The organism is Streptomyces sp. NPDC047079 (assembly GCF_040643755.1).
GTDB lineage: Bacteria > Actinomycetota > Actinomycetes > Streptomycetales > Streptomycetaceae > Streptomyces.
In genome coordinates this window covers 133,413-190,406 of record NZ_JBEYUZ010000002.1, presented here as the reverse complement: position 1 = coordinate 190,406, position 56,994 = coordinate 133,413, and the positions used below count along the sequence as shown (strand labels likewise).

Sequence of the window (56,994 nt, the reverse complement as noted above, 5' to 3'; positions counted from 1 at the left end):
CAAGCGCGTCGGCGACCGGGTGGAGGTCACCCTCGCCGACGGACGGGTGATCACCGGCTCGCACTGCCTCATGGCCGTCGGCGCGATACCCAACAGCAGTGGCATGGGCCTGGAGGAGGCCGGGGTCAAGCTCCGCGAGTCCGGGCACATATGGACCGACAAGGTCTCCCGTACGACCGCCCCGGGTGTGTACGCCGCCGGTGACGTGACAGGGGTCTTCGCCCTCGCGTCGGTCGCCGCCATGCAGGGACGCATCGCCGTGTACCACTTCCTCGGCGACGCGGTGACCCCGCTGGACCTGAAGACCGTCTCCTCGAACGTCTTCACCGACCCGGAGATCGCCACCGTCGGCTACACCCAGGCCGACGTGGACGCGGACAAGATCGACGCTCGGGTGGTCAAGCTGCCCCTGCTGCGCAACCCGCGCGCCAAGATGCAGGGCATCCGGGACGGTTTCGTCAAGATCTTCTGCCGGCCCGGCACCGGGATCGTCGTCGGTGGCGTGGTCGTCGCACCGCGCGCGTCGGAACTGATCCACCCCATCTCGATCGCGGTCGACAACAACCTGACGGTGGAACAGATCGCGAACGCCTTCACCGTGTACCCCTCTCTGTCGGGCTCGATCGCCGAGGTGGCACGGCAGTTGCACACCCGCAAGACCGCGGGCGAGGCATGACCCCCTGCGGTGCCGGGACCTTCGGAGCGTGTCGCGGCACCCCGGCGCGTGTTGGATGAGCCAGGCGCAGCGTTCGTCGCGGTGTCGGCTGAAGCCCAACTCCTCAGCGACCTCTGCCACATCCTCACGGCCGAGCGCATACACGAGTTCGGCGGAGTTGATCAGTCCGTGGTCTGCCAACGTGTTCACGGACCGTTCGGCGAGCGGGGTCGCTGTGCTTCGCCTGTTCCGAAACTGATCACTCCATTTCGTTCGGTCAACAGCAAGTTGACGGTGGAGCGGCTCGCGGCGCCATAACGGCGTACCGGCAGCGGTCGGGCTCCATCGCCGAGGTGGCACGGCAGTTGCATATCCGGAAGGCCCGAGGGCGAGGTCCGACGGCCCGAGGGCGAGGTCCGACGTCCCGGGTGGGCGGCAGGCGGACCATGTGTGCGGGCACGGGTGCCGGGAGTGGGCGCGTATACCACTTTCCGCCCTGCTGTGCGAACAACTTCTGTTATTCGGCGCAAACTGCTGAAACCAGACGGTCGTTGGGGTTACTGTCAGTTTCGTGTTCGCTGCAGAACGTCGCCAATTGATCCTCGAAATGGTGCGAGCGAACGGTGCCGTGTCGCTCCGTGAGCTCGCCCGCGTCGTCCAGACCTCCGAAGTGACCGTACGGCGGGACGTGCGCGCGCTGGAGGCAGAAGGACTCCTCGACCGCCGGCACGGCGGTGCGGTACTGCCGGGCGGGTTCACGCGGGAGTCCGGCTTTCCGCAGAAGTCCCATCTCGCAACCGCCGAGAAGACCGCCATCGCCGACCTCGCCGCGGGCCTCGTGGAGGAGGGGGAGGCCATCGTGGTGGGTGCGGGGACCACCACGCAGGAGCTGGCACGCCGGCTCGCGAGGGTGCCCGGGCTGACCGTCGTCACCAACTCGCTGCTGGTGGCCCAGGCGTTGGCCCATGCCAATCGCGTGGAGGTCGTGATGACCGGCGGCACCCTGCGCGGTTCCAACTACGCCCTTGTCGGCAGCGGTGCCGAACAGTCGCTCCAGGGCCTCAGGGTCTCCAAGGCCTTCCTCTCGGGGAGCGGGCTGACCGCCGAGCGGGGGCTGTCCACGTCCAACATGCTGTCGGCGTCCGTCGACCGCGCGCTGGTGCAGGCGGCCTCGGAGGTCGTCGTCCTCGCCGACCACACCAAGCTCGGTACGGACACGATGTTCCAGACCGTGCCGACGGATGTGATCACCCGGCTGGTGACGGACGAACCGCCGGCGCACGACGACCGCGCGGCCACCGAGTTGCAGGCCTTGGCCGATCAGGGTGTGCAGATCGCGGTCGCCGGGGCGTTGGGAGGCGGCGCCTCGGGGGGTGACCCGGCCCCGGCGGGGCGCCGGCCGCGCAGGGATGTGTCCCTTCCCGGCCCCCGCCGCGGCCAGGGCCCCGGCGGGGGCCCGCAGTTGCGCACCGCGACGGTCCTGGGGGAGCCCCCGACGGGGGAGCGCGCTCGCGTCGCGGACCTCCGCCGCCGCTAGACCCTGCCCCGCTGCCGCTGCCGCTGCCGCTGCCGCAGCCGCTGCCGCTGCCGCAGCCGCGGGGAAAGCGGAGCGCCCGGCGGGCCGAGTGGTCGGTCCGCCGGGCGCTTTCGGACGTCGTCCGTGTGGGTGGGTCAGTCCTTGATCTCGCAGATCACGGCGCCGGAGGTGATCGACGCGCCGACCTCGGCGGTGAGGCCCTTGATGGTGCCCGCCTTGTGCGCGTTCAGCGGCTGCTCCATCTTCATCGCCTCGAGGACGACGACCAGGTCGCCCTCCTTGACCTCCTGGCCCTCCTCGACGGCGATCTTGACGATCGTGCCCTGCATCGGGGAGGCGAGGGAGTCGCCGGAGGCCATCGGCCCGGACTTCTTGGCCGCGCGGCGCTTGGGCTTGGCGCCCGCCGCAAGGCCCGTACGGGCCAGCGACATGCCCAGCGACGAGGGCAGGGACACCTCCAGGCGCTTGCCGCCGACCTCGACCACGACCGTCTCGCGGCCCGGCTCCTCGTCGGAGTCCGCCTCGGCGAGCGCCGTGAACGGCTTGATCTCGTTGACGAACTCGGTCTCGATCCAGCGGGTGTGGACCGTGAAGGGCGCCTCGGAGCCCGTCAGTTCGGGCGCGAACGCCGGGTCCCTGACCACCGCGCGGTGGAACGGGATCGCCGTGGCCATGCCCTCCACCTGGAACTCCTCCAGCGCGCGGGAGGCACGCTCCAGCGCCTCCTTGCGGGTGCGGCCCGTGACGATCAGCTTGGCCAGCAGGGAGTCCCAGGCCGGGCCGATGACGCTGCCGGACTCCACGCCCGCGTCCAGGCGGACACCGGGGCCGGACGGCGGGGCGAACGTCGTCACCGTGCCGGGGGCCGGCAGGAAGTTGCGGCCCGGGTCCTCGCCGTTGATGCGGAACTCGAAGGAGTGACCGCGCAGTTCGGGGTCGTCGTAACCCAGTGCCTCACCGTCGGCGATGCGGAACATCTCGCGCACCAGGTCGATTCCGGCGACCTCCTCGGTGACCGGGTGCTCGACCTGGAGACGGGTGTTGACCTCCAGGAAGGAGATCGTGCCGTCGTTGCCGACGAGGAACTCGACGGTGCCCGCGCCGACGTAGCCGGCCTCCTTGAGGATGGCCTTCGACGACCGGTACAGCTCGTCCAGCTGCTCCTGGCTGAGGAAGGGGGCCGGGGCCTCCTCGACGAGCTTCTGGTGCCGGCGCTGAAGCGAGCAGTCACGGGTGGACACGACGACCACGTTGCCGTGGCTGTCGGCCAGGCACTGCGTCTCCACGTGGCGGGGGCGGTCGAGGTAGCGCTCGACGAAGCACTCGCCGCGGCCGAAGGCGGCCACCGCCTCGCGCACCGCGGACTCGTACAGCTCGGGGACCTCTTCGAGGGTGCGGGCCACCTTCAGACCGCGTCCACCGCCACCGAAGGCGGCCTTGATGGCGATGGGCAGGCCGTGCTCCTCGGCGAAGGCGACGACCTCGTCGGCGCCGGACACCGGGTCGGGCGTGCCCGCGACCAGCGGGGCACCGGCGCGCTGGGCGATGTGCCGGGCCGCGACCTTGTCACCCAGATCGCGGATGGCCTGCGGCGGCGGGCCGATCCAGGTCAGCCCCGCGTCCAGGACGGCCTGGGCGAAGTGGGCGTTCTCGGAGAGGAAGCCGTAGCCGGGGTGGACGGCGTCCGCGCCGGAGTCCTTCGCGGCCTGGAGGACCTTCTCGATGTCCAGGTAGCTGGTGGCGGGGGTGTCGCCGCCCAGGGCGAATGCTTCGTCTGCTGCGCGGACGTGCAGGGCGTCCCGGTCCGGGTCGGCGTACACGGCCACGCTCGCGATCCCGGCGTCACGGCAGGCCCGGGCGACACGGACAGCGATTTCGCCACGGTTGGCGATCAACACCTTGCGCACGATGGCTCCCTCTCCTTGAAACAAGCCGAGTTTAGGGACTGCCGACACGACGTTTCGACCCGTCCCCAGTGGTGAGCTTGCCCACACGGAGCGTGAAACCAGGCTCACTCAACCTGCGAAATCCCTTGTCGCACCGCCGGACAGGGGAATCCACCCGAAAACCCTAGCCCTCCGGTGTGGTCAAGGTCTCTATGAAGTAGTCCTGCGGCCGGTCGTGTTTCTTTGTGGAGTCCCTACTAATGGCCCAACCAAACTTTGCTCCCGCCGGACCTCTTGTCCCGAGGTTTACCCGTTAGTAGCGTTCGCGATGTCCCGAAGGTACTCGGAGTAACACGCAGCACGCTCGAAGGTGGGTGGGGCCGGTGGTCCGCAGACCGGTGGCAGGGATCGTGGCGTTCGTCCTCTTCGTGGAGGCGCTCGGCATCGCGCTGCTGAACTGGTTCCTCGGCACGGTCGTGGACCGGCAGAGCATGTCGCTGGCCGGACTCGACCCGGACGCGATGGCCACGTCGTCGAAGGCGGGCGGCATCGTCTTCGGCCTCTACTTCGCGCTGTGCGGGGTCGCCGCCCTGCTGGTGGCCCTGCGCGACCGTTCCCCGTCCGGCATCTGGCGCATCCTGCTGATCAGCGCCGCCGTGGTGCACGCCATACTCGGCGCCTTCACGGTCGGTCTGGTCGGCTGGGAGGCGTTCGCGTTCCTGATGGTCGTGTTCGGGCTGATCCTGCTCACCCTCATGACGTACGACCGCCAGGAGGGGCAGACCGGCCCGCTGCCCGCGGGAGGCGGTCCCGGGAACGGCGGGAGCGCTCCGGGGGAGGCGTCGGAAGCGGTGGAGCAGGGCCGAACGCCGGAGGGCGGCGGCCCCGCGCCCGTGACTCCCTGAAGTCCGTGCCCGCCGCCCGGCCCGGGGCCGCGCGGCGGGCGTCGCTCACTCCTCCCGCGGCGCCCACAACTCCGTGATCCGGACGCCCAGTTCGGCCAGCAGCCGGCGGACCAGGGGCAGTGAGATGCCGATGACGTTGCCGTGGTCGCCGTCGATGCCGTCTATGAAGGGCGCCGACCGGCCGTCGAGGGTGAACGCCCCCGCCACGTAGAGGGGTTCACCGGAGGCGACGTACGCGGCGATCTCCTCGTCCGTCGGCTCGCCGAAACGGACCACGGTGGAGGCGGTGGCGGACGAGTACCGGCCGCTGACCGTGTCGTAGATGCAGTGGCCGGTCTGAAGGGTGCCCGCCCGGCCGCGCATCGACTTCCAGCGGGCCGTCGCCTCCTCCGCGTCCGCGGGCTTGCCGAGGGCCTCGCCGTCCAGGTCGAGCACCGAGTCGCAGCCGATCACCAGGGCGCCCTTCACCTCGGGCCTGGCCGCGACGACGGATGCCTTGGCCTCGGCCAGCGCGAGGGCGAGTTCCGCGGGAGTGGGGGCGGTGACGGCGTCCTCGTCGACCCCGCTGACGATGACCTCGGGGTCGAGCCCGGCCTGCCGGAGCAGTCCGAGGCGGGCGGGGGACTGGGATGCGAGCACCAGGCGGCGGCGGGACTGATGGGTCATGCGTTCAGCGTATCGGCGCGCTTCACCTGATGCCGATGACGATCATCGCCAGCAGGCTGGCCAGCGCCATCAGGACCCCGAGCCGCCGCAACATGTCCTGCATGTCGCGCAGTTCCTTCGGCGGCTCGTTCTCGGGGTCGGACCACAGCATGCCTTCGATCGTGCGTCCGCCGTGTGTGGCGGCGCCTGAGTACGCGTACTCAACTTCGACCTGCGGTTCCTGCGGCCCCGCCGATCCCCGAAGCCCCGGCCCGGAAGGCACGGCCCCCCGGGCGGACCCCATGCGGGGAGCCCGGGGGCAGGGTGTCTTAGCCAGGCCAGTACGTACGGGTCCACGCCGTCGGGCCCGGTTGCGGCAGCCGGTGGGCGGCGATGCGGGCCGGGTCGGCCCAGGAGTCCCTCTCCCGCGCCGCGCCGGGCGGTATGGAGGCCTCCGCCGCGGCGCGGGCTCGGACCACCGCCAGTGCGGCGGCCAGCTCCTCCGGGGTCGGATTGCCCCGTACGACCTTGATCGTCATGTCCGCTCCCAAGGGTCCCAGGGTTTACAGGGGGATGTTGCCGTGCTTCTTCGGAGGGAGGGATTCCCGCTTGGTGCGCAGCTGACGCAGTGCCCGCACGACATGGCGGCGGGTGTCGGACGGCATGATCACCGCGTCGATGTAGCCGCGCTCGGCCGCGATGTAGGGGTTGAGGAGGGTGTCCTCGTACTCCTGGATCAGCCGGGCCCGGGTGGCCTCGACGTCGTCCGCCTCGGCGATGGTGCGGCGGTGCAGGATGTTGACCGCGCCCTGCGCCCCCATCACCGCGATCTGGGCGGTCGGCCAGGCCAGGTTGACGTCCGCGCCCAGGTGCTTGGAGCCCATGACGTCGTACGCGCCGCCGAACGCCTTGCGGGTGATCACCGTGATCAGGGGGACGGTCGCCTCGGCGTAGGCGTAGATCAGCTTGGCGCCGCGTCGGATGATGCCGGTGTGCTCCTGGTCGACGCCGGGCAGGAACCCGGGCACGTCGACGAAGGTGATCACGGGCACGTTGAAGGCGTCGCACGTGCGCACGAAGCGCGCGGCCTTCTCGCTCGCGTCGATGTCGAGGCAGCCGGCGAACTGCATCGGCTGGTTGGCGACGATGCCCACCGGGCGGCCCTCGACCCGGCCGAAGCCGGTGATGATGTTCGGCGCGAACAGCGCCTGCGTCTCGAGGAACTCGGAGTCGTCCAGGATGTGCTCGATCACCGTGTGCATGTCGTACGGCTGGTTGGCGCTGTCCGGCACGATCACATCGAGCTCGCGGTCCTCGTCGCTCACCGCGAGGTCCGCCTCCTCCGGGAAGACCGGGGGCTCGGACAGGTTGTTGGACGGCAGGTACGACAGCAGCTGCTTGACGTACTCGATCGCGTCCTTCTCGTCCCCGGCCATGTGGTGCGCCACACCGGAGGCACTGTTGTGGGTGCGGGCGCCGCCCAGCTCCTCGAAGCCGACGTCCTCGCCGGTGACCGTCTTGATGACGTCCGGACCGGTGATGAACATGTGCGAGGTCTGGTCGACCATGACCGTGAAGTCGGTGATCGCGGGGGAGTAGACCGCGCCGCCCGCGCAGGGACCGACGACCAGGCTGATCTGCGGGATGACTCCGGAGGCGTGGGTGTTGCGGCGGAAGATCTCGCCGTACGCGCCCAGCGACGCGACGCCCTCCTGGATGCGGGCGCCGCCGGAGTCGTTGATCCCGATGACCGGGCAGCCCGTCTTGAGGGCGAAGTCCATGACCTTGACGATCTTCTGGCCGTAGACCTCGCCGAGTGCCCCGCCGAAGACCGTGAAGTCCTGGGAGAACACCGCGACGGGGCGACCGTCCACGGTGCCGTAACCGGTCACGACGCCGTCCCCGTACGGGCGGTTCTTCTCCAGCCCGAAATTGGTGGAGCGGTGCCGGGCGAACTCGTCCAGCTCGACGAACGAGCCCTCGTCCAGCAACAGCTCGATCCGCTCACGGGCCGTCAGCTTGCCCTTGGCGTGCTGTTTCTCGACGGCGCGCTCCGAGCCGGCGTGCGTCGCCTCCTGGACACGGCGCTGGAGGTCCGCCAGCTTGCCCGCGGTGGTGTGAATGTCGATCTCTTCCGGCTCGGACATCGGGATGCGGCTCCCTGCCTGCTCAGTGGGGACATGAGGGTGAGGTGCTACGAGAATGCTCAGAAGAACGAACGGTTACTCATCCGTAGCGTAGTGGGGTGCCTACCGATCAGCAGTGCGGCGTTTACCACACCTAGGGTGGCTTGCATGATGTCCCGAGATGCCTCAGACGACAACGGCCGCCGGAACGACGACGAGGGCGGCGGCAGCCGCTGGTCCGACCTGGACCGGCCGCCGCTGAACGCCGCCGCTCTGCGCCGGGCGCTGGTGCGCGAGGGCGGTCTGTGGTCCGGGATCGAGGTGGTGCAGCGCACCGGGTCCACCAACACCGACCTCGTCGCCCTCACCGCCGCCGGCCGGGCCGCCGAGGGCGCCGTCGTGGTCGCGGAGGAGCAGAACGCGGGGCGCGGGCGGCTGGACCGCACCTGGACGGCCCCGGCCCGCTCCGGCCTGTTCTTCTCGGTGCTGCTCAGGCCGGTCGGCGTGCCGGTCGCACGCTGGGGCTGGCTGCCGCTGCTCGCAGGGGTCGCCGTCGCGACGGGACTCGCCCGGGCCGCCGGTGTCGACACGGCACTCAAGTGGCCCAACGACCTTCTGGTCACTGTGGGCGAACAGGAACGCAAGGCGGGCGGGATCCTCGCGGAGCGCGCGGGCGAGGACGGGGTGGTCGTCGGCATCGGCATCAACGTCACGCTCCGGGAGGACGAGCTGCCGGTGCCCACCGCGGGCTCCCTGGCCCTCGCGGGCGCCCACACCACGGATCGCGATCCGCTGCTGCGGGCGGTGCTGCGCTCCCTGGAGGACTGGTACGGCCGCTGGCGCGCGGCAGGCGGCGATCCTGCGGCCTGCGGCCTGCAGGAGACGTACGCGGCCGGGAGCGCGACGCTGGGACGTCTCGTCCGGGCCGAACTGCCCGGTGACCGGTCCGTCACCGGCGAGGCGGTGGCGATCGACGGCGACGGCCGGCTGGTGCTGGCGACCCAGGACGGGGTGCAGGAGCCAGTGGGAGCGGGCGACATCGTGCACCTTCGGCCCGCGTGAGCGGGGGGTGGTGTGCGCTTTCGGCCCGCGTGAGCGGAGGGCGGTGTGTACTTTCGACCCGTCCGGGGGCTCATGTGGGCCTGCCGTGGGCCGTTCCTGAAGGAGTGAGCTACCGCACACCTGCCGTAGAGTTGACCGCGGTCGATACCTGACCGTGGCAGATCGGAAGGGCAGCACGCGTGACCGTCGACGACACGGGCTCGGGCACGGGCGCATACCCCGCCCCCGACGGTGAACCGGGGCGGGACGCTCACGCCGAGCCCGAGGAGAACCCCCTCGCGCTCCGCCTGGAACAGCTCATCCTCGGTGCCGAGCGCCGCTACACCCCCTTCCAGGCTGCCCGCAGTGCGGGCGTCTCCATGGAACTGGCGTCCCGCTTCTGGCGGGCGATGGGCTTCGCGGACATAGGGCAGGCCAAGGCCCTCACGGAGGCCGACGTGCTGGCCCTGCGCCGCCTGGCCGGTCTGGTCGAGGCGGGACTGCTGAGCGAGGCGATGGCGGTGCAGGTGGCCCGTTCCACCGGTCAGACCACCGCCCGGCTGGCCGAGTGGCAGATCGACTCCTTTCTGGAGGGTCTCACCGAGCCTCCCGAACCCGGCATGACCCGTACGGAGGTCACCTATCCCCTGATCGAGCTGCTCCTGCCGGAACTGGAGGAGTTCCTCATCTATGTCTGGCGGCGCCAGCTCGCCGCCGCGACCGGCCGGGTCGTCCAGGCCGCCGACGACGAGGAGATGGTGGACCGCCGCCTGGCGGTGGGTTTCGCGGACCTCGTCGGCTTCACACGCCTGACGCGCCGCATGGAGGAGGAGGAACTCGGCGAACTCGTCGAGGCGTTCGAGACGACCGCGGCCGACCTGGTCGCCGCCCACGGCGGCCGCCTCATCAAGACGCTGGGCGACGAGGTGCTGTACGCGGCGGACGACGCCGGTACGGCCGCGGAGATCGCCCTTCGCCTGATCGAGACCATGGCCAACGACGAGACGATGCCGGAGCTTCGGGTGGGTATCGCCTTCGGCACGGTGACCACCCGGATGGGCGATGTGTTCGGTACGACGGTGAACCTGGCGAGCCGGCTCACCTCGATAGCGCCCCGGGACGCCGTGCTGGTCGACGGCGCGTTCGCGGAGGAGCTGATCCGCACGACGGAGGCGCCCGCCTCCGAGACGGAGGCCGCCGAGGCCGCGGCCGCGGCGGAGAAGGAGGGCAAGGAGCCGCCCTCGTACCGCTTCGCGCTCCAGCCGATGTGGCAGCGTCCGGTGCGTGGCCTCGGCGTCATCGAGCCGTGGCTGCTGAACCGGCGGGACGTAACGCCTTAGGCCGTTCAACCGCCCAGGGCGGGCAGCCCGTTGACGCACAGGCCCACGATCGGGACGCACAGGCCCGGGGTGCTCGGGATGGGTGTGGGCGTCGGTGCGGGGGCGCTCGTGGAGGGGGCGGGCCGGGGCGCGGTCGGGCTCGGGGCCGCCGGAGAACCGGGCGGGCGGGGCGCCGTCGGCGTCGACGGGGCCTCGGGGATGCCGGTCGGGGGGTTGGTGGCGCCGGCCGCGCGGCCGGCCGAGGAGGACGGCTGGGCGGAGGGGCGCGTGGCGGCTGTCGCGGCCGGACTCGCGCCCGGCACCCGTATGACGGTGGTGGTGGACGGGTGGTCCGCGCTCCCGCGTGGCGCGGTGCCGACGGTGGCCGCCGTGTCGGTGGCGTCGATGCGGGGCTCGGCCTCGGCGGTCCCGCCTCCGCCCGTCACCGTCTCCGGGGCGAGGTGTACGAGGCTCAGGGCACCGGCGGCGAGCGCGAACCCGCCGACCGCGAGGGCCGCCCGCCGGGGGCGGGGCTTGCGGTGTCGGCCCGCGGGACGGCACCAGAGGGGGCCCGTGGGCCCGGGCTCGGTGGGCGTGGTCTCGCCGGTGGCCGTGTCCGTGGTCATGCTCGTCCCTCCCCGGTGTGCCCGCACTCCCCCGATGTGCTCTGGCGGTGGGCAGGTTATGTGCCGATTGGGGGGAGGCGGGGCCGGGAAGGGCCGAATGTCACCCGAAAGGGGAACCGCGGCCCGCGCGGCCCGTGCCCGACGGAGGGTCATGGCGGCTTTCGCGGGATCGCCTCGGCTGCGATGATCGGGAGGTCGATAGTTAACCCGCGTTAACCGGGAGGGTGTCATGGCGGAGCAGGCGGACGAGCGGCGGTTCGGCGAGCACGTCGTCGTACGGCGGCACGCGTACGTCGCGGAGCTGGTGCTGGACCGGCCCAAGGCGATGAACGCGGTGTCCACCGCGATGGCCCGGTCGATCGCCGCCGCGTGCGAGCACCTGGCCGCCGACCGGGACGTCCGCGTGACCGTGCTGACGTCGACGCACGAGCGGGCGTTCTGCGTGGGCGCGGACCTGAAGGAGCGGAACTCCTTCACGGACGCCGATCTGGTGCGCCAGCGCCCTGTCGCCCGGGCCGCTTACACCGGGGTTCTGGAGCTGCCGATGCCGACGATCGCCGCCGTGCACGGTTTCGCGCTGGGCGGCGGCTTCGAGCTGGCGCTGTCCTGCGACCTGATCGTGGCGGACGGCACGGCGGTGGTCGGGCTGCCCGAGGTGTCGGTCGGGGTGATCCCGGGCGGCGGCGGCACACAGTTGCTGCCCCGCCGGGTGGGCGCGGCGCGTGCGGCGGAGCTGATCTTCACCGCGCGTCGGCTCCAGGCGGCCGAGGCGCGTGGGCTGGGGCTGATCGACGAACTGGTCCCGGAGGGCCGGGACCGTGAGGAGGCGCTCGGCCTCGCGGCCCGTATCGCCGCGAACTCCCCGGTGGGGCTGCGTGCCGCGAAGCGTGCCCTGCGGCTGGGCCACGGCCTCGATCTGCGGTCGGGCCTGGAGGTCGAGGACGCGGCGTGGCGCTCGGTGGCGTTCTCGGGCGACCGCGCGGAGGGGGTCGCCGCCTTCAACGAGAAGCGCAGCCCGCAGTGGCCGGGCGAGTAGGGCGGGCAGCTTGTCGGCGAGGCCGGACCGCCTGTCGGTGGGTGAGACCGGTCACGGGTGGGGGGAGGCCGTGTGATGGCGGGCCGGGACCGCGTGCCGGGCGGCGAGCCGCGTGCCGGGTGGGCGGGACCGCGTGCCGGGCGGGCGGGGCCGCTCACGGGTGGGGAGCGCGCGCCGGGCGGGCGGGGCCGCTCACGGGTGGGGAGCGCGCGCTGCGGGGCGAAACCGCGTGACGGGCGGGACTGCGGCGCGAGGCGAGGCTGCGGCACGGCGTGGCGGGACCGCGTGCCGGGCGGGCGGGCCGCGTGCCGGGTGGGCGGGGCCGCTCACGGGTGGGGAGACCACTCACAGCGGGCGAAACCGCGTGACGGGGCGGGACTGGGGCACGGCGTGGCGGGACCGCGTCCGGCGTGGCGGGACCGCGTCCGGTGGGGTGGGACCGCGTCCGGTGGGGTGGGACCGCGTCCGGTGGGGCGGGACCGCGTCCGGTGGGGTGGGACCGCGTCCGGTGGGGCGGGACCGCGTCCGGTGGGGGGCGGGACCGTGTGACGGCAGGGCGGCGCCGAAAGGCGGGACGAGCCGCGGCACGGCGTTATCCGGGCCGTCAGGTGCTCGCCCCCTGATCGCCGCACCGATGTCTCATGTCGTCCTGATCGTCCCTAGCCTGGAGTCGTGGTCGAGGACAGCCGGCTGAAGGCCGTGGTGGCGCTGGCGCAGGGGATGGCGGCGGCGCACTCCCCTCCGGAGTCCTGGCGGGCCGCCGCACTGGGGGCGTGCCGGGCGCTCGCCGGGAGCTTCGCCGCGCTCTCCGTGTGGGAGCGCGAGGGCGGACGGCTGCGGGTTCTCGTGAACGTCGGGGACCGCCGGCCCGAGGAGGAGGAGTTCCCCGAGGACGAGACGTACCCGGTGCACCAGTTCCCGGAGATCACCGAGTTCCTCCACGAGCGCTGGGCGGGCGGCGGCGGCCCCAGCGCCTGGGTGGAGACCGCGCGGGGTCCGGACGCCGAGCACGCCGGGTACTCCCACCAGCGGGTCGCCGCGCTGCGCCGCCGCGGTCGCGGCTGCTGTGTCGTCGCGCCCGTCGTGCTGCACGGCCGAGCCTGGGGCGAGCTGTATGTCGCCCGCCCGGCCGACGCGCCCCTCTTCGACCGCGCCGACGCCGACTTCGCCACGGTCCTCGCCTCCGTCGTCGCCGCGGGGCTCGCCCAGTCCGAGCGTCTCGAGGAGGCCCGCAGACTCGCCTTCACCGACGCGCTCACCGGCCTCGCCAACCGCCGCGCCGTCGATGTGCGGCTCGAGGAGGCGATCGAACGGCACCGCGACGACGGCGAGGTGATCTCGCTCGTCATCTGCGATGTGAACGGGCTCAAGCGGGTCAACGACACCCGGGGTCATGCCGTGGGCGACCGGCTCCTGGAACGCTTCGGGTCGGTCCTCTCGCTGTGCGGCGCCATGCTGCCGGGTGCTCTCGTCGCCCGCCTCGGCGGCGACGAGTTCTGTCTGCTCGCCATCGGCCCGCCGGCCGACGAGGTCGTCCGGGTCGCCGACGAAGTGTGCCGCCGCGCCGGGGAGTTGGAGCTCGGCGACGGCGTCGCCTGCGGGGTCGCCTCCACGGAGGATCCGATCGGCCCCATCCGCTCGGCCCGCCGGCTGTTCCGGCTCGCGGACGCGGCCCAGTACCGCGCCAAGGCGCTGGGTGCCACGAAGCCCGTGGTCGCGGGTCGCGAGGGGCCCGACGACCCGGTCGTACGCCTGGCCGACGCGCCGCCTCCCGCGGCGGGGGAGCGCCGCCGTATCCGGGGCCGGCACTGAGGGTCCGGCCTGAGGGGCGGTAAGGGGCCAACCCGCTACCCACTCGTGACATCACTCCCTAGTGACATCCCTGAATTCACTGCGTACGCTCCTGAATATGGATATGCACACTGTGGTGGTGGGGACGTCCGGGGTGACCGCGTCCGACGTGCTCGCCGTGGCGCGGGCGGATGCCAGGGTCGAGCTCTCGCGGGAGGCCCTCACGGCCCTCGCGGCGGCCCGCGAGATCGTGGACGCGCTGGCCGCGAAGCCGGATCCGGTCTACGGGGTCAGCACGGGCTTCGGCGCCCTGGCGACCCGGCACATCAGCCAGGAGCTGCGCACCCAGCTACAGCGCAACATCGTCCGCTCGCACGCGGCCGGAATGGGCCCGCGGGTGGAGCGGGAGGTGGTGCGTGCCCTGATGTTCCTGCGGCTGAAGACCGTCTGCTCCGGTCACACCGGTGTGCGCCCCGAGGTCGCGCAGACCATGGCGGACCTCCTCAACGCCGGCATCACCCCGGTCGTGCACGAGTACGGCTCGCTCGGCTGCTCCGGCGACCTGGCCCCGCTGTCCCACTGTGCGCTGACGCTGATGGGCGAGGGGGAGGCCGAGGGCCCCGACGGCGTCGTACGCCCGGCCGCCGAACTCCTCGCCGAGCATGGCATCGCCCCCGTGGAACTGCGCGAGAAGGAGGGCCTCGCCCTCCTCAACGGCACCGACGGCATGCTCGGCATGCTGATCATGGCCCTGGCCGACCTGGAGACGCTGTACAAGTCGGCCGACGTCACGGCGGCGCTCTCGCTGGAGGCGCTGCTCGGCACGGACAAGGTGCTCGCACCGGAACTGCACGCCATCCGCCCGCACCCCGGGCAAGGCGCATCGGCCGCCAACATGCTGGCCGTACTGAAGGATTCGGGCCTGACGGGCCACCACCAGGACGACGCGCCGCGCGTCCAGGACGCCTACTCGGTGCGGTGCGCCCCGCAGGTCGCGGGCGCCGGCCGGGACACGCTGGCACACGCCCGCCTGGTCGCCGAGCGGGAGCTGGCGTCGTCGGTGGACAACCCGGTGGTGCTGCCCGACGGACGCGTGGAATCGAACGGGAACTTCCATGGCGCGCCGGTGGCGTACGTGCTTGACTTCCTGGCGATCGCGGCGGCGGACCTGGCGTCGATCGCGGAGCGCCGCACCGACCGTCTGCTGGACAAGAACCGGTCGCACGGCCTGCCGCCGTTCCTCGCGGACGACGCGGGCGTCGACTCCGGCCTGATGATCGCCCAGTACACGCAGGCGGCGCTGGTGAGCGAGATGAAGCGCCTGGCCGTGCCCGCCTCCGCCGACTCGATCCCGTCCTCCGCGATGCAGGAGGACCATGTCTCGATGGGCTGGTCGGCGGCGCGCAAGCTGCGCACGACGGTGGACAACCTCACCCGGGTGCTGGCGATCGAACTGTACGCGGCGGCCCGGGCCGTCGAACTGCGCGAGGGCCTGAGCCCGGCCCCCGCCAGCCGGGCGGCGATCACGGCTCTGCGTGAGGCGGGCGCCGAGGGGCCGGGTCCGGACCGCTTCCTGGCCCCCGACCTCGCGGCGGCGGACGCCTTCGTGCGGACGGGGCGGCTTCTGGCGGCCGTGGAGAGCGTCACCGGGCCGCTGGCGTAAGGGGCCAGGTCTTCCGGGCCGCCGCCGTCACGCCCGTGGCGGCGGCGGCCCGTCAGTACGCCTCCATGCGCTCCCTGCGCACCGAGTAGGTCACGAAGCCCGCGCCCAGGCACAGGAAGAGTGCGCCGCCCACCACATAGGGCGTGGTGTCCACGCTTCCGGTGTCGGCGAGTTGGGTGTCCGTCGCCGTACCGTCCGCCGATGTCCCGGTCGTCTGTGCGAAGCCGGTGTCCGTCGCGTCGGTCGTATCCGCGTTTCTTGTGGTGGTGCCCTCGCTGCTTGTCGTGGTGGTGCCCTCGTCCGTGGACGCCCGCATGGACACGGCCGTCTGCCGGCCCGGTGGCTCGGGTGTCGCGTTGGCGGAGGGAACGAACCACAGGGCACCCAGCAGGGTTCCCGCTGCGGTGGCGGTCAGCAAGGTCCGGCGTGCGGTGGACGACGATCGACGTGCGGCGGACACGAAATACCGATCCCCCTGGGGCGGTTGCGAATTGGCCGTGCGGAGGGATGCTAGTGAAAGGCGCGGGTCGCGGGAAAGTCGCGCCCCCCACGGGCCGTACGCTCCCGCCATGACTACTTCTGAGACATCGCGATTTGTCCGGCTTCGGGTGGAGCTGGTCGTCGAGGTCGTCGACTCCGACGCCGTCACCAAGGCCGCCTTGCGCCGGGTCGCGGAGGACACGGACATGCCCGAGGGCGAGCGCGCCTACACCGAGAGCGCGGTGACGGAAGACACCGCCGAGGCGCTCGCCTATCTCGTCGACCCGGCCGAACTGGTCGGCCGGATGCCGGGGGTCGAACTCGCCCAGGCGTCCTGGAGCAGCGAGCAGATCGACTACGACCCCGATTCGCCGGACTGGATCCTCGACGACGAGGATGAGGTCGACGGGGACGAGCGCTGACGAGGAGGCCGGACCCGGCACCGAGGTGCCTTGGGACAATCGTGACCCCGGGTGGCAACCGGCACCCGGGGTCCCGTCGTCTCAAGCGGCGTCCCCCGACCGCGCGGTGCGTACGGCGCGCGTGACGCGGCGACTGTTCGCGCGCCCGTCGGGAAGACGTGGTGTGGCCCACACCTCGATCGGATGTGGAACGGGGTGAACCGGCCGTAGCGTTGAAGGTTCGTGGCGGGGGCTCTTACGGGGTTATGGGGATTCGGCAACGATGGAGAAGCGTGTGATGACGGACAGTAAGCGGCGCAAGGGTCTGATGACCGCGTCCGCACTGCTCGGCGGAATGCTGGTGCTCACCGCGTGCAGCGGAGGCAGCAAGGCGGACGGTGGCAGCGGGGGCGACTCCACCTCGCAGGCCAAGGTCGACGAGGCCGCCGCCCAGAAGACGTCCGAGGCACAGATCAAGATCACGCCGGGTGACGGCTCCGACAACGCCTCCATCAACAACGCTGCCAAGGTGACGGTGGCCAAGGGCGTCCTGAGCGACGTCACCATGACCACCGCGTCCGGCACGCCCGTCGCGGGCCAGATATCCGCCGACAAGAAGAGCTGGGCGCCCAGCGGTCAGCTGGAGCGGGCGACGACCTACAAGGTCGCCGTGACGGCCAAGGACTCCGCGGGCCGCGAGGCCCACGAGAACGCCTCGTTCACGACCGTGGCCCCTGCCCACTCCTTCATAGGCAACTTCACGCCGGAGAGCGGCTCCACCGTCGGCGTCGGCATGCCCGTCTCGATCACCTTCGACAAGGCCATCACCAACAAGGCCGCCGTGCAGAAGGGGATCACCGTCACCTCCAGCAGCGGGCAGGAGATAGTCGGGCACTGGTTCGGCGCCAACCGGATCGACTTCCGGCCCGAGCAGTACTGGCAGGAAGGCTCCACCGTCACGCTGAAGCTCAACCTCGACGGCGTCGAGGGCACGAGCGGCGTGTACGGCGTGCAGCAGAAGACGGTCACCTTCAAGGTCGGCCGCAACCAGGTCTCCTACGTCGACGCGAAGACCAAGCAGATGAAGGTCACGCAGGACGGCAAGACGGTCAAGACCATTCCGATCTCCGCCGGTGCGCCCGACCACACGACGTACCAGGGCCAGATGGTGATCTCCCAGAAGTTCACCCAGACCCGGATGAACGGCGCCACGGTCGGCTTCAAGGACTCCGACGGCAAGGGCGAGTACGACATCAAGGACGTGCCGCACGCCATGCGCCTGACCACGTCCGGCACCTTCATCCACGGCAACTACTGGGGTTCGCCCTCCGTCTTCGGCAGCGTCAACACCAGCCACGGCTGCGTCGGCCTCCAGGACAAGAAGGGCGCGAACGACCCGGGCACGCCCGCAGCGTGGTTCTACAGCCACTCGCTCGTCGGCGACGTCGTGGTCGTCTCCCACACCGGTGACAAGACCGTCTCCCCGGACAACGGCCTCAACGGCTGGAACATGAGCTGGGCGCAGTGGAAGGCGGGCTCGGCCGTCTGACCCCGGCCGCCGACACCTCCCTCCCGATGCCGCCGACCGCCCGACCGGGCGTCGGCGGCATCGCGCGTTCTTGCCGAAACGGCGGTCACTCACGACTCCGCGCTCGTGAAGAAGGCTCCGCGGCTGGTGACCGTCCGCAGGGGCCGGATCACGGTCAAGGAGAACGCTGCCCCGTGGAACTCCCGGGGCGTCGGCCTCTCCTGATCATTCGTTGTCCGCATCTCTATTGAGGCATTGATCAATCCCCGGGCATACTGCGTCGTTCGGGGGGCTGGCGTACGCGCGTGCGAGACAACCCCCGGCCGGGTGAACGGGAAGTTCATCCGGTACCTCACCTCCAGGGGGAGTTTTGCGCAGACAAGTGCACAGAGCATGCACGGCGACCGTCGCCACGGCGGCCGCCGTGGCGCTGGCGGCGGGTATGACCAGCCCGGCGGCGGCGAAGCCGGAGACGGCGTCGCGTCCGTCCACCGCGGGCCTGACGGCCAAGCACCGGATCACCCTGATCACCGGTGACCGTGTCGTGATCGACGCCAAGGGCCGTGTTGTCGGCCTGGAGCGGGCGCAGGGCCGCGGACACGTCCCGGTGCAGGTGCGCAGGATCGCGGGCCACACCTACGTGGTGCCGGCCGACGCGGCCGCCATGATCGCCTCCGGGAAGCTCGACCGGCGGCTGTTCGACGTCACCGGACTCGACACCGCCAGGACCCGCAAGGACCAGAAGAACGGCCTGAAGGTCATCGTCGGCTACCGGGGCGCCGCGAGCGCCGCCAAGGGCGAGGTGCGTGAGGCCGGAACCCTCCGCCGGGCCCTGAAGTCCCTGAACGCCGACGCGGTCCAGACGCCCCAGCGGGACGCGGCCGAGCTGTGGAAGGCCGTCACCGACGGCGACGGCACCGCCTCAGGCGTCGCGCACGTCTGGCTCGACGGCGTCCGCAGGGCCAGCCTCGACAAGTCCGTGCCGCAGATCGGCGCCCCGAAGGCATGGGCCGCGGGCTACAACGGCAAGGGCGTCAAGGTCGCCGTGCTCGACACGGGCGTCTACGCCGACCACCCTGACCTCAAGGGCCAGGTGATCGAGTCCAAGAACTTCTCCACCGCCGCCACCACCACCGACAAGGTCGGCCACGGCACACACGTGGCGTCCATCGTGGCCGGTACCGGCGCGAAGTCGCACGGTGTGTACAAGGGTGTCGCGCCCGGCGCGAAGATCCTCAGCGGCAAGGTCCTGGACGACGACGGGTACGGCGACGACTCCGGCATCCTCGCCGGTATGGAGTGGGCCGCCCAGCAGGGCGCCGACATCGTCAACCTGAGCCTGGGCGGCACGGACACCCCCGGGATCGACCCGCTCGAGGCCGAGGTCAACAAGCTGTCCGAGCAGAAGGGCATCCTGTTCGCCATCGCCGCGGGCAACGAGGGCCAGATGGGCGACCAGACCGTCGGCTCCCCGGGCAGCGCGGCCGACGCGCTCACCGTCGGCGCCGTCGACGACGGCGACAAGCTGGCGTCCTTCTCCAGCCGCGGCCCGGCCCTCGACGGCACGATCAAGCCCGATGTGACCGCGCCCGGTGTGGACATCACGGCCGCAGCGGCCCCCGGCAGCCTCATCGACAAGGAGGTCGGCGAGAAGCCGGCCGGCTACCTGACCATCTCGGGTACGTCGATGGCGACCCCGCATGTCGCGGGCGCCGCCGCCATCCTCAAGCAGCAGCACCCGGACTGGACGTTCGCCGAGCTGAAGTCCGCGCTGACGGGCTCCGCCAAGGGCGGCAAGTACACCCCGTTCCAGCAGGGTTCCGGCCGGATCGCGGTCGACCGGGCGATCAGGCAGACCGTGCTCGCCGACCCGTCGTCCCTGAGCTTCGGCGTCGCGCAGTGGCCGCACACCGACGACAAGCCGGTCACCAGGCAGCTGACGTACCGCAACGTCGGCAAGGCCGACGTCACCCTGTCGCTGTCGCTGACCGCCACCAACCCCAAGGGCCAGGCGGCGCCGTCCGGTTTCTTCACACTGGGCGCGAAGACGGTCACCGTCCCGGCGGGCGGAACGGCCTCGGTCCCGGTCAGTGCCGACAGCAGGCTGGGCGGCACCACGAACGGCGCCTACTCGGCGTACGTCACGGCGACGGGCGGCGGTCAGAGCGTACGCACGGCCGCGGCCGTGGAGCGCGAGGTGGAGTCGTACGACGTCACCCTGAAGTACGTCAACCGTGACGGGCAGAACCCCGTGCACCTGAGCGACCTGACGGACCTCTCGGCCACGGGCGACGGGCGGGAGTACTTCTCCCAGAGCTCCGACACCACCGTGACGCTGCGGGTGCCCAAGGGCACGTACCTGCTCGACTCGGTCTCGGTGAAGAAGCCGACCTCGACCGAGGGCGGCGCGGACTGGCTGGTCCAGCCCGAGCTGAGCGTCACCAAGGACACCACGGTCACGCTCGATCTGAACCGGGCCGAGGCCGCCGACATCACCGTGCCGGACACCGCCGCCAAGCCCGCGTCCGCGATGGTCTCGTACACCTACGAGACCGAGGACATGGGCGCCGGGCTGTCCCTGTCCGCGCCGTCGTTCCAGGACATCCGTGTGGCCCATGTCGGCCCGGCGGTGTCCTCCGGGCTCTGGCAGAGCTGGTTCGGCCAGTGGACCAAGGGCGACACGGCCGAGTACGACGTCTTCACGGGCGCCCACGTCAAGAAGCTCGAGGGCGCGCACGTCCGCCACTACAAGGCCGGCGAGCTGGCCACGCTGAAGGTGAACCTCGGCTCCGCGAGCGGCGGCAAGACCGGTGCGGTCGGCGCCTACCCCGAACTCCCGAACGACTTCGCCGGCAACGTCCCGGTCGAGCAGAAGCTGCGCAGCACCCGCACGCTGTATGTGTCGACCGGCGAGAAGGCCCGGTGGGCGCTCGACTTCGCGCAGTTCGGCGGCACGAAGAACGCCGAGGGCTTCCCGGTCGCGGAGGCGTACTACACGTTCGACGAGCCGGAGACCTTCAAGGCGGGCACGAGCTACACCAGGACCTTCAACACGGCCGTCTTCGGCCCGAAGGTCAGCTCCGACTACGGCATCTTCCGTCAGGGCAACCAGATCTACGGCCTGATGCCGCTGTTCGCCGACGGCCAGAGCCATTCCGGCTCCTCGGACTTCATGTCGGTGAAGACGGCCCTGTACCGGGGCGGCACCAAGGTCGGCTCCAACGCGGACCCGCTGTTCGGGCTCGAGGGCTTCACGGTGCCGTCCGGCGACGCCTCCTACACACTGACGACCTCGGTCATCCGCAGCGTGAAGGTCGCCGCCGCGTCCACCCGTATCGACGCGAGCTGGACGTTCAGGTCCAAGAAGGTGGACGAGGCCAAGCTGCCCACCTCCTCGGTCCGCTTCGGCGCGACCACCGGCCTGGACAGCCGTGTCGAGGCCGCCAGGAAGGTCACCGTCCCGGTGACCGTGCAGGGTTCGGCCGCGGGCCGCAACCTGGGCTCCCTCGGTGTGTGGGTGTCGTACGACTACGGCAGGACCTGGAAGAAGCTGACGGTCGAGCACGGCACGATCACCTACAAGAACCCGGCCAAGGGCCAGGGCCTGTCGTTCCACGCGAAGATCGCCGACAAGCAGGGCAACAAGTCGACGATCTCGATCTACAACGCGTTCTACGGCAAGTGAGCCGCCGGCAGACGGCCCACTGACGGACGGCCCGCCGGAAGGACACCTTCCGACGGGCCGTCCCGTGTCCGCCGTGGACCCATGAGGCGGGGCGGGTTCAGAGGCGGGGCACCGCCGTGCCCGCGCGGGTCGCGTCCGTGCCCCAGCTCGCCAGCAGCCGCAGCCCCTCCGCCGACGCGGACCCCGGCTCGGCGTGATACGTCACCAGCGCCAGCTCACCGTCGTCCGGGAGCCGGAACGACTCGAAGTGCAGGGCAAGTTCGCCCACCAGCGGATGCCGCAGCAGCTTCAGCCCGTGGCTCTTCTCCTTGACGTCGTGCGTCGCCCACAGCCGCCGGAACTCCTCGCTCTTCACCGACAGCTCCCCGACCAGCGCCGACAGCCGAGGGTCGTCCGGGTGACACCCTGCCGCGTACCGCAGTTGGCACACGATGTCGATCGCCTTCTGCTCCCAGTCCACGAACAGGTCGTGGTACTCGGGTCGCAGGAACACCATCCGCGCCCAGTTCCGCTCCTGCTGCGGCACCTGGCCCCAGTCCCCGAAGACGGCCGCGGCCATCAGGTTCCACGCGAGGACCTCCGCGCGCCGCCCCACGAAGTACGCCGGTACGCCGTCGAAGGAGTCCAGCAGCTGGCGCAGAGACCCCCGGACGTGCTGTGAGCGCGCCGACGGCTTCTTCTTGTGCGCCTTCGGCTTGGCGAGATGCGTCAGATGCGCGTGCTCCGCGTCCGTCAGACGCAGCGCGCGGGCGATCGCGTCGAGTACCTCCGCGGACACGTTCCGTCCGTTGCCCTGCTCCAGGCGGGTGTAGTAGGCCACGGACACCCCGGCCAGCTGCGCCAGCTCCTCGCGCCGCAGCCCGGGCACGCGCCGGTGCCGTCCGAAGTCCGGCAGCCCCACGTCCTCGGGCTTGAGTCGGGCCCGTCGGGTGCGCAGGAACTCGCTGAGCTCGGCGCGCCGGTCCAGGGCCTGACCGGCTCCCACGGCGGGCGCCTGTACGGAGTCGGGCTGTTCGTTCATACGTCCAGTATTCCTGGTCGTGCGCCGCTGAGCCTGACCCCGCCAGTAGTAGGACCGCTGGACGTAGGCAGAGCCGTGACCTGGGTGAAAGCCGCGTGGGCGGGCAGGCTGGAGGCCGTGCCCGGCAGAAGGCAGCCGGGCACGCCACCCCCCGAAGGAGTGAACTCCGGCATGACCACCGTTGCTGCGTACGCCGCACCCGCCGCCAAGGCTCCGCTCGAGCGCACCACGATCGAGCGCCGTGAGGTCGGCGAGTTCGACGTTCTGATCGACATCAAGTTCGCGGGCATCTGCCACTCGGACATCCACCAGGCGCGTGAGGGCTGGGGCGAGGCGATCTTCCCGATGGTTCCCGGCCACGAGATCGCGGGCGTGGTGTCCGAGGTCGGTTCCGGCGTGACCAAGTTCAAGGTCGGGGACCGCGTGGGCGTCGGCTGCATGGTCGACTCCTGCCGCGAGTGCGAGAACTGCCTGGCAGGTCTGGAGCAGTACTGCCTCAAGGGCATGATCGGCACGTACAACGCCCTCGACAAGAACGGGGAGCCCACCTACGGCGGCTACTCCGAGAAGATCGTCGTGGACGAGAACTACACCGTCCGTATCCCCGACGGTCTCTCCCTCGACGTGGCCGCGCCGCTGCTGTGCGCCGGCATCACCACGTACTCCCCGCTCCGGCACTGGAACGCCGGCCCCGGCAAGAAGGTCGCGATCGTCGGCCTGGGCGGCCTCGGCCACATGGGCGTCAAGCTCGCGCACGCGATGGGCGCCGAGGTGTCCGTGCTCTCCCAGTCCCTGCGCAAGAAGGACGACGGGCTGAAGCTGGGCGCCGACCACTACTACGCCACCAGCGACCCGAAGACCTTCGAGGAGCTGCGCGGCACGTTCGACCTGATCGTCTCGACCGTGTCGGCGCCGCTGGACTTCGGCGCGTTCCTGTCGCTGCTGAAGACGGACGGCGCGCTGGTGAACGTGGGCGCCCCCGAGGAGCCCATCTCGCTCAACCTGTTCTCGGTGATCTCCGGCCGCAAGACCCTCGCCGGTTCCGGCATCGGCGGCATCCGCGAGACCCAGGAGATGCTGGACTTCTGTGCGGAGCACGGCATCGGCGCCGAGATCGAGCTGATCGGCGCGTCCGAGATCAACGACGCGTACGAGCGGGTGCTGAACAGCGATGTGCGGTACCGGTTCGTGATCGACACGGCCACCATCTGAGCAATCCGGTGACCACGCCGTGAGGCGGCCCCTGTGGCCGCCTCACGGCGTTTTCGCTGTGGGCCTCCGATTGCGGTCGAGGCGGCGCGACCTTAGCTTCAGGGCGTCGGATTCTCCCGATAAGCCCACATAGACCCTCATGTCGGCTTTCCTCGTGGTGCCATCGAATGGAGCATTCATGTCGGTGATGACCGGTACCCAGCCCATGCAGCAGTACGGCCAGCAGATAGGCGGCCCTCAGCCCCAGCTCGCACAGATCGTCCAGCAGGCCATCCAGCAGGCCTGTCAGCAGGCGAGCCAGCAGGTCGCACAGCGCATGCAGCAGACGCTGCAGCAGATCCAGCAGATCCAGCAGCAGCTCCAGCAGCAGGGGATGGCCCATCAGGCCCACCCGTACCTCGCCATGGCGTTGCACCACTCGCTGCACACCGGCATCCGGCAGGCGGTGGAGCAGTCGGTGCAGCAGGCCCTGCCGGTGGCCGTCGTGACGATGCTCCAGCAGAGCCAGCACGGCATGCAGCAGATCCCGGGCATGCCCGGCATGCAGCAGATGCCCGGTATGCAGCAGTCGCCTGGCATGCAGGGCATGTTCCCGCAGTACCAGCAGCCCGGCTTCGGCTTCGGCCAGATGGCGAGTCAGCCCTTCGGTATCGGCTGACCCCAGGGCGGCGCGCGATGCGGTGTGCCCGGGAGCGGTGCCCGGGCACACCGCATCACCGTGGAAGCGCGGGCCGCCCCTAGGGGTTCTCGTTTGGATCAGCCCGGGTCCGCGACGCCCGGCACGGCACCTCGCCGCGTTGTCGGACCACCCGAGTACATCCAGTACGCGGAAGGCCCTCCGCCCTGCGATCTACCGCACCGGACGGCGCGGCCTGATCCGAACTGATCCAAACGAAACCCCCTAGCCGGACCAGGAGCACAAGGACGACGTAGGCGTGGTGAAGGTGGACGCAATGGTCAAGGAAAGGCCCGGAAACAACCGCCCGAGCGGGGCCGAGGGCGCGGGAGCCGGCGGGCCCGGACCCGAAGGCAGCCAGAGCGGGACCCGCAGAAAGGACGCGCAGTCTCCGCTGTCGGTGCGTCCGCGCCGGCAGCGGTACATGGTCACACCGCTGCCGCAGCATCCGCTGCCGCCGGGGGTCCCCGAACCCGGTACGGACGCGCTGTGCGAGCAGCTGGAGCGGATGCCCGAGGTCGAGGTGGTCCGCCGGCTCCGGCCGTCGCACAAGCTCCAGTCGGCCGGGATCCCCTCCACCTGCCCGGAGATCGTGGTCATCGAGGTGGCCGAGGCCCAGGTACCGGCGCTGCGGTCGCTGCACGCGCACATCGAGCCGGACCTGCCGCTGGCCGGAGCGGGGCCCGCCGTCGCACCGGCCGCGGGGACCCTGCCCCTGCGCGATCCGGGCCTGGTCGTGCCGCTGGAACAGCCGGTGGACGTCGCGTTGCGCGTCTGCGGCCCGGACGGCGTACCACTGGCCGGCGCCGGGGTGTTCCTGCTCGGCGCGGCCTGGCCGGCCCAGGGCATCACCGGCGCCGACGGAACCGTCACCCTCACGCTGGCCACGGACACCGCCCAGTCCGTCCAGTCCCTCTACGTCCGGCCCGCGGGCGGCTACACGGACCGCTGGATCCCCCGCCCGGACCTGTCGGTGACCCAGGAGAACCTCGTCACCCTCACCCCGCTGGCCCAGGTGTACCCGGAGCTGGAGACGCGGCAGCAGTACGGCTGGGGCCAGCAGGCCATGCGGCTGGACCGGCTGCCCCCCACCTTCCGTGCCTTCGGCGTCAGGATCGCGCTCATCGGCTCGGGCGTCAGCGCCGATCACCCCGACCTGAAGCAACGGGTGCGCTCCGGCGTCGACTTCGTCCGCGGCGAGGAAAGGGGCTGGGCCCATGACCGGGTGGGCACCGGCACCCACGCGGCGGGCATCATCGCGGGCGCGGACACCGGCAAGGGCGTCGTCGGCATCGCGGTCGACGCCGAGATCGAGGTCGGTCAGGTGATGCCCGACGGGCGGTGCAGCGACCTGATCGCCGCCCTGGACCACTGCATCGAACGCGAGGTCGACATCGCCCATATCGCCGTGACGGCCGCGTACCCGTCGGCCCTGGTCTCCCGCAAGCTCGCCGACGCCACCGCGGCGGGCATCGCCTGCGTGGCCCCGGCGGGCGACTCCGGCGGGCCGGTCGCCTTCCCGGGCTCGCTGCCGACCGTCTTCGCCGTGGGCGCGCTCGGGGCCTACGGATCGTTCCCCCCGGACACCTCCCAAGCCACCCACTGCGGACCGCAGCTGACCCCCGAAGGCCTGTTCTCCGCGCCGTTCAGCTGCTACGGCGCCGGAGTCGACGCCGCCGCCCCCGGAGTGGCGGTCCTCTCGTGCGCGCCGCGGGGCGGATACACGGCCCTCGACGGCACCGGCGCGGCCTCCGCGCACGTCGTGGGCCTGGCCGCCCTCGTGCTCGCCCACCACGAGGACTTCCACGGTCAGCTGCTGCCCCGTGGATCCGGCCGGGTCCAGCACCTGTTCGAGATCATCGCCGCCAGCTGCCGCCCGCTGGCCGCGCCGGGCACGGCCGAGGCGGCGCGCGTCGGACGCGGCCTGCCCGACGCGCTCGTCGCACTCGGCCTGACCCCGCGGGTCCAGCTCGCCCCGACCCTGTCGCCCTACGCCGTCTCCGTGGCCGGCTAGGCGGCGACAGGTCCGGCGAACGGCACCCGCCTCGAGGGACGGGTGCCGTTCGGCCTGCCACAGGCGTGTCCGGGCAGTGCCGCGACGCACGCGCTGATACGGTCGCAGGTCCCCCGAGTCGGCGGCCGCCGCCGTACCCGGCCGCTCGCCGCCCGGACCCGCCGTTCCCGGCCGCCCCAGGCCGTGATCCAGCCCTGCCAGGAGTACTCGTGCACAGGCCGTGTGAGCGGACACGACGGAGCGCGCCATGAGGTGGCCCGGCCGCCGCCGGACCGAGGGCCGCCGGGTGGCACGGGTGAGCAGCACCGGCCTGCGGGTGCCCGCGCCCCCCGTATGGCTGCGCTGGCTGCCGGCCATCTATGTCGCCGTGCTGCTGCTCCTCGAACCGATCACTCCCGTGCAGTGGCCGGTGAGCTTCCTGCTCATCGCCCTCCCCGTGGTCGCCGCCTTCTCCCACGGTCCTGCCGCTGTCGCGGCGATCACGGTCTTCGCCGTCGGATTCGAGGCCGTGCTGGCCGGCACTCCGTGCTGTGCGGGCCGCTCCGTGGGATACGTCGGGGAGCGACACTACGTGGCCAGCTACATCTCCACCGGGCTCGTCGGCATGCTCGGCACAATCCTGGCCGCCAGCCGGATGCGCCGGGAGCGCACCCTCGCCACAGTGCGCTCCGTGGCCGAGACGGCCCAGCGGGTATTACTGCGCCCGGTTCCCCGTCGCCTCGGCCAGGTCTCCATCGAGACCCTCTATCTGTCCGCCGCCGCGGAGGCGCGCATCGGCGGCGACCTCTACGAGGCCGTACCCACGACATACGGAGTGCGTCTGCTGATCGGCGATGTGCGGGGCAAGGGGCTGGTCGCGGTGGAAACGGCCGCGACGATGCTCGGCGCCTTCCGCGAGGCCGCCCACGACGAGCCCGACCTGGCCGGGGTGGCGCGCCGGGTGGAGCGGAGCATGAGCCGCAGGGCCGCGCAGCTCGAGGGCAACGAAGTGGCGGAACGCTTCGTCACCGCGGTGTTCGCCGAGATCCCGGACCGCGAGCCCGTGGTCCGCCTCGTCAACTGCGGCCACCCCTCGCCCCTGCGCATCGGTCCCGACGCGGTCACCGAGCTGGAGCCGACCGATCCCTCCCCGCCCATCAACATCGGTGTCATGATCGGGGACAGCTACCACGTGGACGTGGCGCTCTTCGCCCCCGGCGACCAGCTGCTGCTGTACACCGACGGAGTAACCGAGACCCGCGATCCCTCCGGAGCCTTCTACCCGCTCCTGGAGCGGGTCCGCTCGTGGGGCTCGCTGCCGCCCTCGGAACTCCTCGCCCATCTGCACCGGGACCTGATCGCCTTCAGCCACGGCAATCTCGACGACGACACCGCCGCCCTGGCGGCGTACCGCCTCCCCGGGGAGCCTCCGGAGTAGCCGGATCCCTCGCCGCCGCCGAGGCAGGACGTGCGGCGGGCGAGGGATCCGGGGCGAGGCGGTGCTCAGGTGCGCGGGTCAGCCGCCGCTGGACGTTTCCTTGCCGTGCGCGGCATGCCGCGGGCGGTATTTGGACGACACCTGGCCGACGAGTTCCCGAAAGCACGCCAGGGCGGTGATCGGCGGAATGCCGACGATCACCATCGAGAGCGTGGAATGCGAGGAATGGCTGATACAGAGAGCCACCGCCGTGGCGGAGGCGAGGAGGACGACCCCCCAGGACCGCCGTGCGGTCCGGTGCGACACGGCTGCGCGCAGAATGGACAGGGCCGCGACGAACCACGGCCCGTACACCGTCAGCGGCCACCACTGCGCCAAGGGCGAGGGCAGAACCGTCGAGGCGATGGCGCGCAGCTGACCGTACGAATAGGCGGTCGACCACCCCAGCAGGGCCACCGAGCACGCGGCGATCGTGGCGACCAGGATCGTGATCGGGTTGATCGGCTGGCCGCTGTCGAGGACATGGGGCGCCGGGCGGGGCCGCCGCCGCTCGCCCCGGTGGCGATGCTGTCCGTCCAGGGCGACCGGAGCGGGCTCCGAGGCGGTCACGGTGGACAGCATCTGGGCCAGTTCCTCGTCCGGGTCCCAGCCGTTCGGCGCGATGTCCGGGCCGGGGGCGCCCCAGACGGGATGCGCGTCGAGGGGGTCGGCGTCGTACGAAGGCTGCCCCAGCCCGTCGTAATCCGTTCTCAGGGAGAACTGGATGTCGTAGAGGCTTGGCTCGCCTTGAAGCCTGTCCATTCTCTAGCTCCTCCGCGCCCTCGCTCAGGCAGTTCCATTGAAAGCGCGCAGGTACTCACTTTCCATCTGACCGATCTTCTTGAGGAAGTCCTCAAGAAGGTCTGAACAACCCTTGACGCGCAGGTCGCCACTCGCCGAGTCGTGCCACATGGCCCCGGTTCCGGCGAGGGTCTGATCTTCCGGTTCGTTCCAAGTCACGATCACCTAACGAGCGCCAACCGGCCCAAGCTATGGGGCATTCGGGGGAATGAATCCCTGAAGAAACGTTCATCCAGTCCGATGACAGTACCCACCCGGCCTAATTCCCCATAGGCGTCCAACCATATATTCCCGTGAATAGCATTTCCTGCTCGTCAAGGGCGGTCGGGCGCGGACCCCTGCGACCGGCGTTCGGTTTCGCTGAGCCCTCCCAGACCCCGTAGCGCTGGTTCGACGCCGCGGCGAAGAGGCGGCAGTGGGTGATGACGGGGCAGGCGCGGCAGACGGCACGCGCCGCCTCCTCACGCTGCCGGCGCGCTCGGCCCCGCTCCCCGGAAGGCGGGAAGAACACGGAGCTGTCCCTACCGCGGCAGGCTGCGACGGCCTGCCACTCCCATACCTCCAGCGAGGGCTGGGTCCTGGTCTTCATCACACACCTCCGGGTGACGTTCGCTACAGCTGTTTCGGACAACCCGCCTACGGGGCCTCGATGTCCCGGTCACCGGCCCGCCCGGCCCGCCCGGCCGCGCCGATCGCAGATCGCGGTCGCGGATCGCGGATCAGCTCACCGCGTGCACCGCCTCTCGGGTGACGTCCGCGACCGCCTTGGGCCGCGAGACGGGGACGGCGTGCGAGGCGCCGTCGCTCTCGACCACGGTGGACCCCGCCCGCTCCGCGCGGAACCGCTCCACCTCCGGGTTGATCGCCTGGTCCGCACCGGCCCACGCTCGACAGCGAGGCGCAGGCCTTTCTCCAGCGCGGGATGGCACTGGCGATGGAGTGGGCGCCACGGGAACTTGTGGTCCCGCACGTCAGCCAGACCCTCGACAGCACCGTTGAGGAGATCAATGAGGGACTGCAGTAGCTCAAGGCGGGTCATGGCGCACACTGGGCAAAGTGGCCGTGATCGTGGATCGCCGCCTGGCCGCAGGGAAATGACGGGTCGTGGTCCGCCTTCCTCGCGGTGACGCGTGCAGCCGAGCGGCGCTTCCGTTCGCGTGTGCAGGCCCTGCGTTGAGGCACTTGGGCAGGTCGTTACCGCTGTGTCCGTTCCGGCGCCGGAGGCAGGGGGCCTCCGGACGAGCGCGCCCGGTCAAGAGCCGAGGTGCCAGCTCGGCCCGTCGCTGGCTGAACTCGACAAGAGGCCCGACGACGCACGCGTCGAGGACACCGGCTTCGCCGTGGTGGTGGGGAAGGCCGGTGAGATCCCCGGCTGAAGACGCCGATGCCGTAGCCGGTTCGTGGGTACCGGCCACGCTGAACGGAACGAGCAACGCCCATGCCGGACAGACCGCTGTTGACGTCGGCCGGGCGTGGGCATCCGTCTCAGAGCCGACGGTACTTGTCGATGTCCTCCGTAAACTCCTGGATGGCCTGTGCGGTGAGCGTCGGCCGCGTGTCAGCGATGGCGGTCATGTAGTCCTCGGTCGTGGCCGGTCGGCCCTGACGATGGGTGACTTCGCGTTCGAACGCTGCCTGTGCGCCCTTGCGGGCGGCGAATTCGATGTCGGCCGGGGTGAACAGCTCGCTCGCCCGGACGAGTTGCGCGATGTCCACCGACTCGGCGGAGGCTCTGAGATAACGGGCCCAGATTGCCGCGCGGGCGGTCGCGTCAGGCGGGCCGATGGGGATGACGTAGTCGAACCGACCCGGCCGCAGGAACGCTGCGTCGAGAGAGCGAACCGAGTTGGTGGCACAGGCCAGCAGCCGCGCGTCGTGCTCGCGGAAGAGGGGGATGAGTTTGAGCAGCTCGTTGGTCACTCCGTGCCCGGGATCGACCGCCTTTCCGGAGCGTGCACCGGCGATCTCCTCGACCTCGTCGATGAAGAGCAGAACCGAGTCCAGTTCTGCCAGGTCCGCGAAGGCCTCCCGCAGCGCCACGGCCAGGCCTTCGCTCGTGTCGGCCGCGAGCCGGGAGGGGAAGAGTTCCACGAACGGCCAGCCGAGCCGTGAGGCGACCGCTTTGGCGAAACTGGTCTTTCCGGTGCCTGGCGGGCCGAACAGGATGATCGCCTTGGGCGGGGCGACGCCGTAGCGGTCTGCCAGCGCCGGTTCGGTCAGCGGGAGTACGACACGGCGTTCGACGACCTGCTTCTCCTGCTCCATGCCGGCCATGGCGTTCCAGAGCCCCTCGGGCAGCATGCGGCCGCCCAGCGCCGCGAGGACCTCCGCGTTGGCGGTTTCAGGGGGTTCGAGTTTCTCGTAGTAGGTGAGACCGTCGCGGAACCGGTAGCCGGAGTTCTCCAGAGCCTTTGTCCCCGCGGCGCCGGCGGGAAGCAGCGCGCTGATGTGGCGCACGCCCAGTGCCCGCAGACGCCGTTCGAGATCGGAGAGGAGGGCGCTGCCGATCCCGCGCTCGCGCCAGCGGGAGGCGAGCGCCATCAGGAGGATCCACCCCCGCTTTCCGTACGCCTGTGCCACGGCCATGCCGACCAGTTCGTCGCCGACAACTGCGACGACCGCCGTCTGTCCAGCCTTGGCCGCCGTCATGACCTCGGAAACCGCGAACACCTGGTCCTCGTCGGCCCGGCGGCTCTGATCCCAGATGTCGATGGCCTGGTCAAGATCGTCTTCGTGATAGTCACGCAGGTGCCAAGCAGGCATCGCCACCACCTCACACGGCGCGGGGGTCCCATTGTTCCCTCCGAAGCGCTGCGTGACGAACCCAGGCGGGCTCCAGGCGGGCCGCCGGGTTCATAAGAGTGGCATGAGCGTGACAGAACGGCGGCCTTGCCGGCGTGGAGGCAACAATCGGTGCGCTTCTCGCGGTGGCCGGCGACCGCAGGGCCGGTTGGGCGGGCACGGAATCGCCTGGACCCCTCGCGCGTTGAGGGGGGTGGGAAGCCGGTGGTGTGCGAGCCGAGTAGCCCGAGTGACCGAGCTGACAGATATTGGAGGGCCGCAATGGCTGCGCAGACGCAGAGGGCCGTGCTTGCGGGCGGATGCTTCTGGGGGATGGAGGAGCTGATCCGCCGACTCCCGGGCGTGACGGCGACCCGGGTCGGATACACCGGGGGGGACGTGCCGAATGCGACGTACCGTAACCACGGCACGCACGCGGAGGCCATTGAGATCCTTTTCGACCCAGAGAAGACCGACTTCCGCGCGATCCTGGAGTTTTTCTTCCAGATCCACGACCCGAGCACCAAGAACCGCCAGGGCAACGACATCGGCCTCAGCTACCGCTCGGCGATTTACTACGTGGATGACGAGCAGAAGCGGATCGCCGAGGAAACGATCGCGGATGTGGACGCCTCCGGACTGTGGCCCGGCAAGGTCGTCACCGAGGTAGAGCCTGTCGGCCCCTTCTGGGAGGCCGAGCCCGAGCATCAGGACTACCTGCAGCGTTACCCGGACGGCTACACCTGCCACTTCCCGCGCCCAGGATGGCGGCTGCCCGCCCGGTGACCCGGCGAGATAAGCGGTGAGCCCGGCATGGAGATCGGGTAAGTCCTCGTAACGAAGAACCTGTTGTGGTCGTCGGGATCGTTCCGGGCGCCGGTGGGCGGCATGCTTCGGGGTCCTGCCTCAGTGGGGCAGCGTCGCCGGGCTGCCCCCGTTCGCCTCGTACCCCGCCACCGCCAGGGCTCGGTAGACCGCGTAGTCCGCGGCCGGGTCGGCGGTCAGGGTCCAGGGGAGCGCGCCCACGTGCCCGTCTACGTGGACCAGCTGGGCCATCGCCTCGCCCCAGCGTTCGCCGCGGACGAGGAAGAACACCAGGAGGTGGCGGACATGCGCGAGCATCGGGTCGTCGGGGCGGGCCGAGTGGACCGCGTGGAGCGCGCCGTGGACCGCCTTCGTCACGACCTCGCTGCGGTAGAAGCTGCTGACCAGGTGCACCTCGGGCAGGTGCTCGAAGACCGCGAAAAGGGGCATCGCAGCCAGCAGCGAGCCGTGGGGTGCCCGGGCCGCGGCCGCCTCGGCGAAGGAGTACGCCTGCTCCCGTGAGCCGTGCCACTTCTCGCACCAGTAGTGCAGGGCCGCGAGGTGCGCTCCCATGTGGGCGGGCGCGCGGTCCAGGATCTTCAGCCACAGCTGCTCGAACTCGGGCCGGGGGTAGGCCAGCCCGCGGGCGACGGACAGCTCGACGATGTACGGGACGGGGTCGCCGGGGGCCAGCAGGGCCGCCTCCCCGCACGCCGATCTGGCCTCCTCCATGATGATCCGGAACTCGTCCGTCCCCGGCGTCGACGTACGCCACGCCTGCTGCACCAGGAACTCCGCGTGCACGGCCGCGCCGCCCGCGTCCTTGGGGGCCTCGGCCCGCCACACCCGCAGCCACTGGCCGCCCGGCGTCTCGCTCACACCGCCGGGCCGCTGCTGCAGCTCCAGCGACGCGGCTCCCGCGAAGGCCTGCACGCGCTGCCAGCGGGTCTCGCCCTCCGTCTCGGTGCCGGCCAGGAGCTGCGCGGCCGCGCGGTAGTCCTGGGTGCGCTGCACCACGTCCAGGACGTCCAGCAGGTCCTGGTCCGGGCCGGGCATCCGGATGTCCAGCTCCTCCTGGCGCACGAAGCCGTAGTTCGCCGGGTCCGCCGCGTCCGGGTCGCCGGGCGCGACCTGCTGGATGCCCGAGCGCCTGCGCATGAAGACGGGCAGCAGAACCATGCTGAAGAGGGCCAGCGCCATCAGGAGCCAGAGAATCGCCATGGCTCAAGCGAACCAGACGGGTCCGGCACTGTGCCAACCCGGTCGCGGAACCTGTGGAAAACCCACCGCCCGGCCTGGAAACCCACCGCCCCGCCCGGCCACCGGCCCACCGCGCCACCCACCCCCCGGCCCACCGCGCCGCCCGCCCACCGCCGGCCTTCCGGCCGCGCGCGTCATCCCGGCCGCGGGCGCACTACCCTCGGTGCTCATGAGCGACAGGCACATCAGCGAACACTTCGAGACCCTCGCCATCCACGCGGGGAACACCGCCGACCCCCTCACCGGTGCGGTCGTCCCGCCGATCTACCAGGTCTCCACCTACAAGCAGGACGGTGTCGGCGGCCTGCGCGGCGGCTACGAGTACAGCCGCAGCGCCAACCCCACCAGGACCGCCCTGGAGGAGAACCTCGCCGCCCTGGAGGGCGGCCGCCGCGGCCTCGCGTTCGCGTCCGGACTGGCGGCCGAGGACTGCCTGTTGCGTACGCTGCTCCGCCCCGGCGACCACGTGGTCATCCCGAACGACGCGTACGGCGGTACGTTCCGCCTCTTCGCCAAGGTGGTCTCCCGGTGGGGCGTGGAATGGTCGGTCGCCGACACCAGCGATCCGTCCTCCGTACGAGCCGCCCTCACCCCGAAGACCAAGGCCGTGTGGGTGGAGACCCCCTCCAACCCGCTGCTCGGCATCACCGACATCGCCGCCGTCGCTCAGATCGCCCGTGACGCGGGCGCCCGGCTCGTCGTCGACAACACCTTCGCGACCCCTTACCTCCAGCAGCCGCTGTCGCTCGGCGCGGATGTCGTCGTGCACTCCCTGACCAAGTACATGGGCGGCCACTCCGACGTCGTCGGCGGCGCGCTGATCGTGAAGGACCAGGAGCTGGGCGAGGAGCTGGCCTACCACCAGAACGCGATGGGAGCGGTCGCCGGCCCCTTCGACTCCTGGCTCGTGCTGCGCGGCACCAAGACGCTCGCCGTCCGCATGGACCGGCACAGCGAGAACGCGACGAAGATCGCCGACATGCTCACCCGGCACGCGCGCGTGACGAGCGTGCTCTACCCGGGCCTGCCGGAGCACCCCGGTCACGAGGTGGCCGCGAAGCAGATGAAGGCGTTCGGCGGCATGATCTCCTTCCGGGTCGAGGGCGGCGAGGAGGCGGCCGTCGAGGTCTGCAACCGCGCCAAGGTGTTCACTCTCGGTGAATCCCTCGGTGGCGTCGAGTCGCTGATCGAGCACCCGGGGCGCATGACGCACGCGTCCGCGGCCGGCTCGGCCCTGGAGGTGCCCTCCGACCTGGTCCGCCTGTCCGTGGGCATCGAGAACGCCGACGACCTCCTGGAGGACCTGAAGCAGGCCCTCGGCTAGGTCCGGGCGTCGCACGCCCGTCGTCGCCCGGATGGCGGGCCCGCGGCCCGGTGCCGTCGTCACCCGGAGGGCGGGTCAGGGGCCCGGTCTCACCAGTTGCTGATCGGTGGAGTCGTCGTCGAGGGCGGCTCCACCCACGGGCGCGCCAGCGAGGCCCAGACCGCGAAGGCGACGGCCGCGGCGAACAGGGCGAGCCAGAGCAGGCGGCGCGCCACGGTCCGGCGGCGCAGCATACGGCTGCCCCGCCGGACCGCCTCCGCGTGGAGTCCGGGCGGTACCGGGGGCGGCGTCCGCTCCAGCAGCCGCCGTGCGGCGGCCTCCCGCTCGGCCAGGTTCACCGGCGCCCTCCGTTCCGCCTCCGGTCCCTCCGCGCCGCCGCGCCCCTCACGACGGGGCCACCTCCGCCCCCAGTGCCGCCCGTGCCGGGTGCAGCAGCGTCGCCGTCGCCCGGGTGCAGATCGTCCGGACCCGTTCGGCGGACAGGCCCAGCAGTGCCGCCGTCTGTTCCTCGGCGACACCTTCGTAGAGCCTGAGTACGAGGATCAGCCGCTCCTGGGGCGTCAGGTCCGCGAGCACGCTGCCCGGGTCCGGCCGGTGCCGGCCGAGGGGTCCGTACCGGTGCCACGCACTGTGCGCGAAGCGGGTGGCCAGTCGGCGGCGGGCCCGGTCGTAGGGGTCCTCGCCGCGCAGCCGGTCCCAGGAGGCGTACGTCTCGGCGAGAGCCAAGGTCAGCAGGCGCCGCGCGTGCGGGTTGTCCTCAGGGGCCTCGGCGGTCAGCAGGGTGGCGGCATGCAGCAGCCGCCCGGCCGCACCCGCGACGAACGCCTGGAACTCCCGGGCCCGGCGGACGTCCTGGGACACTTGCCGTTCTCGCACCGCGCCTCCTGCCTGAGGGCGACCCTGAAGGGAAGAGGGTCCGTCGTGTGCGGCGGCGGTCGCACACACGACCAGGGGGGCGTGAACGGCGCGCCGACCGCGTACGACGGGGACCCGGTCTCATGGGAAACCGGCCGCGCTCCGGGGTCAAGAGCCTGGGCGCGCCCGTACGCGCGCGTGTCGCCGTACGGGCGGGGGACGTGCCCCCCGGGGGTCAGGAAGCCGGCTGTGACTCCGTCACCGGGCCGCCCTGGGCGGCCTGCCGGGCGGAGAGGGCGACGTTGAACCGCGTGAGGAGGGAGCAGAACGCCTCGCGCTCCTGCGGCGTCCAGTCGTGGGTCAGTTCGGCCATCAACTGACGCCTGGAGGCCCGGACTTCCTCCAGACGGGACAGCCCGCGCGGGGAGAGCTGGAGCACCACCGCGCGACCGTCCTCCGGGTGCGAGGTGCGCTTGACGAGACCGGTGTCGACCAGCGGGGCCACCTGCCGGGTGACCGTCGACGAGTCGATGCCCATGCTCGCCGCGAGCGCCTTGACGCCCATCGGGCCCTCCTTGTCGAGGCGGTTGAGCAGCAGGTACGCGGCGCGGTCCATGGAGTTGCGCACCTGCCCGACCCCGCCGAGCCGCGTCTGTTCGGCGCGGCGTGCGAACACCGCGACCTCGTGCTGCAGCGTGTCCAGGAGACCGGGATCACCGACGGTCGTCATGTCCATCGACATATCAGGTGTTGTGGGCATGGCCGGGGGCTCACTTCATGCGTGGGGAGCTGGGTTGGGGGACAGGGTACGCGGCCCGGGGGCGGGCCGTACCGGCGCTGGGCAAACCCGTCCCGCGCCTTGGTCACACCCGCTGCGGACGGGCGTGAACTGCGAGACTGGTGACCATGAGCTACAGCACGGCCGACTCCCCGCCGACGGTGACGCTGGACGACGTCCGGGGTGCCCAGAAGATGCTCTCGGGCGTGGCGCGTGTCACCGCCATGGAGGGCAGCAGGCATCTGTCCCAGCTGGTCGGCGCGCAGGTGCACCTCAAGTGCGAGAACCTCCAGCGCACGGGGTCCTTCAAGCTGCGCGGGGCGTATGTGCGGATCGCCGGTCTGCTCCCCGAGGAGCGGGCCGCCGGGGTGGTGGCCGCCAGCGCCGGGAACCACGCGCAGGGCGTGGCGCTGGCGTCGTCGCTGCTCGGGGTGCACGCCACGGTGTTCATGCCGAAGGGCGCGCCCCTGCCGAAGATCAGCGCCACGCAGGAGTACGGCGCCGAGGTGCGCCTGCACGGCCAGGTGGTCGACGAGACGCTGGCCGCCGCACAGGAGTACGCGGCCGAGACCGGGGCGGTGTTCATCCACCCCTTCGACCACCCCGACATCATCGCGGGCCAGGGCACGGTCGGCCTGGAGATCCTGGAGCAGTGCCCGGAGGTGCGCACGATCGTCGTAGGGGTCGGCGGCGGCGGGCTCGCCGCCGGGATCGCGGTCGCGGTGAAGGCGCTGCGGCCGGATGTGCGGATCGTCGGTGTGCAGGCGGAGGGCTCGGCGGCGTATCCGCTCTCGCTGGCGGCCGGTCGTCCCGTGGCGATCGAGAACCCGGCGACCATGGCCGACGGCATCAAGGTCGGCCGGCCGGGTGATGTGCCGTTCGGGATCGTCGGCGAACTGGTGGACGAGGTCCGCACGGTCACCGAGGACCAGCTGTCCGCCGCGCTGCTGCTGTGTCTGGAGCGGGCCAAGCTGGTGGTCGAGCCGGCCGGTGCCAGCCCCGTCGCGGCCCTGCTGAGCGGGCTGGGCCCGGTCGAGGGCCCGGTCGTGGGGGTGCTGTCCGGCGGCAATGTCGACCCGGTGCTGCTCCAGCGCGTCCTGCGGCACGGCATGGCCGCGCAGGGCCGCTACCTGGCCGTCCGTCTGCGCCTGACGGACCGGCCGGGGGCGCTGGCCACGCTGCTAGGGGTGCTGTCGGCGGCGGACGCCAACGTCCTCGACGTGAGCCATGTACGGACCGACCCACGTCTCGGGCTCACCGAGGCTGAGGTGGAGCTTCACCTGGAGACGAAGGGTCCGGCCCACTGCGCCGAGGTCGGCCGTGCCCTGCGCGACGCCGGCTACACGGTGATCTACTGAGGCGCCTCGAGGGGTTTCCTCGTGAGCCTCGGCCTGATCACGGGGCGCCGGACGGCCCGCCGCCGGTGATGCCCGCCTGCCAGGCGATCTTGGCGGCCTGTAGCCGACCGCGCACGCCGAGCTTGCCGTAGATGCTGTGCAGGTGGTCCTTGGCCGTCTCGGGACTGATGGTGAGGTTCCGCGCGATCTCCGCGTTGGAGAGACCGTCACCGGCGAGCGCGAGTACTTCCAGCTCCCGCGCCGAGAGGGCGTCCAGCAGGGTCCGGGCCTCGGTCCGGGCCCGGCACCCGCACGACGCGCAGGGGCGCACGCCGACGGCACCCCGGCCCGGCCCCGGCTCCGGCAGGCAGCCGCCCCGGACGACGGTCCGGGCGTCCGCGAGCAGCAGTACGGCCGGCGACACGCGGGCTTCCGCGATGCGCCGTAACGCCCCGAACGCCTCGCTTCCCCTTGCGTAGCTCACGATCAGCACGTCCGGCAGTGCACCGCACAACGGCGCCACGTCGTGCCTGTGCTCGGCGGCGGCGTCGCCGCGACGGTCCGCGCCCAGAACGGTCCGGAGCTGCTCGCTTTGACGTGGGCTCCGGGCAACAAGGCCGATGGTTATCACGCGTATCCCCCTGGTCGGAGAGGTGCTGCGCGGTGTGCCGCGCGGTCACCAACGCACGCGGGTCAGGCGTGCATCCGAATCACGACTGTAGGGGGTGGGCTTCGAACGGGAGGTGATGATCCGGTGAATGCGTCCTCTGAGCTCGCGGGGGCTCGCCCGGCCGGTACGTGCCCGGATCAAGATCCCCTGAGCGGGGGATGTCGGCGGGGCCTTTCCGACTCGGATGATGCAGGAGCAACCCCCGGGGGCACACAGGTGCCTCCGGTACCGATGCGACAGGGGGAAAACGATGCTCAAGCGACGGATGGGTGCTGTGGCCGCGGCGGTCGCCACGGGAGCCCTGCTGACCGGAGCGCCCCAGGCGATGGCCGCGACCCAGGCCTACGAGCTGGACGCGTGGGCACCGAAGGTCTACGCGCACGAGGTCGTCGCCAGTGCTCACTACGCGGGCTACAAGAGGGTCTGTGTCTCCCTCCTGGGTGAGACGCTCGAGGGCTGGGTCGAGCTGAAGAACAACTGTGTAAACGTCTCGCCCAGCTCCGTGGGGAGCGTGGTCGCCTCCGTGAAGTGCCCCACCCGGGGAGCGTTCAAGACCTGGGTGATCGGGACCAGGCCGAACGGCCACGGCGACGTGAAGGACACCGGCGGGGTCTACCTCGAGTGCAGGAGGTGAGGCGGCCGTTCCCGGTCGCCCGGACGCGGTCGCCCGCCGCATGAGGGGACCCCGGTGCCATGGCACCGGGGTCCCCTCGTGTCCTGGTCTCAGCCGGAGTACGGCTCGGCCTTCAGGATCCTCACTGTGGCCTTCTTGCCGTTCGGCAGCTCGTACTCGGCGTCCTCGCCGACCTTCTTGCCGTTCACGCCCGTCCCCAGCGGGGACTGCGGCGAGTAGGTCTCGATGTCGGAGCTCGCGTACTCGCGGGACGCCAGCAGGAAGGTCAGGGTGTCGTCCTCGTCACCGTCGAAGGCGATGGTGACGACCATGCCCGGCGCCACGGCACCGTCGGCTGCCGGAGCCTCGCCGACCTTGGCGTTCTCCAGGAGCTGGGTCAGCTGGCGCACACGGAGCTCCTGCTTGCCCTGCTCCTCCTTGGCCGCGTGGTACCCGCCGTTCTCACGCAGGTCGCCCTCCTCGCGCGCGGCGGCGATCTTTGCGGCGATCTCCGAGCGCGCGGGACCAGAAAGGTACTCCAGCTCGGCCTTGAGCTGGTTGTACGCCTCCTGGGTCAGCCAGGTGACGTTCTCGCTGGTCTGGGTCACAGGTGCTCCTCGTCGGTACTGGGAATACAAAGCATCGCCCTACCCAGAAGAATGTGCCTTCACGGATGGGCGAAACCACGAGCCTAACAATTCAGCGGCGAAAGGGGGAGGACATAAGCCATCAGAATTACATCAACGCAGGTCAGCAGCTACATGACACGGTGATGTCAGCCCGCGTGGCAGCCGAGCAGCTCCGCCGTGGTCCCCGGGGCCGTCGTACGGAGCGTGACCACCTTGTCGATGCGGGTGGCGTGTCCGCCGAACCGGAAGTCCGCGCGGCCCACCTCGGCGCCGTCCGCCGACTGGGAGCGCAGGGTGCAGTAACCGGCGGTGTCCGCGTCCTTGCGGACCTCGAGATGGATCTTGACCGTGTCGTGCGCGGCCTCGAAGCTGATCACCTCGGCGCTGATCCTGCTCTGGGCCACGTAGTGGTACGCGAACCAGCCGATGAGCGCGAGCAGCAGGGCGCCCAGCACACCGCCGGCGATCCTGAGCGTACGGTCGGCGCGCTCGTCCGCGGAGCGGCCGTAGCGGCCCTCGGGCAGCCGCGTGCTCGCCGTACTCATGACCGTCCTCTCGGCAGGAACCGGGACGTACGTCCCGGAGGGGGCGCTCCGGGACCGGACCCGGAATTATTCGCCCCCCGATTCGGTCACTATAGAAGCCGCCCATCGCGCCGATTCACATGGGCGCCGACTTGCCGACTTACTGAGGATCGAGTCTTGACTGACCAACTGCGACTGATGGCCGTCCACGCCCACCCCGACGACGAGTCGAGCAAGGGCGCGGCCACCATGGCGAAGTACGTGTCCGAGGGGGTGGACGTGCTGGTGGTGACCTGCACGGGCGGGGAACGCGGCTCCATCCTCAACCCGAAGCTCCAAGGCGACGCCTACATCCAGGAGCACATCCACGAGGTGCGCAAGAAGGAGATGGACGAGGCCCGCGAGATCCTGGGTGTCAAGCAGGAGTGGCTCGGCTTCGTCGACTCCGGCCTCCCGGAGGGCGACCCGCTGCCTCCGCTGCCGGAGGGCTGCTTCGCCCTGGAGGACGTCGACAAGGCGGCCGGCGAGCTGGTCCGCAAGATCCGCGCGTTCCGTCCGCAGGTGATCACCACCTATGACGAGAACGGCGGCTACCCGCACCCCGACCACATCATGACCCACAAGATCTCGATGGTGGCCTTCGAGGACGCGGCGGACACCGAGAAGTACCCGGAGGCGGAGTTCGGTCCGGCGTGGCGGCCGCTGAAGCTCTACTACAACCAGGGCTTCAACCGCCCGCGTACCGAGGCGCTGCACGAGGCGATGCTCGAGCGCGGCCTGGAGTCGCCCTACGGGGACTGGCTGAAGCGGTGGGACGAGTTCGAGCGTGTCGAGCGCACCCTGACCACCCACGTGCCGTGCGCGGACTTCTTCGAGATCCGCGACAAGGCTCTGATCGCGCACGCCACGCAGATCGACCCCGACGGCGGCTGGTTCCGCGTCCCGATGGAGTTGCAGAAGGCGGTCTGGCCGACGGAGGAGTACGAGCTGGCGAAGTCGCTCGTGGACACCTCCCTGCCGGAGGACGACCTCTTTGCAGGCATCCGCTAGCCCTGAGGGACAATGCCTGACATGAGCGCAAGCGTGAGCCTGGCAGTGACGCATCTGGTCCCCCTCGCCGAGGTGGACCAGAACAAGGTCACCCCCGGCGTCCTCGGCTTCATCGTCTTCGCGGTGATGGCACTGGCCGTGTGGGGTCTGATGAAGTCCATGAACAAGCACATGCGCAAGGTCGACTTCGAGGAGGCCGACGCCTCCGGCGAGGGAGCCGCGCGGAAGGACCAGGACGCGGCCGAGGCCGCGCCCAGGGCCCGGCGGGGCTGATCGGCCTCCGTTGTCCCGGCCCGCGGTGCCCTGGACGGTCTCGGCCGGCCGGCGCCGCCGGGCCGCTTCGCCGTGCCGGGGCGCGACCGGCCGTTTCGCGGTTCTCCGCGGTCCGCGACGCCGTGGGAGAGTGGGGGAGTGAACCGACTGGCCCATGAGACGTCCCCGTACCTGCTCCAGCACGCAGACAACCCCGTCGACTGGTGGCCCTGGTCGGCCGAGGCCTTCGACGAGGCGCGCAGGCGGAACGTGCCCGTCCTGCTGAGCGTCGGCTACAGCAGCTGCCACTGGTGCCACGTCATGGCGCACGAGTCCTTCGAGGACCCGGAGACCGCCGGCTATCTCAACGAGCACTTCGTCAGCGTCAAGGTCGACCGCGAGGAACGCCCGGACGTCGACGCCGTCTACATGGAGGCCGTCCAGGCGGCCACCGGCCAGGGCGGCTGGCCCATGACCGTCTTCCTCACCCCGGACGCCGAGCCGTTCTACTTCGGCACCTACTTCCCACCCTCCCCCCGGCACGGGATGCCGTCCTTCCGGCAGGTCCTCCAGGGCGTCCATCAGGCGTGGACCGACCGCCGGGAGGAGGTGGCCGAGGTCGCCGGGAAGATCGTGCGGGACCTCGCCGGACGGGAGTTCCCGTACGGCGACACCCGCGCCCCCGGGGAGGAGGAGCTCGCCCAGGCCCTGCTCGGCCTCACCCGTGAGTACGACCCGCAGCGCGGCGGCTTCGGCGGCGCCCCCAAGTTCCCGCCGTCCATGGTCCTGGAGTTCCTGCTGCGCCACCACGCCCGCACCGGCTCCCAGGGTGCCCTCCAGATGGCTCAGGACACCTGCGAGCGCATGGCGCGCGGTGGCCTCTACGACCAGCTCGGCGGCGGCTTCGCCCGCTACTCCGTGGACCGCGACTGGGCCGTGCCGCACTTCGAGAAGATGCTGTACGACAACGCCCTGCTGTGCCGCGTGTACGCGCACCTGTGGCGTGCGACCGGCTCCGAGCAGGCCCGCCGGGTGGCCCTGGAGACCGCCGACTTCATGGTGCGCGAACTGCGCACGGCCGAGGGCGGGTTCGCCTCCGCGCTCGACGCCGACAGCGACGACGGAACCGGCCGGCACGTCGAGGGCGCCTTCTACGTGTGGACGCCCGCGCAGCTCGCCGAGGTCCTCGGCCCGGAGGACGCCGAACTCGCCGCCGAGTACTTCGGCGTCACGCAGGAGGGCACCTTCGAGCAGGGCGCCTCCGTGCTCCGCCTTCCCCAGAGCGAGGGCGTGTTCGACGCGCACAGGGTCGAGTCGATCAGGCGCCGCCTCTTCGAGGCCCGGGCCGGGCGCCCCGCCCCGGGGCGTGACGACAAGGTGGTCGCCGCCTGGAACGGCCTCGCCGTCGCCGCCCTCGCGGAGACGGGCGCGTACTTCGACCGCCCCGATCTCGTGGACGCCGCGATCGGCGCGGCCGACCTGCTGGTACGGCTGCACATGGACGAGCACGCCCGGCTCGCCCGTACGTCGAAGGACGGCCGGGTGGGGGCCAACGCGGGCGTGCTGGAGGACTACGCCGACGTCGCCGAGGGTTTCCTCGCCCTCGCCTCCGTCACCGGGGAGGGCGTCTGGCTGGACTTCGCCGGACTTCTGCTCGACCAGGTGCTCACGGGGTTCACCGACGAGAGCGGGGCGCTGTACGACACCGCCGCCGACGCCGAGAAGCTCATCCGCCGCCCCCAGGACCCCACCGACAACGCCGCCCCCTCCGGCTGGACCGCCGCCGCCGGGGCCCTGCTGTCGTACGCCGCCCAGACCGGCTCCGAGCCCCATCGCACCGCGGCGGAGCGGGCGCTCGGCGTCGTCAAGGCGCTCGGCCCGCGGGTGCCCCGCTTCATCGGCTGGGGGCTCGCCGTCGCGGAGGCGCTCCTGGACGGGCCGCGGGAGATCGCGATCGTCGGCCCGGCTCTCGAGGACCCGGCGACCAGGACCCTGCACCGCACGGCGCTCCTGGGCACCGCTCCGGGAGCGGTGGTGGCCGTGGGCACTCCGGAGAGTGATGAGTTCCCGCTCCTCGTTGACCGGATTCTGGCCAATGGTGAATCGACCGCATATGTCTGCCGCAACTTCACCTGTGATGTGCCGACCACGGATCCCGAGCGGCTCCGCAGGGCGCTGAGCGGCTGAAACGCGCCATGGAACGCGTCGTTCCATACGCCTGAATTGCGCGTGTGTTCGGGGTAGATCCCTGTAGGAGGGTGACCGTTCCGAAACAAGCTATTTATCGGAAGAGCTCCCCAACTTCACAGTTCCCACTTAGTCTCTCCACGGTGAAGCGACAGGAGTGACGCGCTGTCGCGATCAGGGGGTTCTGGGGATCTGGGGGGATCTTTCCTTGCTGACGTCTGTCTTCATCGCTGCCGTTTCGCTGGCGCTGTTCTGGATGGCCGCATTCACCCTGTGGTGGCAGATGCACGCGTGGCGCACGCCCGAGGTGCTGGCCTCCACCCGGTTCCGCAGTCCGGACGGCGCCGAGCATCTGTCGTTCTCGCTGCTGCTGCCCGCGAGACACGAACAAGCCGTCCTGGACCACACGATCCAGCGCCTGCTGGAGTCCAGCCACGCAGACTTCGAGATCATCGTGATCGTGGGGCACGACGACCCGGAGACCGCCGAGGTCGCCCGTGAGGCCGCAGCCCGCGACGGGCGCGTCCGCGTCGTCGTCGACCACCACGAGAAGAAGAACAAGCCGAAGGCCATGAACACGGCGCTGCCGCACTGCCGCGGTGATGTCGTCGGGGTCTTCGACGCCGAGGACCAGGTCCATCCGGAGCTGCTCGCCCATGTCGACCACGCGTTCCGCACCACGGGCGCCGACGTCGTCCAGGGCGGGGTGCAGCTCATCAACTTCCACTCCAGCTGGTACAGCCTGCGCAACTGCCTGGAGTACTTCTTCTGGTTCCGCTCCCGGCTGCATCTGCACGCGCAGAAGGGATTCATCCCGCTCGGCGGCAACACCGTCTTCGTACGGACGGACGTGCTGAGGGAGAGCGACGGATGGGACCCCGACTGCCTGGCCGAGGACTGTGACCTGGGGGTCCGGCTGTCCAGCGTCGGCAAGAAGGTCGTCGTCGCCTACGACTCCGACATGGTGACCCGTGAGGAGACCCCCGGCTCGCTGATGTCGCTGCTCAAGCAGCGCACCCGCTGGAACCAGGGCTTCCTCCAGGTCTACCGCAAGAAGGACTGGAAACAGCTCCCCGGCCTCGGCCGGCGGATGCTCGCCCGCTACACCCTGATGACGCCGTTCCTCCAGGCCTTCTCCGGCGTCATCATCCCGCTCAACGCGGGCGTGGCCCTCTTCCTGGACGTGCCGGTCGGCGTCGCCTTCCTCACCTTCCTGCCGCTCGTCACGGCGGCGGTCACCTTCGTCTTCGAGGTGGTCGGGCTGCACGACTTCGGCAAGCAGTACGGGCTGCGCGTCCGCTTCGTCCACTATGTGAAGCTCATCGTGGGCGGTCCCTTCTATCAGGTGCTCCTCGCGGGCGCCGCTGTCCGTGCCGTCTGGCGCGAGCAGCGCGGCCGCAACGACTGGGAGCTGACCAGCCACGTCGGCGCGCATCTGCCCACGGCCGCCGTGATCCGCGAGACGCGAGAGGACGTTCCCGCGTGACCTCCACTCTTCCCGCGGCGACCGGCACCAAGGTCCCCGCGCAGGACACACCTGTCCCCGAAACCGTTCCCGTCGCCCCTCCGGCTTTCCGTTTCCGCAGCTCACGGCCGGATCTGGTGCTGTGCGGGGTACTCCTCGCGGCGATCCTCACGGTGCAGGGCTGGAACATCGCCGACTACCCGACCCTCAGCGACGACGAGGGCACCTACCTCGCGCAGGCCTGGGCCGTGCAGAGCGGCCACGGGCTCGCCCACTACACGTACTGGTACGACCACCCGCCGCTCGGCTGGATCCAGTTGGCCCTGCTGACCTGGCTGCCCTCCCGCTTCGACCCCTCACTGATGACGGTCGGCAGCATGCGGCCGGCGATGCTGCTGGTGAGCGCGGTGAGCGCGATCCTCGTGTACGTCCTCGCCCGGCGCCTGAGGCTGCCCCTCTGGGCGGCGGGGCTCGCCGTGGTCCTGTTCGGGCTCTCGCCGCTGTCGGTGGTGCTCCAGCGCGAGATCTTCCTCGACAACATCGCGGTGATGTGGACGCTCCTGGCGTTCACCCTGGCCGCGTCCCCGAGCCGTCACCTCTGGCACCACTTCGGCGCGGGACTCGCCGCCGCGGCCGGTGTCCTCACCAAGGAGACGATGCTCGTCGTCCTGCCCGCCGTCTTCCTCACCATGTGGCGCCACAGCCACCGCGACACCCGCAAGTTCGCGCTCACCGGCGCGGTCACGGCGTGCGCCCTGATCGGACTGTCGTACCCGCTCTTCGCCCTGCTCAAGGGCGAGTTGCTGCCGGGAGCGGGCCATGTCTCGCTGTGGGACGGCATCACCTACCAGATGAGCCGCGCCGGTTCCGGATTCCTCCTCGACCCGGGCTCCGGCTCGTACGGCGTACTGCACTCCTGGCTGTACTACGACCGGGTCCTGCCGCTCGGCGGTCTCGCCGGAGCACTGCTGCTCCTGCTCACCTGGCGCTGGTCGGTCACCGCACGCGCGCTGGCCGGACCGGCGCTCGCCGTCGCGATCCTCACCCTGGTCGCGATGCGGCCGGGCGGCTATCTGCCCGCGATGTACGTCATCCAGGCCCTCCCGTTCCTCGCGCTGGTCCTGGCGGGCGCCGCCGCGAGCGTCGCCCACGCGGTGCTGCACAGGCGGCGCGGCGGCACCGAGCGGCCCCACGTCACCTGGGTGCGGTACGCCGTGGCGGCGCTGCTCGTGGCCGGGGCCGGGGCGTATGTCGTGCCCCGCTGGTACGACGGCGACCGCACCGCCGTCACGGCCGACGCCAATGCCTCCTACCGGGCCGCCTCCCACTGGCTCACCAGCGAGGTGAAGGACCCGCAGGACACCCGGGTCCTCGTCGACGACGCTCTCTGGCTCGACCTCGTCCACGCCGGGTACCGGCCCGGGCTCGGCGCCATCTGGTTCTACAAGGCCGATCTGGACCCCGCGGTGACCAGGACCATGCCGCGCGGCTGGCGCGACCTCGACTACGTGGTCGCCTCCCCGACCGTCCGGCGCGACGCGGTCGACCTGCCGGGCGTCATGGCCGCGATGAAGCACTCCACACCGGTCGCCACCTTCGGCACCGGCCCCGACCGGATCGAGATCCGCAAGGTAGGCAAGGCCGCGGGAGGCGACCGATGAGCCATGAATCCACCGTCCCCGGCGAGCTGGGCGATCCGGCGGTACGCGCGGCCGAAGTGCCCGAACCGGGCGCCGTGACCATCGTCGTACCGACCTTCAACGAGTCGGCCAACATCCGCGAACTGCTGCGCCGGATCAGCCTGTCGGTACCGACCCGGCTGCCCTGCGAGGTGGTCTTCGTCGACGACTCCACCGACGACACCCCCGAGGTGATCCGCCGCGAGGCGCAGGACTGCCCGTTCCCCGTCACCGTGCTGCACCGGGACGAGCCGGCCGGGGGGCTCGGCGGGGCCGTGGTGGAGGGCATGAAGGCGGCCGGCTCCGACTGGATCGTCGTCATGGACGGAGACCTCCAGCATCCGCCGTCCCTGGTACCGGAGTTGATCGGCGCCGGGGAGCGGACGCACTCCGGGCTGGTCGTCGCCTCCCGCTACATCGACGGCGGCAGCCGCGCCGGGCTCGCGGGCGGCTACCGCATCGCTGTCTCCCGCTGCGCGACCTGGCTCACCAAGTCGCTGTTCCCGCGCAGGCTGCGCGGCATCAGCGACCCGATGAGCGGCTTCTTCGCCATCCGCCGCAGCGCGGTCACCGCGGAGGTCCTCCAGCCGCTCGGCTACAAGATCCTCCTCGAGCTGGCCGTGCGCAGCAGACCGCGCCGGGTCACCGAGGTGCCGTTCGTCTTCCAGGACCGGTTCGCGGGCGAGTCCAAGTCGACCGCGCAGGAGGGATTGCGCTTCCTGCGCCATCTGGCCGGGCTGCGCAGCGCCTCGCCGATCGCGCGCATGGTCGCCTTCGGACTGATCGGCGCCTCCGGGTTCGTACCGAACCTGGTGGGCCTGTGGGCGCTCACCCGGCTCGGTCTGCACTACGTGCCCGCGGAGATCCTCGCCAACCAGCTGGGTGTGGCCTGGAACTTCCTGCTCATGGAACAGCTGCTGTTCCGCGAGCGCCGCCGCCACCGCCTCTGGTGGGACCGGGCGGGGCGGTTCGCGCTGCTCGCCAACGCCGATCTGGTGCTGCGCATCCCGCTGATCGCACTGCTCGTGCACGAGTTCGGGACGGGTGCGCTGCCGGCCACCGCGCTGGCGCTGGTGATGACGTTCGTCCTGCGCTTCGTGGGCACCGAAGCGCTGGTCTATCTGCCGCGCCGGGGCCGGGGGGCCCGGGGCAGCGGCGGCGCCGACGAGTCGAGGCCCGCCGCGGGCGGGAGCCGTACAGCGAGGAGGACCGTGTGAAGACCGTTCGCAGACTCCGCCCACTCCACAGACGCCGGACCGCCCTGCTGGCCGTGACCGGCCTGACCATGGGCCTGCTGCTCACCTCGCCGCAGCCCGCCTCCGCCGCCAACCTCGTCAAGAACCCCGGCTTCGAGACCGCCGGCACCGACGGGATGCCGTACTGCTGGGAGAAGTCCGGCTGGGGCGACAACGACTTCACCTTCACCACCACCGCAGACGCCCACACGGGAAGCAAGGCCATGAAGGTCGAGCTGACCCGGCGCGTCGACGGCGACCGCAAGGCACTCATCACCGAGTCCGCGAGCTGCGCGCCCGTGGTCACCCCGGGCAAGCAGTACGACCTCTCGCTCTGGTACAAGTCGAGCACCCCCGACACCTCGATCACCCTGTTCCGTCACGACAAGACGGCCGGCTGGCAGTACTGGACCGACCTCAAGACGCTGGACATCAGCGCGCCCTGGGCCCGGGCGAGTGTCCGCACCCCCGAGGTGCCGTCCGGCACCGACATGATCACCTGGGGGGTCTCGGTGTACGGCACCGGGTCCGTGACCACCGACGACTACACGATGGAGCAGGTCGCCGACCCGTTGCCGCCCGCGCAGTGCACCGGGACCACGGACCAGTGCGCGAACGGCGGCTGGCAGGTCCTGCCCACGCGGAATCCCGTCCGCTCCATGCACTCCGTCGTCCTCAACAACGGCAAGGTGCTGCTGATCGCGGGCTCCGGCAACAGCGAGGAGAACTTCGCCGCGGGCACGTTCACCAGCGCGGTCTACGACCCGTCGAACGGCTCGTACAAGGTGATCCCCACCCCCAAGGACATGTTCTGCGCCGGACATGTGCAGCTCCAGGACGGGCGGGTGCTTGTCATGAGCGGCAACAAGGCGTACCCGGTCGTGGGCGGTCACGGCTACGAGGGGTTCAAGGACTCGTACGTCTTCGACCCGGAGACCGAGACCTACACCAAGACCAACGACCTCAACGACGGCCACTGGTACCCGTCGGCGACCGAACTCGGCAACGGTGACGTCATCTCCTTCGGCGGGCTGCGCGAGGACTCCACGGGCTCGGTGACGACCGAGTACTGGTCGGACAAGGACCAGCAGTGGCAGCCGCTGTGGAAGGTCAACCAGACCTGGTCGTACTGGGGCCTGTACCCGTCGATGATCCTGATGCAGGACGGCCGCCTCTTCTACTCGGGCAGCCATGTCTTCGGCAACAACATCCCGGGCACCGGTTCGGCGGTCTACGACTACGGCGCCAACACCATCACGCAGATCCCGGGCCTTCAGAACAAGGACGAGCGGGACCAGTCGGCGAGCGTGCTGCTGCCCCCGGCCCAGGACCAGAAGGTGCTCACCCTCGGCGGCGGCAACATCGACTCCAACCCGGACGCGAACCGGCTCACGGACCTCATCGACCTCAAGCAGGCCAGTCCGTCGTACGTGGCCGGGCCGCCGCTCCCGCAGGGCACGGTCGACCTCGGCAACGGCAAGGTCGCCGAGACCGGCGCCCAGGGCAAGATGTACGTCTCCGCGGTGCTGCTGCCGGACGGCAAGGTGCTGGAGACGGGCGGCGCCCTGCACAACCGGGCGAACCCGGTGTACGAGTCCTCGATCTACGACCCCGACACCAACGCCTTCGACCCCGTCGCCGCCGATCCCGAGGCCCGCGGCTACCACTCCTCGGCCTTCCTGCTGCCGGACGGCCGGGTGATGGCGACCGGCGACAACCCGGGCAACGGGACGTGGAACCACAACGTGTCGATCTACTCGCCGCCGTACCTCTTCAAGGGCACCCGCCCGACGATCACCTCGGTCATCCAGAACGAGTGGACGTACGGCACCACGCAGCGCATCACGGTCGACCGGCCCATCGCGAAGGCGGAACTGATCCGCCCGGCGGCGGTCACCCACTCCTCCGACCCCAACCAGCGGTTCGTGGACATGCCGCTGACGGTGAACGGCAACAACGTCGACCTGAACGTGACGAGCAACCCCAACCTGGCCCCGCCGGGCTGGTACATGCTCTTCGCGGTCGACGCGAACGGCGTCCCGTCGGTGGCCCGGTGGATCCATCTCAAGGGCCCGGCCGCCCTCAGCGCCCACAGCCCCTCGGCCCACGTCCACTCCTTCGCCGACGACCCGGCCGGCACGACCACCGGTCCCGGAAAGAAGCGCACCTCGCAGAAGGTCAGTACGACGATCTCCGGCTGCGACCGGCACTACGGCTCGGCCAATGTGTGCGTGCCGACCGCGTTCCCGCCCGAGGTGAAGAGGACGACGGCCGCGCGCTGCGCCTGGCTGGCGCGGAACGACTACGGCCGCCTCCGGGTCAACGGCAAGGACGACCCGCTCGGCCTCGACCCGGACAGGGACGGGCTGGCCTGCGGGAAGGGCGACGTGAAGAACCGGCGTTAGGCCCGGCTCGGGAACTCCGTCAGGGCGCGCTCCACGATGGCCTCCAGCCGGTCGTGGTGCGCGCCCTTCCAGTAGGCGCGGCCGCACGTGCGGCAGCACGCGAAGACGTCGTAGGAGCGGCGCGTGCCGTGGTGGAGCTGGTCGGCGACCTCCTCCTTCGTGGCGTCGCGGAGCAGGCCGTTGCAGGCGGTGCACCGGGTCCAGGGCCGCAGTTCGGGCGCGAACCGGTCGAGCACATCCCGCAGCTGGTCGTCCGGCCGGGTGCTGTAGACGAACGCGCCCGCCCACAGCTCACGGCGGCGCAGCAGCCCCCGGTCGCGGCTGAGCATCACCCGCTGCTCGGACGCCGAGCGGGCGGCGAGGGCCGGGTCGCCGATGTCCGTGGACTCGTAGGCCGCGTCCACGCCGAGCAGCCGCAGCCGGCGGGCCAGAGTGCCGAGGTGGACGTCCAGGAGAAAGCGGAGCGGGGCCCCGGGCACCTGCTGGGGGCGCTCCACGGGGCAGACCTCGATCCGCTCGCCGGCGGCCGGGACGTGGGAGAAGGGAGAGGTGCGGCCGTCCACGAGGAGCGCCCCGACCTCGGTCAGCGGCACCCCCAGCGACTCGACGACATGGCCGAGGGTGGAGGCACCGTCGGTGACGAACGCGGTGGCGCGCCCGCGCCGCGCGTGTGGGACGAAGAGCCCCAGTTCGGGGGCGAACTCGACGTGGATCTCGGGTCCGTTCACCGGCTCAGGATGACACGCGGGACCCGTCCCCGGCCTCCGGGTTTCGGGGCCGTGGCGCCAACAAACAGAAAGAAGATGTCAAACGCGGGTGATTGTCATTTGACGGTTTCTCGCCCCGAACGGCAACGGCCACGGCGTGGGAAGCCGTGGCCGTAGGGCGGGGCGGTGTGTCACGTGTGCTGGTACGCCACCAGGGAGATCCCCACGTAGTGGACGACGAACGCCGCGAGGGTGAGGGAGTGGAAGACCTCATGGAAGCCGAACCAGCGGGGTGACGGGTTCGGCCGCTTGATCCCGTAGACCACGCCGCCCGCGCTGTAGAGCAGTCCGCCGACGATGACGAGAACCAGGACGGCGATCCCGCCCGTGCGCGTGAAGTCGGGGAGAAAGAAGACGGCGGCCCAGCCCATCGCGATGTAGCAGGGGGTGTAGAGCCAGCGGGGGGCGCCGACCCAGAAGACGCGGAAGACTATGCCGGCCGCCGCCGCGGCCCAGATCCCCCACAGCAGCCACCGGCCCTTCGTGCCCGGCAGGAGCAGCAGGGTCAGGGGTGTGTAGGTGCCCGCGATGATCAGGAAGATGTTCGCATGGTCGAGCCGGCGCAGTACGCCGTCCATGCGTGGGCTCCAGTTGCCGCGGTGGTACAGCGCGCTGACACCGAAGAGCAGACAGGCCGTCAGAGCGTAGATGCCGCAGGCGACCCGGCCGCGGGGCGAGTCCGCGAGCGCCGTGAGCACCAGGCCTGAGACGAGGACGGTCGGGAACATTCCGAGGTGTAGCCACCCGCGTAGCTTCGGCTTGACCGGGTGGGGCAGGGAAAGCGCGACGGGACCGCGGCCTGCTGCCGGCGAGTCCGTGGGCGCGTCGGGGACTGACGCAGTCATGCGCGGCATGGTACCTACGGAACCGTAAGTTGCGGATCAAAGTGCGACCGGTATCACCCGGGCTGTCCGCCCTGCGCGGGACGGGTGTCAACGCAAAAAAATCCTTCGGCCGAATCCTACGTGGACGCAAAGAAACACGGGGACGCGTGGCGATCCTCACTCCGCTCAGGTGTGACGTCCTCTGGACAGATGGGCGAGAACGTCGGATGATCAAATGAGTGCGGTCGGCACCGGATGAGCGGCTACGAAGCATCCGGGCCGCGGCCCCCACGGGGCAACCAACAGAAAACCCCTCATCTAGGAGCGATCGTGGCGCGCGACATCGCGGCTCCCTCAACCGTCCCCACCCAGCACAAGGACCTGATCTCGTGGGTCAACGAGATCGTCGAACTGACGCAGCCGGACAACGTGGTCTGGTGTGACGGATCCGAGGCCGAATACGAGCGCCTGTGCGAGGAGCTCGTCCGCAAGGGCACGTTCAAGAAGCTCGACCCGATCAAGCGCCCGAACTCCTACTACGCGGCCTCCGACCCGAGCGATGTCGCCCGGGTCGAGGACCGGACGTTCATATGCTCCGAGCAGGAGCAGGACGCCGGTCCGACCAACCACTGGAAGGCGCCCGCCGAGATGCGGGAGATCTTCCAGGGCGAGAACGGCCTGTTCCGCGGTTCCATGCGCGGCCGCACGATGTACGTCGTGCCGTTCTGCATGGGCCCGCTGGGCTCGCCGCTCTCCGCGATCGGCGTGGAGATCACCGACTCCGCGTACGTCGCCGTCTCCATGCGCACCATGACGCGCATGGGCCAGGCGGTCCTCGACGAACTCGGCCCCGAGGGCTTCTTCGTCAAGGCCGTCCACTCCCTCGGCGCCCCTCTGGAGCCCGGCCAGGAGGACGTCCCCTGGCCCTGCAACCAGACCAAGTACATCTCGCACTTCCCCGAGACACGTGAGATCTGGTCCTACGGCTCCGGCTACGGCGGCAACGCGCTGCTCGGCAAGAAGTGCTACGCCCTGCGCATCGCCTCGGTGATGGCGCGCGACGAGGGCTGGCTCGCCGAGCACATGCTGATCCTCAAGCTCACGCCCCCGCAGGGCCAGTCGAAGTACGTCGCCGCGGCCTTCCCGAGCGCCTGCGGCAAGACGAACCTGGCCATGCTGGAGCCGACGATCTCCGGCTGGACGGTCGAGACGATCGGCGACGACATCGCGTGGATGCGGTTCGGCGAGGACGGCCGCCTGTACGCGATCAATCCGGAGGCCGGCTTCTTCGGCGTCGCCCCCGGCACCGGCGAGCACACCAACGCCAACGCGATGAAGACGCTGTGGGGCAACTCCGTCTTCACCAACGTCGCCCTCACCGACGACAACGACATCTGGTGGGAGGGCATGACGGAGGAGACTCCGGCCCACCTCACCGACTGGAAGGGCAACGACTGGACGCCGGAGTCGGACACCCCGGCCGCCCACCCGAACGCCCGCTTCACGGTCCCCGCCGCGCAGTGCCCGATCATCGCGCCCGAGTGGGAGGACCCGAAGGGCGTGCCGATCTCCGCGATCCTCTTCGGTGGCCGCCGCGCCTCCGCGGTCCCGCTGGTGACGGAGTCCTTCGACTGGAACCACGGTGTCTTCCTCGGCGCGAACGTCGCCTCCGAGAAGACCGCCGCGGCCGAGGGCAAGGTCGGCGAACTGCGCCGCGACCCCTTCGCGATGCTGCCGTTCTGCGGCTACAACATGGGCGACTACATGGCCCACTGGATCGAGGTCGCCAAGGACAAGGACCAGTCCAAGCTGCCGAAGATCTACTACGTCAACTGGTTCCGCAAGAACGCCGAGGGCCAGTTCGTCTGGCCCGGCTTCGGTGAGAACAGCCGCGTCCTGAAGTGGATCGTCGAGCGCCTCGAGGGCAAGGCCGAGGGTGCCGAGACCCCGATCGGCGTCCTGCCGACGAAGGAGGCGCTGGACACGGACGGCCTGGAGCTGTCGAAGTCCGACCTGGAGTTCCTGCTCACCGTCGACAAGGACGTGTGGCGCGAGGAGGCGGCCCTGGTTCCCGAGCACCTCAACACCTTCGGCGACCACACCCCGAAGGAACTGTGGGACCAGTACCGCGCGCTGGTGCAGCGCCTGGGCTGATCTCCCGAAAACTCCGCGGCCGGTCCGGCACTGCCCTGACCTGCGATGTCGTCACGAAGGCCGGCCGCGGTGACAGCACCGTGTGGCACCGGGCCGGGGCCCGCACCGTACAACGGCGTACGGGTGCGGGCCCCGGCCCGGTTCTCGTATATCCCCGTACACACCGGGAAGAGCGCGGAAAACGGGCAGTTATGGGCAATTCACCTATGGTGATGCCATGCGCGGAATTCTGTTGGCCGGGGGAACCGGCTCGCGACTGTGGCCGTTGACCCGCTCGGTGTCGAAGCAACTCCTCCCGGTCTTCGACAAACCCATGGTCTATTACCCGCTTTCCACACTCGTGATGGCGGGGATCCGGGAGATCCTGGTCATCACGACACCCGAAGACCAGTACCAGTTCAGCCGGTTGCTCGGCGACGGCAGTCAACTGGGCCTGCGGCTCGAATACCTGGCGCAGAAGCGTCCGGAGGGCATTGCGCAGGCCTTCGTACTGGGAGCCGACTTCCTCGGCGACGAGCCCGTCGCCCTGATCCTGGGCGACAACATCTTCCACGGGAGCGGCCTCGGCACACGGCTGGCCCGCCACGACGACCTGACGGGCGGCAGGGTGTTCGCCTACCCGGTCGCCAATCCGTCGGCCTACGGGGTGGTGGAGTTCGGCGAAGAGGGCCGGGCCCTGTCCATCGAGGAGAAGCCGGCCCGGCCCAGGTCCCGGTACGCCGTGCCCGGACTGTACTTCTACGACCACCGCGTCGTGGACATCGCCCGCGGCCTGCGGCCCAGCGCCAGGGGCGAGTTGGAGATCACCGACCTCAACCGCGTCTATCTGGAGGCCGGGATGCTCCACGTGACCCGGCTCGACCGGGGCACCGCCTGGCTGGATACCGGTACCTTCACGTCCCTGGTCCAGGCCTCGGAGTTCGTGCGGGTGATCGAGGAACGCCAGGGCTACAAGGTCGGTTGCGTGGAGGAGGCGGTCTGGCGGGCCGGCCTGATCGACGACGACCGGCTCCGGGAGCTGGCCCAGCCACTGCTCAAAAGCGGATACGGCCACTATCTGCTGGGGCTGCTGGAAGACGCCCGGGGCCTGGTCGGGCCTCAGCGGGGCAGCGGTTCGCGGCCTGGGCAACTGCTGTCCACGGGCCTGGGCGCGCCCGCCTAAAGCCCCGCGGCGGATGTCCCGAAGAGAACAGGGACCGACCACAGCTGCGCGGCGGAAGGAAGCGGGCGCGTGCGAGCACTGGGCATCGAAGGGGCCTGGGTGGACACACCCAGGGTGTTCACGGACGACAGGGGCAGATTCCACGAGTGGTTCAAGGCCGAAACGTTTCACGGCTCCACCGGGCAGGGGTTCGGGCTCCGGCAGGCCAACTGCTCCCGCTCCGTCCGCGGCACGCTACGCGGGATCCACTACGCGGCGGTTCCGCCGGGACAGGCCAAGTACGTGACCTGCGTCAGCGGCGCGGTCCTCGACGTGGTGGTCGACATCCGCACCGGCTCCCCGGGGTTCGGGACATGGGAGGCGGTGCGGCTCGACGACACCACGCACCGCTGCCTGTACCTCTCGGAGGGGCTGGGCCACGCCTTCATGGCGCTGGAGGACAACTCCACCGTCATCTACCTGTGTTCGCAGCCCTATGCCCCGCAGCGGGAGTTCGGGATCAACCCGCTCGACCCGGCCCTGGGCATCGCCTGGCCCGACCACCTCGCACCGCTGCTGTCCGACAAGGACACCATGGCACCCACGCTTGCGGAGGCCGAGCGGCAGGGCCTGCTGCCGTCCTACGAGGAGTGCGACGCCTATCGCAGAAGTCTGGTGACGGCGCCTGCATGACAGCCGCGCGGGTGATCTTCGCCGGTGACACGGAGTGACGGGTAATCAAAACGTGACAGAGCGTGAAAGATGGCCGCGTCCGTGGCCACGGGCAACGTGAGCGCCCCCAGTGCGTGCGCTTGCGGTGTGGTCACTCCACGTTTCGTGAGGAAGGTTCTCAGTGAGCCGTAGAACTACCCGAAGTTCACGCGTGAAATCCGCCACGATGGTCTCGGCCGGCGCGCTTGCCGTCGTGCTGAACATCGCCCCGAGCACAGTCGCCGTCGCCGACGCCATCCACCGGTCCGGCGCGGGCAGCAGTGTGGGGCTGCCGGGCCCGAACGGCGCCATGGGTGCCCACCATCACAAGATCGGGGGCAAGAGCACCACAGCCCGCGGCGCCGACCGCGCCGGAGACCCGAGTCCGCCGAGTGCGCACGACCATGACGGCCATGACGGCCATGGCGGCGGCGGCCCTGCGGGTCCGCAGGGTCCCCCCGGTCCGCAGGGTCCGCAGGGCCCTCCCGGCGGCGGCGTTGGCGGCCCGCAGGGGCCGCAGGGTGCCACCGGTACCCCCGGTCCGCAGGGCATCCCGGGTGCGCAGGGTGTCCAGGGCGCCACGGGTGCCCAGGGCTCCCAGGGCTCCCAGGGCTTCCAGGGCACGCAGGGTACGCAGGGCACGCAGGGCACCACCGGTGCTCCGGGCCCCCAGGGCTTCCAAGGCTCGCAGGGTACGCAGGGCACCACCGGTGCTCCGGGCCCCCAGGGTTTCCAGGGCTTCCAGGGCACGCAGGGTGCGACGGGCACGCCCGGTCCGCAGGGCGTCCCGGGCTCGCAGGGTGCGACGGGTGCCACCGGTCCGCAGGGCGTCCCGGGCTCGCAGGGTGCGACGGGTGCCACAGGTCCGCAGGGCGCCCAGGGCGACCCCGGTGTCCAGGGTCCGACGGGTGCGACCGGCCCGACGGGTGCCACCGGTCCCCAGGGGACGCAGGGTGCGACGGGTGCCACCGGTCCGCAGGGCGTCCCGGGCTCGCAGGGTGCGACGGGTGCCACAGGTCCGCAGGGCGCCCAGGGCGACCCCGGT

At 70.8% G+C, this 56,994-nt stretch carries 50 protein-coding genes and 2 pseudogenes (1 of these 52 cut by a window edge); 30 read left to right on the top strand and 22 right to left on the bottom strand.

Features of this window, described 5'->3' with window-relative positions:
• Both ABZ823_RS03380 and ABZ823_RS03375 read left to right on the top strand, forming a co-directional pair.
• Positions 1-676 carry the final stretch of an NAD(P)H-quinone dehydrogenase gene (locus tag ABZ823_RS03380; protein ID WP_361653167.1) on the top strand. Its footprint begins 773 nt before the window's first position, so the window shows 676 of its 1,449 coding nt (coding positions 774-1,449); its start codon lies off the left edge, out of view; its stop codon occupies positions 674-676.
• Between the two features lie 550 nt (positions 677-1,226).
• Positions 1,227-2,192 (top strand): DeoR/GlpR family DNA-binding transcription regulator, encoded by a 966-nt coding sequence (locus ABZ823_RS03375; protein WP_361653165.1) that lies wholly within the window; start codon positions 1,227-1,229, stop codon positions 2,190-2,192.
• A gap of 134 nt (positions 2,193-2,326) precedes the next feature.
• Here ABZ823_RS03375 and ABZ823_RS03370 read toward each other — a convergent pair whose 3' ends face one another.
• Positions 2,327-4,099 (bottom strand): biotin carboxylase N-terminal domain-containing protein, encoded by a 1,773-nt coding sequence (locus ABZ823_RS03370; protein WP_361653163.1) that lies wholly within the window; start codon positions 4,097-4,099, stop codon positions 2,327-2,329.
• A 362-nt stretch (positions 4,100-4,461) separates the two neighbouring features.
• Between ABZ823_RS03370 and ABZ823_RS03365 the strand changes: the two genes are divergently transcribed.
• Positions 4,462-4,983: a hypothetical protein gene (locus ABZ823_RS03365; protein ID WP_361653161.1), complete on the top strand. Its 522-nt coding sequence runs from the start codon at positions 4,462-4,464 to the stop codon at positions 4,981-4,983.
• Between the two features lie 45 nt (positions 4,984-5,028).
• Here ABZ823_RS03365 and ABZ823_RS03360 read toward each other — a convergent pair whose 3' ends face one another.
• From ABZ823_RS03360 to ABZ823_RS03345, 4 genes are all read right to left on the bottom strand, one after another.
• A complete protein-coding gene (locus tag ABZ823_RS03360) occupies positions 5,029-5,649 on the bottom strand; it encodes a nucleoside triphosphate pyrophosphatase (RefSeq protein WP_361653160.1) in 621 nt (206 codons plus the stop codon).
• 22 nt (positions 5,650-5,671) lie between these two features.
• Positions 5,672-5,800: a hypothetical protein gene (locus ABZ823_RS03355; RefSeq protein WP_267971020.1), complete on the bottom strand. Its 129-nt coding sequence runs from the start codon at positions 5,798-5,800 to the stop codon at positions 5,672-5,674.
• Between the two features lie 157 nt (positions 5,801-5,957).
• Positions 5,958-6,167: an acyl-CoA carboxylase epsilon subunit gene (locus ABZ823_RS03350; protein WP_361653157.1), complete on the bottom strand. Its 210-nt coding sequence runs from the start codon at positions 6,165-6,167 to the stop codon at positions 5,958-5,960.
• 24 nt (positions 6,168-6,191) lie between these two features.
• Positions 6,192-7,775 carry an acyl-CoA carboxylase subunit beta gene (locus ABZ823_RS03345; RefSeq protein ID WP_361653155.1) on the bottom strand — a complete coding sequence of 528 codons (1,584 nt, stop codon included), beginning with the start codon at positions 7,773-7,775 and terminating at the stop codon, positions 6,192-6,194.
• Positions 7,776-7,922: 147 nt separating this feature from the next.
• Here ABZ823_RS03345 and ABZ823_RS03340 point away from each other — a divergent pair, with 147 nt between their 5' ends.
• Both ABZ823_RS03340 and ABZ823_RS03335 read left to right on the top strand, forming a co-directional pair.
• The gene (locus ABZ823_RS03340) at positions 7,923-8,816 is read left to right on the top strand and encodes a biotin--[acetyl-CoA-carboxylase] ligase (protein WP_361653153.1); all 894 of its coding nucleotides are present in this window, start codon (positions 7,923-7,925) and stop codon (positions 8,814-8,816) included.
• A 179-nt stretch (positions 8,817-8,995) separates the two neighbouring features.
• The gene (locus tag ABZ823_RS03335) at positions 8,996-10,135 is read left to right on the top strand and encodes an adenylate/guanylate cyclase domain-containing protein (RefSeq protein ID WP_361653152.1); all 1,140 of its coding nucleotides are present in this window, start codon (positions 8,996-8,998) and stop codon (positions 10,133-10,135) included.
• A 5-nt stretch (positions 10,136-10,140) separates the two neighbouring features.
• Here the strand turns inward: ABZ823_RS03335 and ABZ823_RS03330 are convergent, their stop codons facing one another.
• A complete protein-coding gene (locus ABZ823_RS03330) occupies positions 10,141-10,740 on the bottom strand; it encodes a hypothetical protein (protein ID WP_361653151.1) in 600 nt (199 codons plus the stop codon).
• A 229-nt stretch (positions 10,741-10,969) separates the two neighbouring features.
• Here ABZ823_RS03330 and ABZ823_RS03325 point away from each other — a divergent pair, with 229 nt between their 5' ends.
• From ABZ823_RS03325 to hutH, 3 genes are all read left to right on the top strand, one after another.
• Positions 10,970-11,776, top strand: a complete 807-nt coding sequence (locus tag ABZ823_RS03325; protein ID WP_361653149.1) for an enoyl-CoA hydratase-related protein — start codon at positions 10,970-10,972, stop codon at positions 11,774-11,776.
• A 672-nt stretch (positions 11,777-12,448) separates the two neighbouring features.
• Positions 12,449-13,588, top strand: a complete 1,140-nt coding sequence (locus ABZ823_RS03320) for a diguanylate cyclase (RefSeq protein WP_361653147.1) — start codon at positions 12,449-12,451, stop codon at positions 13,586-13,588.
• A gap of 103 nt (positions 13,589-13,691) precedes the next feature.
• Positions 13,692-15,230 carry a histidine ammonia-lyase gene (gene hutH, locus ABZ823_RS03315; protein ID WP_361653659.1) on the top strand — a complete coding sequence of 513 codons (1,539 nt, stop codon included), beginning with the start codon at positions 13,692-13,694 and terminating at the stop codon, positions 15,228-15,230.
• A gap of 52 nt (positions 15,231-15,282) precedes the next feature.
• On the opposite strand, the gene ABZ823_RS03310 is transcribed toward hutH, so the two are convergent.
• Positions 15,283-15,690 carry a hypothetical protein gene (locus ABZ823_RS03310; protein WP_361653145.1) on the bottom strand — a complete coding sequence of 136 codons (408 nt, stop codon included), beginning with the start codon at positions 15,688-15,690 and terminating at the stop codon, positions 15,283-15,285.
• Between the two features lie 109 nt (positions 15,691-15,799).
• On the opposite strand from ABZ823_RS03310, the gene ABZ823_RS03305 reads away from it, so the two are divergent.
• The 3 genes from ABZ823_RS03305 (at position 15,800) to ABZ823_RS03295 (ending at position 21,324) form a co-directional block, all read left to right on the top strand.
• Positions 15,800-16,132, top strand: coding sequence for a hypothetical protein (locus ABZ823_RS03305; RefSeq protein WP_361653143.1), 333 nt, complete (start codon positions 15,800-15,802; stop codon positions 16,130-16,132).
• Between the two features lie 277 nt (positions 16,133-16,409).
• Positions 16,410-17,660, top strand: a complete 1,251-nt coding sequence (locus ABZ823_RS03300; protein WP_361653141.1) for an Ig-like domain-containing protein — start codon at positions 16,410-16,412, stop codon at positions 17,658-17,660.
• 421 nt (positions 17,661-18,081) lie between these two features.
• Positions 18,082-21,324 (top strand): S8 family serine peptidase, encoded by a 3,243-nt coding sequence (locus tag ABZ823_RS03295; RefSeq protein ID WP_361653657.1) that lies wholly within the window; start codon positions 18,082-18,084, stop codon positions 21,322-21,324.
• 97 nt (positions 21,325-21,421) lie between these two features.
• Here the strand turns inward: ABZ823_RS03295 and ABZ823_RS03290 are convergent, their stop codons facing one another.
• Positions 21,422-22,345 carry a helix-turn-helix transcriptional regulator gene (locus ABZ823_RS03290; RefSeq protein ID WP_361653139.1) on the bottom strand — a complete coding sequence of 308 codons (924 nt, stop codon included), beginning with the start codon at positions 22,343-22,345 and terminating at the stop codon, positions 21,422-21,424.
• Between the two features lie 171 nt (positions 22,346-22,516).
• On the opposite strand from ABZ823_RS03290, the gene ABZ823_RS03285 reads away from it, so the two are divergent.
• The 4 genes from ABZ823_RS03285 (at position 22,517) to ABZ823_RS03270 (ending at position 27,664) form a co-directional block, all read left to right on the top strand.
• Complete coding sequence (locus ABZ823_RS03285; protein WP_361653137.1) at positions 22,517-23,557, top strand: NAD(P)-dependent alcohol dehydrogenase; 1,041 nt, start codon at positions 22,517-22,519, stop codon at positions 23,555-23,557.
• A 178-nt stretch (positions 23,558-23,735) separates the two neighbouring features.
• Positions 23,736-24,215, top strand: a complete 480-nt coding sequence (locus tag ABZ823_RS03280; protein WP_361653135.1) for a hypothetical protein — start codon at positions 23,736-23,738, stop codon at positions 24,213-24,215.
• A 295-nt stretch (positions 24,216-24,510) separates the two neighbouring features.
• A complete protein-coding gene (locus tag ABZ823_RS03275; RefSeq protein ID WP_361653133.1) occupies positions 24,511-26,247 on the top strand; it encodes a S8 family serine peptidase in 1,737 nt (578 codons plus the stop codon).
• A 247-nt stretch (positions 26,248-26,494) separates the two neighbouring features.
• Positions 26,495-27,664 carry a PP2C family protein-serine/threonine phosphatase gene (locus ABZ823_RS03270; protein WP_361653131.1) on the top strand — a complete coding sequence of 390 codons (1,170 nt, stop codon included), beginning with the start codon at positions 26,495-26,497 and terminating at the stop codon, positions 27,662-27,664.
• Positions 27,665-27,742: 78 nt separating this feature from the next.
• On the opposite strand, the gene ABZ823_RS03265 is transcribed toward ABZ823_RS03270, so the two are convergent.
• The 5 genes and pseudogenes from ABZ823_RS03265 to ABZ823_RS03245 form a co-directional block, all read right to left on the bottom strand.
• Positions 27,743-28,465: a DUF2637 domain-containing protein gene (locus tag ABZ823_RS03265; protein WP_361653129.1), complete on the bottom strand. Its 723-nt coding sequence runs from the start codon at positions 28,463-28,465 to the stop codon at positions 27,743-27,745.
• Between the two features lie 24 nt (positions 28,466-28,489).
• Positions 28,490-28,663: a hypothetical protein gene (locus ABZ823_RS03260; protein ID WP_361653127.1), complete on the bottom strand. Its 174-nt coding sequence runs from the start codon at positions 28,661-28,663 to the stop codon at positions 28,490-28,492.
• Between the two features lie 100 nt (positions 28,664-28,763).
• Positions 28,764-29,093 (bottom strand): WhiB family transcriptional regulator, encoded by a 330-nt coding sequence (locus tag ABZ823_RS03255; protein WP_361653125.1) that lies wholly within the window; start codon positions 29,091-29,093, stop codon positions 28,764-28,766.
• 130 nt (positions 29,094-29,223) lie between these two features.
• Positions 29,224-29,385, bottom strand: a pseudogene (locus ABZ823_RS03250) (alpha/beta hydrolase); the annotation flags it as partial.
• Positions 29,386-29,989: 604 nt separating this feature from the next.
• Positions 29,990-31,267 (bottom strand): GNAT family N-acetyltransferase, encoded by a 1,278-nt coding sequence (locus ABZ823_RS03245; RefSeq protein WP_361653123.1) that lies wholly within the window; start codon positions 31,265-31,267, stop codon positions 29,990-29,992.
• A gap of 300 nt (positions 31,268-31,567) precedes the next feature.
• Here ABZ823_RS03245 and msrA point away from each other — a divergent pair, with 300 nt between their 5' ends.
• Entirely contained in the window at positions 31,568-32,071 is a 504-nt protein-coding gene (msrA, locus tag ABZ823_RS03240; RefSeq protein ID WP_361653121.1) for a peptide-methionine (S)-S-oxide reductase MsrA, read from the top strand.
• 120 nt (positions 32,072-32,191) lie between these two features.
• On the opposite strand, the gene ABZ823_RS03235 is transcribed toward msrA, so the two are convergent.
• Positions 32,192-33,310 carry a hypothetical protein gene (locus ABZ823_RS03235; RefSeq protein ID WP_361653119.1) on the bottom strand — a complete coding sequence of 373 codons (1,119 nt, stop codon included), beginning with the start codon at positions 33,308-33,310 and terminating at the stop codon, positions 32,192-32,194.
• A gap of 208 nt (positions 33,311-33,518) precedes the next feature.
• Between ABZ823_RS03235 and ABZ823_RS03230 the strand changes: the two genes are divergently transcribed.
• On the top strand, positions 33,519-34,673 hold the full coding sequence (locus ABZ823_RS03230) for a cystathionine gamma-synthase (RefSeq protein ID WP_361653117.1): 1,155 nt from the start codon (positions 33,519-33,521) through the stop codon (positions 34,671-34,673).
• Between the two features lie 89 nt (positions 34,674-34,762).
• On the opposite strand, the gene ABZ823_RS03225 is transcribed toward ABZ823_RS03230, so the two are convergent.
• The 3 genes from ABZ823_RS03225 to ABZ823_RS03215 all read right to left on the bottom strand — a co-directional run bounded on the left by ABZ823_RS03225 (position 34,763) and on the right by ABZ823_RS03215 (position 36,288).
• Entirely contained in the window at positions 34,763-35,011 is a 249-nt protein-coding gene (locus ABZ823_RS03225) for a hypothetical protein (RefSeq protein ID WP_361653115.1), read from the bottom strand.
• A gap of 46 nt (positions 35,012-35,057) precedes the next feature.
• Positions 35,058-35,549, bottom strand: a complete 492-nt coding sequence (locus ABZ823_RS03220; protein ID WP_361653113.1) for a sigma factor-like helix-turn-helix DNA-binding protein — start codon at positions 35,547-35,549, stop codon at positions 35,058-35,060.
• 214 nt (positions 35,550-35,763) lie between these two features.
• Entirely contained in the window at positions 35,764-36,288 is a 525-nt protein-coding gene (locus tag ABZ823_RS03215; RefSeq protein WP_361653111.1) for a MarR family transcriptional regulator, read from the bottom strand.
• 146 nt (positions 36,289-36,434) lie between these two features.
• Here ABZ823_RS03215 and ilvA point away from each other — a divergent pair, with 146 nt between their 5' ends.
• Entirely contained in the window at positions 36,435-37,664 is a 1,230-nt protein-coding gene (ilvA, locus tag ABZ823_RS03210) for a threonine ammonia-lyase (protein WP_361653109.1), read from the top strand.
• Positions 37,665-37,701: 37 nt separating this feature from the next.
• Here the strand turns inward: ilvA and ABZ823_RS03205 are convergent, their stop codons facing one another.
• Positions 37,702-38,136: a LuxR C-terminal-related transcriptional regulator gene (locus ABZ823_RS03205; RefSeq protein ID WP_361653107.1), complete on the bottom strand. Its 435-nt coding sequence runs from the start codon at positions 38,134-38,136 to the stop codon at positions 37,702-37,704.
• A gap of 427 nt (positions 38,137-38,563) precedes the next feature.
• On the opposite strand from ABZ823_RS03205, the gene ABZ823_RS03200 reads away from it, so the two are divergent.
• On the top strand, positions 38,564-38,947 hold the full coding sequence (locus ABZ823_RS03200; protein ID WP_361653105.1) for a hypothetical protein: 384 nt from the start codon (positions 38,564-38,566) through the stop codon (positions 38,945-38,947).
• 89 nt (positions 38,948-39,036) lie between these two features.
• Here the strand turns inward: ABZ823_RS03200 and greA are convergent, their stop codons facing one another.
• Together greA and ABZ823_RS03190 are read right to left on the bottom strand one after the other, a co-directional pair.
• Entirely contained in the window at positions 39,037-39,534 is a 498-nt protein-coding gene (greA, locus tag ABZ823_RS03195) for a transcription elongation factor GreA (protein WP_361653103.1), read from the bottom strand.
• Positions 39,535-39,701: 167 nt separating this feature from the next.
• The gene (locus ABZ823_RS03190; RefSeq protein WP_361653101.1) at positions 39,702-40,100 is read right to left on the bottom strand and encodes a DUF4307 domain-containing protein; all 399 of its coding nucleotides are present in this window, start codon (positions 40,098-40,100) and stop codon (positions 39,702-39,704) included.
• Between the two features lie 156 nt (positions 40,101-40,256).
• On the opposite strand from ABZ823_RS03190, the gene mca reads away from it, so the two are divergent.
• The 7 genes from mca (at position 40,257) to ABZ823_RS03155 (ending at position 50,352) form a co-directional block, all read left to right on the top strand.
• Entirely contained in the window at positions 40,257-41,129 is an 873-nt protein-coding gene (gene mca / locus ABZ823_RS03185) for a mycothiol conjugate amidase Mca (RefSeq protein ID WP_361653099.1), read from the top strand.
• A gap of 12 nt (positions 41,130-41,141) precedes the next feature.
• Complete coding sequence (locus ABZ823_RS03180; protein WP_361653097.1) at positions 41,142-41,402, top strand: hypothetical protein; 261 nt, start codon at positions 41,142-41,144, stop codon at positions 41,400-41,402.
• A gap of 138 nt (positions 41,403-41,540) precedes the next feature.
• Positions 41,541-43,568 carry a thioredoxin domain-containing protein gene (locus ABZ823_RS03175; protein ID WP_361653095.1) on the top strand — a complete coding sequence of 676 codons (2,028 nt, stop codon included), beginning with the start codon at positions 41,541-41,543 and terminating at the stop codon, positions 43,566-43,568.
• Positions 43,569-43,776: 208 nt separating this feature from the next.
• Positions 43,777-45,054 (top strand): glycosyltransferase, encoded by a 1,278-nt coding sequence (locus tag ABZ823_RS03170; protein ID WP_361653093.1) that lies wholly within the window; start codon positions 43,777-43,779, stop codon positions 45,052-45,054.
• A complete protein-coding gene (locus ABZ823_RS03165) occupies positions 45,051-46,694 on the top strand; it encodes a phospholipid carrier-dependent glycosyltransferase (RefSeq protein WP_361653091.1) in 1,644 nt (547 codons plus the stop codon). The genes ABZ823_RS03170 and ABZ823_RS03165 overlap by 4 nt, the downstream gene beginning before the upstream one ends.
• Positions 46,691-47,929 (top strand): glycosyltransferase family 2 protein, encoded by a 1,239-nt coding sequence (locus ABZ823_RS03160; protein WP_361653089.1) that lies wholly within the window; start codon positions 46,691-46,693, stop codon positions 47,927-47,929. Before ABZ823_RS03165 ends, ABZ823_RS03160 begins: the two co-directional genes overlap by 4 nt.
• 68 nt (positions 47,930-47,997) lie before the next feature.
• Entirely contained in the window at positions 47,998-50,352 is a 2,355-nt protein-coding gene (locus ABZ823_RS03155; protein ID WP_361653655.1) for a galactose oxidase-like domain-containing protein, read from the top strand.
• Here the strand turns inward: ABZ823_RS03155 and ABZ823_RS03150 are convergent.
• Both ABZ823_RS03150 and ABZ823_RS03145 read right to left on the bottom strand, forming a co-directional pair.
• Positions 50,349-51,080, bottom strand: coding sequence for a Mut7-C RNAse domain-containing protein (locus ABZ823_RS03150; protein ID WP_361653087.1), 732 nt, complete (start codon positions 51,078-51,080; stop codon positions 50,349-50,351). The two genes, ABZ823_RS03155 and ABZ823_RS03150, sit on opposite strands and share 4 nt — an antisense overlap.
• A 170-nt stretch (positions 51,081-51,250) precedes the next feature.
• A complete protein-coding gene (locus tag ABZ823_RS03145) occupies positions 51,251-51,964 on the bottom strand; it encodes a hemolysin III family protein (protein WP_361653085.1) in 714 nt (237 codons plus the stop codon).
• A 309-nt stretch (positions 51,965-52,273) separates the two neighbouring features.
• Here ABZ823_RS03145 and ABZ823_RS03140 point away from each other — a divergent pair, with 309 nt between their 5' ends.
• From ABZ823_RS03140 to ABZ823_RS03125, 4 genes and pseudogenes are all read left to right on the top strand, one after another.
• Positions 52,274-54,097, top strand: a complete 1,824-nt coding sequence (locus ABZ823_RS03140) for a phosphoenolpyruvate carboxykinase (GTP) (protein ID WP_361653083.1) — start codon at positions 52,274-52,276, stop codon at positions 54,095-54,097.
• Between the two features lie 217 nt (positions 54,098-54,314).
• A complete protein-coding gene (gene rfbA, locus ABZ823_RS03135) occupies positions 54,315-55,259 on the top strand; it encodes a glucose-1-phosphate thymidylyltransferase RfbA (protein WP_361653081.1) in 945 nt (314 codons plus the stop codon).
• 69 nt (positions 55,260-55,328) lie between these two features.
• Positions 55,329-55,931: a dTDP-4-dehydrorhamnose 3,5-epimerase gene (rfbC, locus tag ABZ823_RS03130; RefSeq protein ID WP_361653079.1), complete on the top strand. Its 603-nt coding sequence runs from the start codon at positions 55,329-55,331 to the stop codon at positions 55,929-55,931.
• Between the two features lie 190 nt (positions 55,932-56,121).
• A pseudogene (locus ABZ823_RS03125) lies at positions 56,122-56,994 on the top strand (collagen-like protein); the annotation flags it as partial.

Excerpts from the sequence above, each read along its gene's own strand:
- ABZ823_RS03360 (WP_361653160.1), bottom strand. The coding sequence starts at position 5,649 with ATGACCCATCAGTCCCGCCGCCGCCTGGTGCTCGCATCCCAGTCCCCC.
- ABZ823_RS03270 (WP_361653131.1), top strand. The coding sequence starts at position 26,495 with ATGAGGTGGCCCGGCCGCCGCCGGACCGAGGGCCGCCGGGTGGCACGG.
- ABZ823_RS03355 (WP_267971020.1), bottom strand. The coding sequence starts at position 5,800 with ATGCTGTGGTCCGACCCCGAGAACGAGCCGCCGAAGGAACTGCGCGAC.
- ABZ823_RS03325 (WP_361653149.1), top strand. The coding sequence starts at position 10,970 with ATGGCGGAGCAGGCGGACGAGCGGCGGTTCGGCGAGCACGTCGTCGTA.
- ABZ823_RS03200 (WP_361653105.1), top strand. The coding sequence starts at position 38,564 with ATGCTCAAGCGACGGATGGGTGCTGTGGCCGCGGCGGTCGCCACGGGA.
- ABZ823_RS03160 (WP_361653089.1), top strand. The coding sequence starts at position 46,691 with ATGAGCCATGAATCCACCGTCCCCGGCGAGCTGGGCGATCCGGCGGTA.
- ABZ823_RS03275 (WP_361653133.1), top strand. The coding sequence starts at position 24,511 with ATGGTCAAGGAAAGGCCCGGAAACAACCGCCCGAGCGGGGCCGAGGGC.
- ABZ823_RS03340 (WP_361653153.1), top strand. The coding sequence starts at position 7,923 with ATGATGTCCCGAGATGCCTCAGACGACAACGGCCGCCGGAACGACGAC.
- ABZ823_RS03295 (WP_361653657.1), top strand. The coding sequence starts at position 18,082 with ATGACCAGCCCGGCGGCGGCGAAGCCGGAGACGGCGTCGCGTCCGTCC.
- ilvA (WP_361653109.1), top strand. The coding sequence starts at position 36,435 with ATGAGCTACAGCACGGCCGACTCCCCGCCGACGGTGACGCTGGACGAC.
- ABZ823_RS03155 (WP_361653655.1), top strand. The coding sequence starts at position 47,998 with ATGGGCCTGCTGCTCACCTCGCCGCAGCCCGCCTCCGCCGCCAACCTC.
- ABZ823_RS03300 (WP_361653141.1), top strand. The coding sequence starts at position 16,410 with ATGACGGACAGTAAGCGGCGCAAGGGTCTGATGACCGCGTCCGCACTG.
- rfbA (WP_361653081.1), top strand. The coding sequence starts at position 54,315 with ATGCGCGGAATTCTGTTGGCCGGGGGAACCGGCTCGCGACTGTGGCCG.
- ABZ823_RS03235 (WP_361653119.1), bottom strand. The coding sequence starts at position 33,310 with ATGGCGATTCTCTGGCTCCTGATGGCGCTGGCCCTCTTCAGCATGGTT.
- ABZ823_RS03145 (WP_361653085.1), bottom strand. The coding sequence starts at position 51,964 with ATGACTGCGTCAGTCCCCGACGCGCCCACGGACTCGCCGGCAGCAGGC.
- ABZ823_RS03330 (WP_361653151.1), bottom strand. The coding sequence starts at position 10,740 with ATGACCACGGACACGGCCACCGGCGAGACCACGCCCACCGAGCCCGGG.
- ABZ823_RS03345 (WP_361653155.1), bottom strand. The coding sequence starts at position 7,775 with ATGTCCGAGCCGGAAGAGATCGACATTCACACCACCGCGGGCAAGCTG.
- ABZ823_RS03255 (WP_361653125.1), bottom strand. The coding sequence starts at position 29,093 with ATGAAGACCAGGACCCAGCCCTCGCTGGAGGTATGGGAGTGGCAGGCC.
- ABZ823_RS03290 (WP_361653139.1), bottom strand. The coding sequence starts at position 22,345 with ATGAACGAACAGCCCGACTCCGTACAGGCGCCCGCCGTGGGAGCCGGT.
- ABZ823_RS03180 (WP_361653097.1), top strand. The coding sequence starts at position 41,142 with ATGCCTGACATGAGCGCAAGCGTGAGCCTGGCAGTGACGCATCTGGTC.
- ABZ823_RS03190 (WP_361653101.1), bottom strand. The coding sequence starts at position 40,100 with ATGAGTACGGCGAGCACGCGGCTGCCCGAGGGCCGCTACGGCCGCTCC.
- hutH (WP_361653659.1), top strand. The coding sequence starts at position 13,692 with ATGCACACTGTGGTGGTGGGGACGTCCGGGGTGACCGCGTCCGACGTG.
- ABZ823_RS03305 (WP_361653143.1), top strand. The coding sequence starts at position 15,800 with ATGACTACTTCTGAGACATCGCGATTTGTCCGGCTTCGGGTGGAGCTG.
- ABZ823_RS03280 (WP_361653135.1), top strand. The coding sequence starts at position 23,736 with ATGTCGGTGATGACCGGTACCCAGCCCATGCAGCAGTACGGCCAGCAG.
- ABZ823_RS03215 (WP_361653111.1), bottom strand. The coding sequence starts at position 36,288 with ATGCCCACAACACCTGATATGTCGATGGACATGACGACCGTCGGTGAT.
- msrA (WP_361653121.1), top strand. The coding sequence starts at position 31,568 with ATGGCTGCGCAGACGCAGAGGGCCGTGCTTGCGGGCGGATGCTTCTGG.
- ABZ823_RS03230 (WP_361653117.1), top strand. The coding sequence starts at position 33,519 with ATGAGCGACAGGCACATCAGCGAACACTTCGAGACCCTCGCCATCCAC.
- ABZ823_RS03285 (WP_361653137.1), top strand. The coding sequence starts at position 22,517 with ATGACCACCGTTGCTGCGTACGCCGCACCCGCCGCCAAGGCTCCGCTC.
- ABZ823_RS03350 (WP_361653157.1), bottom strand. The coding sequence starts at position 6,167 with ATGACGATCAAGGTCGTACGGGGCAATCCGACCCCGGAGGAGCTGGCC.
- ABZ823_RS03245 (WP_361653123.1), bottom strand. The coding sequence starts at position 31,267 with ATGCCTGCTTGGCACCTGCGTGACTATCACGAAGACGATCTTGACCAG.
- ABZ823_RS03265 (WP_361653129.1), bottom strand. The coding sequence starts at position 28,465 with ATGGACAGGCTTCAAGGCGAGCCAAGCCTCTACGACATCCAGTTCTCC.